Source organism: Candidatus Hydrogenedentota bacterium, assembly GCA_035416745.1.
Lineage (GTDB): Bacteria > Hydrogenedentota > Hydrogenedentia > Hydrogenedentales > SLHB01 > UBA2224.
This window is the reverse complement of sequence record DAOLNV010000025.1, coordinates 1-53880: the sequence shown is the minus strand read 5'-3', so window position 1 is coordinate 53880 and position 53880 is coordinate 1. Positions and strand designations below refer to the sequence as shown.

Genomic DNA, 53880 nt, shown 5'->3' with positions numbered 1-53880 from the left:
GCATCGTGGGGCTCGAAACCTCGTTGGGACTTGTCATCACGGAGCTGGTTGAACCTGGTATCCTCACGCTCGAGCGGGCTGTCGAAATGATGACCAGTGCCCCCGCGCGGATTCTGGAGCTTCCCGCGGGCAAGCTCGAAGAAGGCAAGCCCGCGGACATCGCCATCTTCGATCCGAAAGCGGAATACACGGTGGATCCAGCGGCGTTTTTGTCGAGAAGCCGAAATACGCCGTTCGCAGGACGCAGGCTGCGCGGTTTGGTCAAAGCCACATTGTGTGACGGGCGGTTCGTCTATCGCGCGCCCTGACCGCACGAAACGATACAAGAATCCATGAACACGACACGAAGAGCCATCCTTGCAACTGAAAACGGACTGGTGTTCGAGGGCAACGCCGTCGGCGCGGAGGGCGAGACCCGCGGCGAGTTGGTGTTCAATACCAGCATGACCGGATACCAGGAGATCCTGACCGATCCCTCGTACGCGGGTCAGGTCGTCACGATGACCTGTCCCCTCATCGGGAATTACGGCGTGAACCCGGAGGACGTGGAATCGCGCGCGCCGTTCGTCGAGGGACTCGTGATGCGCGAGTGCTGCATGGCGCCCAGCAATTTCCGCGCGCGCCAGAGCCTGCCCGAGTACCTCAACGAGCACAACATCGTCGCCATCGACGGCGTCGACACGCGCAAGATCACGAAGATGCTCCGCACCGAGGGCGCGAAGAAGTGCGTCGTCAGCACGGTGGATTTCGACCACGCCAGCCTCATCCAGAAGGCAATAGACTCTCCGGACATGGAGGGGAGCGATTATGTCAAGGCCGTGTCGGTGAAAGAGCCGTATGTCTGGAACCCGGACAAGAGAGACGCCGAGTTCACCGTCGTCGCGTTTGATTACGGGATCAAATACAACATTCTGCGCCTGCTCGATGCGGCGGGGTGCAAGGTCATCGTATTGCCCGCGACGGCGTCAGCCGGGGATGCACTGAACCACAATCCCGACGGCATCTTCCTCTCGAACGGACCCGGCGACCCGGCCGCGTTGCCGTACATCTATCCGACCGTTCGGGGGCTGTTCGGCAAGAAGCCCATCTTCGGCATTTGCCTCGGACACCAGATCCTGGGCCATGCGTTCGGCGGCACGACCTATAAACTCAAATTCGGCCACCGGGGCGGCAACCAACCGGTCATGAACCACGACACGGGCGCGGTCGAGATCAGCGCGCAAAACCACGGCTTTGCCGTCGACGCGGATTCGCTGAACAAGAGCAAGGTGCGCATCACCCACACGAACCTCAACGACAACTCCGTCGAGGGCATGGAACACAGGGAAATGCCGATCTTCAGTGTACAGTACCACCCTGAAGCTTCGCCGGGCCCGCACGACAGCCGCTACCTTTTCGAGAAATTCGTCGGCGCAATGCGCGAATGGAAAACAAGACAGCCGCGCCGTCAGGAATGAGCAGACCATGAAGACTTATAACGTTGGCATCCTGGGTTTCGGCTTCATCGGGAAGGTCCATGCCTACGGCCACCTGAACATCCCCCTGTTTTACGAGCCGCCGCCTTGCACGACGCGCATCACCCACATCTGCACAAGCCGCATCGAGACCGCCGAACGCGGCCGCGCGCAAATCGGCGCCCGCGTGGCCACCACCGACTACCGCGAGATCACTGAAAACCCCGACGTGGACATCGTTCATATCTGCACGCCGAACCATCTGCACAAGGACCAACTCCTCTCGGCCATGGCGCATGATAAGCACATCTATTGCGACAAGCCCCTGGTGGCCGGGCTGGACGAGATTCCCCCCATCGAGGCTGCGCTCAAGAGCTATGCGGGCATTGCCCAGATGACGTTCCAGAACCGCTTTTTCCCCGCCACCCTTCGCGCGCGGCAGCTCGTCGAGGAAGGGTTCCTGGGAAATCTGCTGCAGTTCCGCGCCAGCTACCTTCACGCGGGCAGCGCCAGTCCCGACGCGCCCCTCCGATGGAAGCTTTCGGCCGAAGCGGGCGGAGGCGTGCTCGCGGACCTCGCGTCGCACGTCCTCGATCTACTTCATCCGCTCGTGGGGGACTTCGCGTCGCTCATGGCGGCGACGCAGATCGCGTATGCGGACCGTCCGTCCGCTGAAGAGCCCAAGAAACGGGTGAAGGTCGACGCGGAAGACAACGTGATGATGCTCGTGCGGACCAGGTCCGGCGCGCTGGGCACGGTCGAAGCGACCAAGATTGCCACAGGCGTCGAAGACGAACTGCGCTTCGAACTCCACGGCTCGAAAGGGGCCATGCGGTTCAACCTCATGGCGCCGCACCATCTCGAGGTCTACGACGCCACCGCGCCCGGCGAACCCGTCGGCGGACGACGCGGCTGGACCCGCATCGACACCGGCCAGCGATACCCCGCACCCGGCGGGAAATTCCCCAGTCCCAAAGCGAGCATCGGGTGGATGCGCTCCCACATGGCGTGTCTCGCCAATTTCCTCTATGCCGTCGCCGAAAACAAGCCCGCCGAACCCGGCCTCGAACAGGGCATCTACATTCAGAAACTCATTGGCGCCGCCAGGCGTTCCGCCCGAACCTCGGCCTGGGTCGAGTTGGACGCACCCTGAAGAAGACCTCCGGAACCGGAATGGACGCGGGCGCAGGACGGCGCGGAGCAAGCGGCCGGCGGGAGCGGCGATTCTCAGCAGGGCAGTCTCTGGCCCCAGCGCCGGCTTGAGGTCCATTTGCAGCGGGGCACGCCCTGGTTTTCTTTCGGGTTATGTCATGGTTTTTCGACGACGAGCCCGACGTCGATGCTTTGTCCGCCTTCGGTCTGGGTGCAGTGCACGGCGAACAGGTTTGCTCCGGGTTTCAGTGCGGCGCGCGCGGCATCGGGAATGAGGCACTGCTCGTAGGCGCCGTTATACCCTTCGGCCTTGGCCGCGAGCACGCCGTTGATGTAGACCTCGGCGTCTTCATCGTGAAGGATGTCGAGGTAGTAGTCCCCGTCGGGAAGCGTTTCGATGGTGAACTCGCGGCGCGCCCATATGCTGGGCGTTTCCCAGGGCGTGCGCACTCTTGCGCCGGGGGTGTCTTTCTTGCCCAGAACGCCGGGGCCCTCTTTCCATTTCGAGGCGTCGTAGCCGGGTTGTTCCCAACCATTGCCGGGGTCGTCGGTGGTGTAGCGCCAGAGCAGCCCCTCTTTCTCTGAGGTGGGCGCGAGTACGGACAATTCGGGCGGGGGCAGGTAGGCGGCGCTGTTAACGTTCTTGAGCCAGTCGACGCCGAGCTTGACGATTTCACGGTCGTAGGTCATGAGGCCGTTGACCTCACCCTCGACATCGGTGGTCTGGGTGTACACGGCCGCGGCGAGGCCGTCATGGATGAGGTATCGCAGCTTGCGGATAAGCTGTTCGTAGTGGCGGGCCAGTGCCTCCCTGTCCTGATAGTTGCGATAGCCCCAGTTGCGTTTGTCCCACCACAGATGACCTTGGATCGGCCATCCGAGACCGCCGAATTCACCCAGGACGGACGCGCGGCTTTCTTCGATGGGGAACATGTCGGGTCCGGGGTAGCTGTGTTTGTCATGAACGTCGCTGCCGCCCCGATCGGCCCAGCCACTGGTCTGGTTGACGAGCCGGCTGGGGTCGATTTCTTTCAACCATGCGGTAATCTCGCTGGTCTGGAACTGTCCCCAGCCTTCGTTAAACGGCACCCACATGACGATACAAGGATGGTTTCCGAAATCCCGGACGAGTTCGCCCAGTTCGCGGTAGTAGTTGTGCGCGGACTGGGGCACGCGCTCGATATCGGGGTCTTCGTGGCCGATGTAGGCGTCGCCGCTGGGCATGTCCTGCCATACGAGGAGGCCGAGCTGGTCGCAGTGGTAATACCAGCGCGGAGGTTCGATCTTGACGTGTTTACGCGCCATATTGAATCCCATGGCACGGGTGGTCTCGACATCGTACCGGAGGGCTTCGTCGGTCGGGGCGGTGTACAGGCCGTCAGGCCACCAGCCCTGATCGAGTGGGCCGAGTTGGAAGAGCACGTTGTTGTTGAGGAAGAGCCGGTTGACGCCGTTCTCGTCTTTCGCGACGGCGATCTTGCGCATGCCGAAGTAACTGTTGACCTCGTCGAGGGTGTTGTCGCCGCGCATGAGGGATACGGTGAGGTCATAGAGGAACGGCGAGTCGGGGGACCACAGCTTGGCGTTTTCGATAGGGATTTCGAAGGGCGCCCCGGGTGTTCCTACCGCGCCGACGACTTTCGTGCCGCCATCGAACGCTACGGCTACGACCTCATCGCCGGGCGTGGCGCCATCCGTGGCGACGGTGAGTCGCAGTACGCCCTTATCGATGTCGGGGGTCATGGACAGGTCTTTGATATGCGCGCGGGGTACGGGTTCAAGCCAAACGGTCTGCCAGATGCCCGTGACGGCGGTGTACCAGATGCCCTGGGGTTCGAGGATCTGCTTGCCGTGAGGCTGGTAACCCTTGTCGGAGGGGTCCCACACGGCCACGATGAGTTCCTGGTCGCCGGCGGGCTTGAGAGCACTGGTGATGTCCAAATAGAAGCGGTCGTAACCGCCCTGGTGCCGCCCGCAGAACGTCCCGTTCACAAAGACGGTGCATTCCCAATCGACCGCGTTGAAATGGAGGAGAAGACGCTGCTCGGCCAGGTTTTCAGGCACGGTGAAGGCGCGGCGGTACCATAGGGTCTGGTTGGGCTGGACGGCTTTCTTGACGCCGGATAAGGCGGACTCGATAGCGAAAGGCACGAGGATTCGGCCTTCCCATACGGCCGGGGCGGTTTCGGCTGTGCTTGGGGTGATCGCGTAATCCCAGAGTCCGTTAAGGTTTTGCCAGCGTTCCCGGGTCATTTGCGGGCGAGGGTACTCGGGCCAGACGTTGTCGGGCGAGACGTCTTTGGCCCAGCGCGTCATAAGCTGGCCTTCGACGGGTTTCCATTGGGCCATGGCAATGCCTCCCAGGGTAATTCCGAGGATTAGTGTTGCGCAGACGGTGCGGGTCGCGTTCATGATGCATTCTCCCCAGCTTGGTCCCGAACAGGGTGGATTGCCGTTACGATACCAAAAACTGAAGGGTGGGGCCAGACCGCGACACAGACCGCGAACACGAGCGGCGGGAGAGGGGCCAACGGCCGCCATGCGAGGCATACGGTGTTGGCGCGGGGTCTCGGCAGATGATAGGCTGAAAGACGAGGTTCTGGTGCAAGACGAGGCGTCTGAAGAACCGAACTCGCAAGATGCTTGCGAGGGAGTTGCGGAAACCACGCGGTTTTGCTTGACAAGACCCTGGGTCGATCCCCTATGGGAGGAGGAAGCGCAATGCGCGGGCGGCGAAAAATGAGATGGGTGTCCCTTGCGGCAGCGGTTACGCTTTCCGCGTGCTGGGCCGATGCGGCGCAACACGACGGGTTCCTGGTCAAGGATGGCCAAAAGGCGTTCCCGCTGGGTTTTTACGAGTTGCCGGAGAGCGACGAGGGGCTGAAGGCCATGGCGGATGCGGGGGTAAACCTGGTGCGGTGCAGTAGCCGAGCGGAGCTCGACCGGCTGCACGCGCTGGGTCTGCAGGGAGTGGCGCCACTGCCTTTAGAGCAGGGGGCGACGGAGGACTTGCGCGCGAAGGTGGCGGAGTTGGCGGAGCATCCGGCTCTTGCGGTATGGGAAGGCCCGGACGAAGTAGTGTGGAACTTCACGGCGTTCAGCGGGCTGTTCCGCACGATGGGCGTTTACAAGACGCGTGACGCGTGGTGGGACCAGGCGCCGGAGGCAAAGGCGTACGCGGCCGAACAGGCGGCGAAAATCGTTCCGAAAATGCGCGCGGCCGTGGCCATGATTCGCGAACTCGACGCGGCGAAGCGTCCGGTGTGGATCAACGAGGCGAAAAACAGCGACGTGTATTACGTGCGCCAATACCTGGATTTCACGGATGTCACGGGCTGCGACTATTATCCTGTGCACGAGGACCGGCGCAACATCGCGGAGATCGCGGCGGCGACGGAGCGGTGGAACCAGATCGGACGCGGCATGCCCGTGTACATGGTGTTGCAGGCATTCTCGTGGCACGAGTTGGGCGAGTATTACGATGCGAAAGGCGAAGCCTATCCCACGTTCGAGGAATCGCGGTTCATGGCCTACGACGCGATTGCCCACGGTGCGGACGGCATCTTGTATTGGGGCTCGACCTATCTGAAGTCCGATGCGTGCCGCGAATCGCTCTACGCGCTGACGCGCGAACTGGCGGCGTTGCAGCCATTCTTGACCGCGCCCGATGCGCCGGGAACGCGGTTGAGCGTGCTCGAGGACCAGAATCCTGACAAGACGCCGCGGGTGGCCTATTTCGCGCGGTGCGTGGGAGACGACTGGCTGCTCGTCCTGGTAAACGAGGACGATGTGCGGCACACGGCCGTCGTTGTGGACGGGCTCGGCGCGCTGAACGGAACAACGCTCTGCCGTCTGTATACGGAGGAAGCAGCGGTCGTGGCGCGCGGGGAATTGATTGCGCGCATGCTGCCGAAATCCGTCCACGTGTATGCCACGAGCCGGGACTACGAAGCGGGTTGCGGCGATGGGCGCGACTTCGGCGCGGGCGCGGCGCAGGAAAACACAGGGCAGGGAGGAAGTCAGAAGTAGAGGCGGCCCCTATTCCACTTCATGAGACGTATAAGCCTTAGGGGTTCGAAGTGTTCTGCTCCGGTTACAGCTCGTGTTTTCCGTCGAGACGGATGGTTTGGGCGGTTCCGTCTTCATAAACGATGCGGACATCGCGGGGGACGCCCGCCAGGTCGACCAGGAGCCAGCCGCCTTCGTACGGTTTGACGTCGATGCTGTCGATGCCGAACCCCAGGAGGCGGGGCCGGTCGATGTAGACGTCGCCGAAATGGTCGCGGATGCGGTTACGGGCCTCGGACGCGGCGCCGTTGCCCCAGTCGTAGATGGTAAAGTTGCCCATGCCTTCGCCGCCGGGGCTGGTTGCGCCGCCGTGACCGTAGTTTTCCATGGTGAAGCCGTAATCCTCGGGACCGAAGAACGGCCAGACTTTCTCCCACAGGGTTTTCACCGTGGGATTCTCGGGGCAGTACATCATGACGAATCCCGCTTTGAGCGCGGCGACCCCGCGTTCGAAGAGGTATGGTTCGCCGGATTCTTTGTAGTATTCCATGAACAATTCGGCGAACAGGGTCTGGCGGGAGTCGTTCCACTCGCCGTCGAAATTCATGACGCCGAACCCGCCGAGCGCGGGCACGTAGATGTACGGCGGCTGCCAGATCTGCTGGAACATGGAGAGCTCGTCGAGCGTTCGGCGGCCCCAGGCGAGGTAACGCGGGTTCTTTGTCGCGCGGTAGGCTTCGAGGCACGCCTCGGCGGTCCAGAACATCGAAAGGGTGTTCTGCTTGTACATGGCGTTGCGGGGGATGCGTTTCCCCAGGAATTCCTTTTTGCCCCATCCGCAACAGGACCAGTAGGTCTCGTAATCTTCCCAGCGGCCTGCGGGGGCAACGTGTTCAAGGACGGCGTCGAGGGCTTTGAGCGCCGGGGCGCGGTAGGCGTTGTCGCCGGTGACCTCGGCGAGTTTGAGGAGGAACGTGGCGCTCATCGAGGTCTCGGGAGAATCTCTGAGCACTTCGGCGGGTTCGAGTGTTTCGGGCTCGAGCCATGCGGGGAAGAAACCGCGTTCGTCCTGGAGTGTAAGCAGTCTTGCGGCGTACTGCCGGGCGTAGCCGGCGAGACGCACGTCGGATTCGATGTCCTCGTGCCAGCGGAGCATGAGGAGGCAGGTCCAGCTCGCGTCGAGGACGTGGTACCAGGTGTCTTTGACGCCGCGTTCCCAGGGGACACGGTTCGAATTCGTCCAGTAGCCGGTATTCCATCCGCGGGAGCGCGCGACCTTTTCTCCGCCCACCTCGCTCTCCTCCATTTCGGTGCGGTAAACCGCGGGGAAGAAGCCGTTTCGGATGGGGGCTTTGAGGGCAAACTCCTTGGTCATTCGAGCGGCGTCGCGCAGGTCGGCGTCATCGGTGCGCTGGGCGTAGCGCATGAGCCCCGAGGCGCTGCGCAGCGACGAAAACCACGCCTGGTTCCAGATCGAGAGGAATTCGCGCAGGGAAGGTTCTCCGGGGTAGTTGGGCGATTGCGTGACGTTGACGATGAAGGCGGGCGCGCCGACCCGCGCGCCGTCGAGTTCGAATTCCTGCCAGACAGCGCCGCGCCAGGCACCGAGGGCCCAGCGGTAGGTGTGTTTAACATAAGCGTCGAGGGGGGTGCGGGCAGGTTCGCCCCGGCGGTATAGAGGCTTGGCCCAGCGGTCCCACAGCATGGGCGCGACGCGTCCCCAGGGGTTGACTGGCTCGTTCTCGTCACGGTAGGCAGTGACGTAGAAACCGAGTTGGACTTTGCCGGGGCCGAGGTTCATGCCGGGCGCTTTGACGTAATGGACGTGCTCGGTAATCTTCGTCTTGCCCATGCCAAGCCACAGGGTGTTGGCGGGAGCATCGAAGTCGAGAAACCAGGGCGCGCTGGGGTTCTGGCCGCACAAATCGAGATCGGGCACGACAACGAACACGTCATGCTCGCGCACAGCGATGAGCGCGGGCGAACGAAACACATGTTGGGCAATGCAGTCGCCGTCGTTGGGAGAAAGGTGGGGCGCCCACCAGAAATCGGGCTCAAAGGCCAGTGCGAAGCGCACGGCGGCTTCGTCCTGGGCGATGCTTTTCGGCAGGTCCCAGGAGAGGCGGATGCGTTGCCAGCCGCCGTCGCCGGTCTGTTCGACGGCGGGAAGGAGGCCGCCGCCGAGCTCGGGGAGAGTGAAGGTTGCCCATTCCGCGCCGTCGAGAAGCACAGTGCCGCGGGTAGCCGAGCAGTGCACGTTCATTCCCGTGTCGTCCCCCGATGCGCTGGGCATTGCAAGAATACTCGCACACAGTATTGAGAGCCATTTCATGATTGCCGCCACCTCGAATCTGTCACTTTTTGCGGTCTTGGGCATTGTGACAGGGCGTGGTACACGGTGCAATTCAGGTGTAAGAGAGCCCTTGTTCAGGCCTTTCGTCTCGCCTGGAGGACCGCGTGCCGGCCCTAACGCTCGACGCCGGGCTGGCGTTTCAGGAATGCGATGGCCTCGGCGATGTCGGCGATGGGGTCGTCGCCGCATTCGCGTTCAATGGTCAGGTAGCCGGTGTACCCCAATTCTTCGCGCAAAATGTGCAGGTAGCGGGGAAAGTCCACATCGCCTTTTCCGAGGGGGACCTCCATGACCTCCTTTTTTTCGGCAATGGAATGCGCGATACCGTCTTTGGCGTGGGTGTGGACGACGTACGTGCCCAAGGCGTACAGCCCCTCGAGATGGTTGAATCCGCTCATGACCAGGTTTGCGGGATCGTAATTGGCCTTGGCGCCGCCGCTGTTGACGCGCTCGAGAAAGGCCGCCAGGGTCTCGGCGGGTTCGGGCCCCGTCTCGGTGGCGAAACAGCAATCGCGGTTCGCGGCGTATTCAGCGATTTCGCGTACGGCCCCGAGCAGAGCGTCATATTCGCGGCTGAGCGGGTCGGCGGGGACGACGCCGATGTGGGTGGTCAGGATGGGTGTCTTGAGGTCGACGCAGAGGTCGAACATCTGTTTGGTGCGGGCAATGCGTTCATCGACCTTCGAGAGGTCGGTGAATCCGCCGATATCGCCACACAGGGCCGACCGTTCGAGGTTGAGCGAGGCCATGTAATCGACGAGTTCCTCGCGCCCGCTCTGCGTGAGATTGCGGGGATCGAGGTCGTTGTCGACTATCCAGAGCTGCACTCCGTGGGCGCCCAGCTCCCTGGCTTTCCGCAGTCCCGTCTTGGTGTCCATAGGCAGCGATGCAGTGATAATTCCGATTTTCATGCAGTTGTCTCCCCAATTCCGGCATTTTGTGCTCTTCTCGACATCATTTTGTTTCGCGAAGGCGCTGGATCATAGCGGCGATCTTGGCGCGGTACGTTTGAAACAGTTCGAGTTCGATGTCGTACTCGCGCGTCCAGATGGTGATCTCGTCGATGTTCTTCATATGCCATCCGACAACGGCGTCGACGGCTTCGTCGAGCAATCGCTGGGCGTCATCGGCCGCGGCGCCGCGGCCGGCTTGTCTGGCAGCGGAGATCTCGCTCGAGAGCACATGGAGGGCGCGGTAGTCTTCGACTCCGTCGCGGTCGGCTTCCCAGCGGCGGGAGGGCACGACCTCTTCGCCGTTCTGGTAGACGGCGTCGTAATCGCCTCCTTCAACGGGCCACCAGATGTCCATCGTGCGGTAGACCCAATATCCGAGCCCCTCGACGCCCAAGTCCCATGCGGACCATCCCAGCGCTCTGTAATGGCCGAGCGGCAGGAGGTCGCGGCCGGGACCCATGGCATTGTATGTCCAGAAGTGTTTGGCATTTTCCTGGAACCAGGTCACGAGCGCGGGGTCGCGTTTGAGGATGTTGAACTCGGGTTGCCAGATGTCGATGAGGTTTTTGAACTCGGCGAGATACTCGGCTCTCACCAGCCCGGCGGGGTCGGTGTAGACCTGGGCTTGGGGGTCGGCGCGTTTGACCATTTCGCAGAAGGCCTTGAGCCTGGGGATTTCGCCAAATCCCGTGTTCCATGGCTCGTCGATGGGGTAGAACGCCCATCGTTCGCGGGGATGCCCCTTTTCGAGCAGGTGGTTCGCGAGCACATCGATGGCGGTCTTAAACCCGGCGAAATAGGCGTCGGAGTCCTCGGACGGGTTGATGCCCTCGGGCCAGCGGCGCGCGGGAGGCCCGCCCCAGAGCATGAAGAAATGCTTGGGCACGCGTGCCAGCGTGGCATCGACATGCGACCAGTCAATGTCGCCCGACAGATTGCCCGATGCGTCCACCGGGACGGCCGGGAGCGACGGACCATAGATGCACGAGACGCCGTGGTCGAGCATGTCCTGCACGACCTGCTCGGACACGCTGCCGGCATCCATGCCGCTCCAGTTCATTTTGACGAAGACATCGCCGGGCAACGCAACGGGCCAGACCTCAATACGCAGGGGGATTTCGCGAATGGAGGCCGGTCTGGTGAGGCTTCCGAGGTATAGGGTGAGTTCGTGCGCGCCGGGCTCGAGACCGTGGGTATCCACGACCAGCCAGAGCTGTGTGGCCGACCCCGGTTGGAGGGTCAGCGTCTGCGAGCGGTCGAGCTGCGGTAGCGCGTCGTAGACCTGCTCGTTCATGGTTGTCGCAATGGGCACGGGGCGTCGCAGGGTGACGTGCGCGGCGAGGTCCGGGGCCGGTTGCGGGCGCTGTTGTCCCAGGCTGGGCTTCTGAAAGGTGCATCGGACGGTCAAGGCCCCGGCGGTCGTGTTGAGCAATGTCAGCGCGGCGTCTTCGAACTCGTTGGCGAAGGCGTGGATGGTGATGGGTTCCCGCATGGCGAGGTCCGTTTCAACTTCGAAGGGGTCGAAGGGATCCCAGGGGTTGGGGTCGCGCCAGAACACGAACACGCCCGTATCACCCTCGTTCCGCAGGTCCGTCAAGACCTTGGCCGAGCGCTGCAGGAACCGCGCCTGCTTGCGGAGTTCGGCGGCCATGCCGGCGATTTCGTGAGGGGGTTTACCCTGTTCAGCCGCGGCCGCCACGGCGCGCGTCCTGGCATCGAGCGTGTCATAGAGGGTCCGCAGGCCCGAGACATCGGCGCCAACGCGTTGCGCTGCCGCTTCCGCTTCAGCGCACGCGGCCGTGACTTCGCCCATGCCGCACATGTCCGGGGGTAGCGTATCCATGGACGCGGCCAGCAGGACGGCGGGATTCTCGCCCGGTTTTTGGTGGAGAAGGGCCTTGACGCCGTGAGGCCCGCCGTGCTGCGTCTCGACGGTCAGGAGCGCTTCCCGAGCGCCTTCCCGCAGGTCGCGGATGCGGGTCTGGCGCGGGCCGCTCTCGGGTTGTATGGAAACCTCGACGAACCAGCCGTCTTGCGCTGGTTCCGGGAGAGGATGGCGGAACTCATTCTCTCCCCACAGGAGTGAAGTGGGCGCACGGGGCGTGCGTATGGGTTCGGGCTTGGTTACGGGGGCGCCCGCAGGCACGTTGGCGGCGGTTCCGGTCATCGCCGAATCGCCCCGCAACGAGGGCCAGGCTACGCGCCCGCCCTGATTCCAACTGATAGCCTGAATGCGCGCGGGGCCTCCGGCGGCCACGACCACCTCGAGATCTCCGTCTCCGTCGATGTCGCCGATGGCGGGCCCGGCGTTTGCATCGCTGCCCAGGTTCAGCGCGCCGTCGACGGTGCCGTCCTGGCCCAGAACGAACAGGCAGGCGCCGGATTCGCGGGCTTGGCCGCGAATGCCGGTGACGACCTCGATGTAGGAGTCGCCGTCGATGTCAGCGGCGGCGGGGGCCCAGAAGATGCCGCGCCCGTCGAGTTCGACCATCCACCGGCGGGAGCCGTCAGGGTTTTCGCAGTAGACATGGTTGCCCTTGTCGGCGTGAATGACCTGGTAGCGGTTGTTGTTGCTGAAATTGACGATGGCATTTGAGATATATCCCTGCATGAGATCGCTGGTGCGCCAAAGCAGGTTGCCCGTGGGTCCGTCCACCGCGATGAGGCAGGTGGCATTGCCCACGTTGCTGCGGGTGATGAGGACTTCGGCGCGCCCGTTGCCGTCGAGATCGGCGATGTTGGGTCCGGACCGGCCATACGGCGCGCGCTCGGCATATCGCCACTCGACCTCTCCCCAACCGGACAGGCAGTAGAGGTGGCCGTTGTCGGTGCCGTAGACGAGCTCGGCGGCGCCGTCGGCGTCCACGTCGCCGGCGGCAATGCCTCCGACACGGAACGCGTCGCCAAAGAACCGCCACATCAGTTCACCCTTGGCGTTCAGGCAGTTGAGCCATCCGTCGTTGAACCCGAAGACCACCTCGACGCCCGGCTCGTCGATGACATCGGCCGCGACGAGGCACTCGAATCCTCCCAGGGGCGACCCGGTGGGGAACCGCCAGCGCAGCTCGCCGGATTCCTCGAGGCAGAGGACCTCGCCGTCGATGGTCGCGGCGAGAATCTCGGGAGCGCCGTCGCCGTCGAGGGAGGCCACGGTTGCGGGAGTTCCGAGTGCGGCGTGTTGCTTCAGGCGCCATACCACGTTCCCGCGGCCGTCGAGACGGAGAAGTTCGTCGCCGGCCGCAATGACCAGCCCCGTGGGATTGGACGCGCTGGGGAGGAGGGTGGGCGCCTCGGCCGGGGCGCCGAGGTCAACTTGCCACTCGGTGGTCTGGGCAAAGGCAGTGCCGCAGCATGCTGCAAAAAGACACAGGACGGCGTGGACCTTCATAGCGTTTCTCCTGGATGCGCCGTTGAATTTGAGCTCATGCTACTGAGCGGGCGGCATCAAGAACAAGAGGGACGTGATGCAGCCGGGCATCGCGTGTCCCGCACCGGCAATCGACGTCCTGCGCAAGTCATTGGCCTTTGGTGGGTTATAGGGCCTTGGGGCGCGCTATTGGAGCCCGTCATTATGGGGTTGATTCGTGGCGGGCGAGACCGCGCAGGTCATTCTTCACGACGGTTGCGGACCCGGGGCAAGCGCTCGAACCTGTTCAGCATTTGACTACCCGATGCCGGCGCTGCCGTGCCCCGGTCACAGCCGTGCCCCGGTCACAGCCGGGTCGCGAGGCATCAGGCGGTCAATGAGATTCGCCAGGTACAATCTGGTATGGTTCTTGTGCATTTGGCGCTTGTGCTGGTCCTGAGCGTGACGGCTGCCATTCCAGGCGAGCGCATCGCCAGGAAGCTGAAAGGACAGGTACTGATGACGCAGGATCGAGGGATGCAGACGGACGAACACATGGAGCACATCGGTTATATCCCCCTTCTGGACGATTACGTAACACGCCGGTTCGGATAATCGAGGAGAATGCCATGTCAATACATCTGGAGAAGGCGATCAAGAGCCTCAAGAAGAACATTCTTGTGCTGGGCGGGCGCGTTGAAGAGAACGTCCGGCTCGCGGTGCAATCGGTGATCGCACGCGACGGCGAAGTGGCGAAGCAGACCATTGCCAACGACGACGCCATTGATCAACTCGAGGTGGATATCGAGGAAGAGTGTCTCAAGACTCTGGCTCTCTACCAGCCGGTTGCGATCAATTTGCGCTTCATCATCGCCGTTCTCAAAATCAACAACGATCTCGAGCGGATCGGGGATGAGGCCGTGAACATCGCGGAGCGCGGCCTGTACCTTTCCGAACAGCCGCCGGTGAAGGTGCATCTCGATTTTGCGTCGATGGCGGACAAGGTGCAAGACATGCTCAAGTGGAGCCTTGATTCGCTCGTGAATCTGTCGCCCGGCCTGGCGCGCAAGGTATGCGCCGATGACGACGCAGTAGACGCCCTGAACCGGGAAATGTACGGGCTGGTGAAGCAGAGCATGCATGAGCACCCCGGCGATATCGACTCGCTCAGCCACCTGCTGAGCGTTTCGCGGCATCTCGAACGAATCGCCGACTTGGCGACGAATATCTCGGAAGACGTCATTTATCTGGTCGAGGGGGCTATTGTCCGGCACCGCCCCGAGGATTACCTCGCGGATGCCGCCCGGGAGTCGTAGATGCCCGAACCGATACGGCGCCACAACATAGCCATTCACCGCGGCCGGGCCGAGGTCAAGCGTATTCCTGGTACGGGAAGCGCGGTTTCCGTCATTCTTCCGGGGGCTTGACGAAGCTCCTGCGTGCCAATGCAAGGGGTCTTTTCAAGAGCCCTGCCCTTTGCGTAGAATTCTTGTGGCTGCGAGTGGGTTGGGCGCCGGAAAGAGAGAATCACCAGCGGTATGTCTTCGGGTGCGCTCTCGATAGAACGGTTCAATCTTGAGCCCGGACGCCGTCTGGGGGCCAAGTATATTCTTGGGCCCATGCTGGGGTATGGCTGGGAGGGCGAGGTCTATCATGTCACGGAAATCGCGACCGGCATCGAGCGGGCCGCGAAACTCTTTTTCCCCCAGCGCAATCCCGCGAACCGGGCCGTGCGGTTCTACGCGACCAAGCTCGACAAGCTTCGCGACTGCCCAATCCTGATCCAATATCACACGCAAGACACCTTTGTGTACCGCGGAACGAAGATCACGTTTCTGGTCAGCGAGTACGTCCAGGGAGAGTTGCTTCCGGCGCTTATCGCCCGGCAACCGGGCAAGTGCCTTCAATCCTTCGAGGGACTGCATCTTCTGCACCCTATCGCGGCGGGCCTCGAGCAGATTCACCGCCGGGGCGAATATCACGGCGACCTGCATCTCGAAAACGTGATGGTCCGGCGCAAGGGCCTTGGATTCGACGTGAAACTGGTGGACATGTATCACTGGGGACGGCGCACCCGCGAGCACATCGAAGACGACGTATGCTCGGCTATCCGTCTCTTCTACGACGCCATCGGGGGCGCGAAGCGGTACGCCTCGCACCGGCCTGAGATCAAGGCGATCTGCTGCGGGCTCAAGCGGTCGCTGATTGTGAAGAAATTTCGCACTGCGGGCCATTTGCGCCGCCATCTCGAGACCATGGATTGGGACTGACCCCGCGCCGGGGCGCGGCTACTCCCACTCGATGGTGCCAGGCGGTTTCGAGGTGATATCGTACAGCACCCGGTTGACGTGCCGCACCTCGTTACAGATCCGGTTGGCGATGCGCTGCAAGACCTCCGGCGGGAACCGGAACCAGTCGGCGGTCATGGCGTCTTCGGACGTCACCGCGCGCAGCGAGCACACTTCCTCATACGTGCGCTCATCTCCCTGCACGCCTACGCTTCGAACGGGAAGCAGGCACACCAGCGCCTGCCAGATTTCGTCGTAGAGGCCGGCCTGCTTGATTTCCTCGATGAAGATGGCGTCGGCGTCGCGCAGGGTATCCAGGCGCTGCCTGGTCACGGGGCCGACGCACCGAACCCCGAGTCCTGGCCCGGGGAAGGGGTGGCGGCCGACAATCTCCTCCGGCAGGCCCAACTCGCGGCCGAGGGCGCGAACTTCGTCTTTGAAAAGCTCGCGCAATGGTTCGAGGAGTTCCATCTTCATTTTCCCGGGCAAACCGCCGACGTTGTGATGGCTCTTGATGGTTACGGAGGGGCCGCCGGTCGCGGAAACGCTTTCGATCACGTCGGGGTACAGCGTGCCCTGGGCCAGGATCTCGGCGTCCCCGATCTTGCGGGCTTCCTCCTCGAACACATCGATAAAGAGGTTGCCGATAATCTTGCGTTTTTGCTCGGGGTCGCTCACGCCCGCCAGCGCGGCGAGGAACCGGGTCTCGGCATCGACGTAGCGCAGGTCGACGTGAAAGTTGTCGCGGAACACCCTCTGAACCAGGCCGGCTTCGCCTTTCCGCAACAGTCCGTTATTCACGAAGACGCAGGTGAGCTGGTTGCCGATGGCGCGATGGATAAGCATGGCCGCTACGCTGGAATCCACTCCGCCGCTCAATCCGCACAGCACATGCCGTCCGCCCACCTGCGCGCGGATACGGGCGATCTCTTCCTCAATGAACGAGCCCATGGTCCATTTGCCCGAGAGCCCGCAAATCCCGTGGAGGAAATTGGCCAGGATCGCCGCCCCCTCGGGGGTATGAACGACCTCCGGATGGAACTGGACGCCGTACAGTCTGCGCGCCGGGTCGGCAATGGCCGCGTAGGGGCAGTTCTCGGTCGTGCCCAGCACCTCGAACCCCGGGGGAAGCGCGGTGACGGCGTCGCCGTGGCTCATCCAGACCTGTGTTCTCGGCTGTACCGCTTTGAACAGCGCGCCGCCGCCCGTTTGAGCGAGATGAGCAATGCCGTACTCGCGCTTATCAGAACGAGTCACCTTGCCGCCGAGCATGTGGGCAAATAACTGGACGCCGTAACAGATGCCCAGGATGGGCACGCCTAGATCGAACACCTCGGGGTCGGGCAACGGAGCGCCCTCGGCATGCACGCTGGCCGGGCCGCCGCTGAAAATGATCGCGCCGGGCTCGAGACCGCGCAGCACTTCGATGGAGGTGTTGTAGGGGAGAATAAGGCTGAACACACGGCTTTCGCGCACGCGTCGCGCGATCAGCTTGCTGTATTGCGCCCCGAAATCCAGCACCACGACGGGGTTGCGCTCGGCCTGCATGCGGCTCACCTGGGGACCTGGTAATTGGGGGCGTCTTCGGTGATGGTGATGTCATGGGGATGGCTCTCGCGAATGCCGGACGCCGTCACGCGGACGAATTGCGTTTTGGTTTGGAGTTCCGCGATGGTGCGGCACCCGCAATACCCCATGCCCGAGCGCAACCCGCCCACCAGCTGGTGCACGTAATCTGCCAGGGGCCCCCGGAACGGCACGCGCCCTTCGATACCCTCGGGCACCAACTTGCCGGGGTCCTCGTCAAATTGCATATAGCGTGTTTTGCTGCCGCGCTGCATGGCCTTGACCGAGCCCATCCCGCGGTGAACTTTGTATGTGCGGCCCTCGTAGAGGACGGTCTCACCGGGACTTTCGGCGGTCCCGGCGAAGAGGCTGCCGATCATGACGCTGTCGGCGCCGCCGGCGATGGCTTTCACGATATCGCCGGAATACTTGATGCCCCCGTCCGCGATAACCGGGATATTGCGTTCGCGCGCCACGGCGACCACTTCCATGATTGCGGACAACTGAGGCATGCCGGCGCCCGCGATGACCCGCGTGGTGCAGATCGAGCCGGGGCCAACGCCCACCTTTATGGCGTTCGCGCCGGCGTCGATCAGGTCTGTCGCACCCTCGCGGGTCACGACGTTCCCCGCGATCAAATCAATCTGGGGGAACGTCTCCTTGACGCGGCGCACCGTTTCAATGACCAGTTTCGTGTGCCCGTGCGCGGTGTCCACGACCAGCACGTCCACGTTCGCGTCGACGAGCGCCCGTGCGCGGTCCAGCTCGCCAGGTCCGACACCGAGGGCGGCGCCGGCGCGCAATCGGCCCATCGCGTCTTTGCAGCTGGCGGGGTAATCGCGGGCCTTGATAATGTCCTTGATGGTGATCAATCCGACGAGGGTGCCGTCCTTTTCGACAATGGGCAGCTTTTCGATGCGATGCTTGTGGAGCAGTTCCTTAGCGGCTTCCAGTGTCGTGCCGGGGGGTACCGTTACCAGATGGTCTTTGGTCATCACGGACTCGATCGGCACGTCGAGATTCTCCAGGAAGCGGCGGTCGCGATTAGTCAGGAGGCCGACGAGCTTGCCGTTCTCATCCACAATGGGCACGCCGGACACGTGAAACCGCGCCATGAGGTTTTCGGCCTCCTGCACGGTGTCGTGGGGGCGCAGCGTGATCGGCGAGGTGATGATGCCCGCCTGGGACCGTTTGACGCGGTCGACCTCCGAGGCTTGTTCGTCGATACTGAGATTCTTATGGATAATGCCCAAGCCGCCCTCCTGGGCGATGGCGATTCCCAGACGCGCCTCGGTCACGGTGTCCATGGCGGCGCTAAGGAGCGGAATATTCAGGGAAATGTTGTGGGTCAGGCGCGTGGTGGTGTCGACGTCTCGAGGAAGCACTTCTGATTTCGCGGGGCGAATCAGCACGTCGTCGAAAGAAAGGCCTACCGTGATGCGATCATAAGCGTCCATGGTTCTCTATATCCCAACCGGAGTGCCAGATTTTGAACAAATGGAAACCGGCATTATAGAAACGCCGATTCCGAGTGTCAAAATTCGATGCGGGCGTGCGACGGGTGGCGTTTGACATGCCGGGTTGCGTTGACTGCCACCGCTTCCCGTGATATGCTCAGTTGTCAAGAAATACCTGGAGATGCAGGTCCTTGGGGGCGGCATGTACGAGACCTTTTACGGGCTGCGTGAAAAACCGTTCAACCTGACCCCGGACCCCCGGTTTTTGTATCTCAGCGAGATGCACAAAGAGGCATTCGCGCATTTGATTTTCGGGATTCGGAACCGCGTCGGGTTCATCATGGTTACGGGCGAGATCGGGACAGGCAAGACGACTATTTGCCGGTCGTTGCTGGGCCAACTCGATCAGGACGTGGAGTTGGCGTTCATTTTCAATCCGTGCCTGTCGCCCGAGGAGTTGTTGCGTAAGATCAACGAGGATTTCGGGATCCGGTCTCGGGCGATTTCGGTTAAGGGCCTGATCGACGAACTCAACACCTACCTTCTAGACCGTCATTCCAAGAACAAGAATTGCGTGCTGGTAATCGATGAGGCCCAGAACCTGACGCCCCCGGTGCTCGAGCAAATCCGGTTGTTGTCGAATCTCGAGACCGAGCGCCAGAAGCTGCTCCAAATCGTGCTTATCGGCCAGCCGGAGTTGGCAGAGCATCTCGAGTTGCCCGAATTGCGGCAGCTCAACCAACGAATCACGGCGCGCTACCATCTCAAGCCCCTGGGCGAGAAGGAGACCCTTCAATACATCGCCTACCGGCTTCGTATCGCGGGGGGCATGCGGAAGGTGCGCTTCACGCGCAGCGCCATCAAGAGCGTGTACCGGCACTCGAAGGGCACGCCGCGGGTCATCAATGCGATATGCGATCGCGCGCTGCTTATCGGATACGCCAAGGAGACGCGCGACATCACCCGGGGCTTGGTGAAACAAGCTGCCCGTGAAATCCGGGGCCAGCGGGTCCGGGCCAGGAAGAGCACAAGTTTTCTCAGCCGGTACGTGCCGACCCCGCGCCTGGCGGGCGCGGCGGCGCTCATCGTGCTGGTGGGGCTCTTCATCATTTCGCCATTGGCCGGGCGGCTGGATTCGCTGGTGGCCCTGTTGAATAGTCCGCCAGCTCCGCCCGCTGCGGGGCCGGCTCCAGCGCAAACGGCCGTCGAAAGGACCGAGCCCGCGCTGGCAACCCCCGGGGAGTCGTCCGAGCCAGGGGACGGATCGGAAGGGTTTGAAGAGTTTGAAGGGTCAGAAGGGTTTGAAGGGTCAGAAGGGGTCATGCCGGTCGCGGAAGCCAAGTCAGCTCCCGAGCCGGAGGTTGTGGCCTTAAAGGCGGAAGCGCCTGAACCACCCCAAGAATCCGCGCCCGCAACGGAATCCGCGCCCGCGGGAGAACCCGCGCCCGCAACGGAGCCCGAGCCCGTAACGGAGCCCGCATCCGAGCCCGCACCCGAACCCCAAGACACCGTGGCGGAAACTGAAACGTCGGAGACGGTCAGTCCTGTCCCGTCCGAGCCTGCTCCCGCACCCGTTCCCGAGAAAGGAATTGATGGGCAGACTTCCGGCGCGGCGGTTGTTCCAGATGCCTCGAAACCCGTCGAGGAAACGCCGCCTCCCCGGAAACCGGGCGTTCTTGACGCCATTGCGCTGGTTGCCGCCGTGGTGCCCCGCGACGAGGCGTCCGCCGCGGCCCCGGACGAGTCCGGGTCTTTGGCGGATAACGCTCTCCCTGCCGCTGAGGTCGTGGCCGATGCGCCGCCGCCGGAGGCCCCGGCGATCGAAGCGAAGGACGCTGCCGATGCCGCGCCTCCAGCCGCAGCGTCCGCGGAAGAGCTGTCCTCACCTCAAGCCGAGGGTCCCTCACAGAGTTTTGTGGAACAGCTTCATGGTTTGGACCCGGCGGAAGCCCTGAAAACGGCTGCATCGAGCCTGTTACAGGCTTGGGGCATGGCGCTTCTTGCCGATGCGCCTGCGGGAGACGGTGTGCGGTATATTGGCGAGTTTGCCTCGGCCTACGGTTTCACGGTGGAGCCGTTGACGCCCAGTCTGACCGAGTTGGAGGCGTTGAATCTTCCCGCCTTCGTGCGCGTGGGTACGGGAGACAAGGTGTTTTGGCTTGCGCTGCTCTCGCTCGAAGAAGGCAACATTCGCTGCTCGACCGGAAGCGGGAAGACCGCGCTTGTGCCGCGCGAAGAGTTTGCCAAGACCTATCTTGCGCAAGCCGCCGTACTCTGGCGCGACCCGGCGCCGGACGCCGAAGTATTGAAACCGGACATGCAAGGCGACCAGGTGCGCGCACTTCAGCACCGCCTGCGCCAGCTCGGCCGTTACGAGGGCGAATTGACCGGCATTTACGACGCTGCGACGACGAGAGCCGTGTCGAGGTTGCAGTCCGAAACAGCATTGAAGCAGGACGGGAAAGCCGGCCGCCAGGTGCGGATGGTTCTGTGCAGTTGGCTTGCGGATTTTCCAACGCCGGCGCTGGACAAGAGGGGCGCGGTCAGTCCGGTTCAAACCGCGAGTGCGCCTGGTTCGGACGATGCGGCGCCTGGTTCGGACGATGCGCCCTCCCCGCCTCCGGAAACGCCGTCACCTTCTGTTGAGACCATGCAGGTGAAAGAAAGCGAGACAGCATCAGGGCAGGAGTTGCCCGCGCCCGCGGATTCGGGTAACACAAACGCAGAGGCCGCCGTATCAGAAACGCCCTCCGACGCCGCGCCCGCGCCGGCGCCGGAACAAATCGAAGAGGCTGCCGCAGGAACCGTGGACTCGGTGGCGCCGGAGGATGCGCAGGAAAAGGCGCCGGAGACGACGGTGCCTCTGGTGACTGTGGTAGACTTGCCCCAGCAGGGAGATTTGCCGCCATCTCCGCCCTCGCGCGACGTTGAAGCGCTGTTGGCGGAGGAGGTATATGGGAAGGAAACGCAAAAGACGCGTGAGGAGGTGACAGCTCCGCTTTATACGGGGGCGCCGCTCGTGCCTCATAGCAGCGACGAGGCCGGGCCCGCGCGTGGGGAAGACGGATGAGTTCGATTCTTGATGCGCTCAACAAGGCGGAAGAGGAGCGCAATGCCGCGGAAGATGCGCTGGCGCGCGGGTTCGACGACCTGGATATCGAGGACGAGTTGACCGGGCGAACCGCCGCGAATGGCGCACGCAAGCTGCGGTCGCCGTGGACTCCCCTCAATGCGTTGGCGCTGAGCGTGGCCTTCGTAGCCGTTGTCGCGGCCGTTTCAGGCGGGGCTGCGGTGGTCACACTTCATCTCAGGAATGAAGCCAGCTTGTTCGACGGGAGCGCGCGTTCCGCCTATCAGGAGCAGCCCATGGCGGCGGTGGCGCCGATTCAGCCCGTCGCGGAAACCCAAACCATCGTGCGGCCGGCGCTCTCGTCAGGGGCGGCGGAATCCGTAGAGACTGTCGCCCACCAAGCCACTGCTTCCCCGGCCCTTGCGACTGGCGACCCCGCACCATCCCCGTCGAATGGGCCGACAGCGACGGAAGCCGCTTCGAGCTCGACATCTCCCGCTGAGAATGCTGCCGGCGCGACACTGGTGGAACCCGCGCCCGTCGCGGAGATTGTCCCGCCGCCACCCGTCGCGGCAGAGACGTCCGCTGTCATCACGCCCACTCCCGCGCCTGGGCCGGCTCCCGCGGAACCGGCGCCGCCATGGGAGCCGGAAGTTGTGGTTCCCGATACGCCGGCTGCCCCGGCCGCGCCGCCAAAGCATGCTATGGCCGCGTCGACGGATACGCTGCCCGAGCCCGCTCCCGCCTATCCAGACACAGCGGAAGCAGCCGAGCCGGTTGCGGCGCCTGTCTCGCGGAAGACGCCCACGATCTCTCAGGATACCCCTTCTGGTGAAGTGGATATCATGACCTTGCCGGAATTGACGGATTCCGAGCGGCGCCGTCTTCAATTGCCGGAGATTACCGTGAATGTCGTGGGGCGTCCTTCGAAATACCGGCCTCAACCGTCTGCCATGATCAATTTCAGCCGCGTTGTGTTGAATGAGTTTATCCCCGGCACGAATGCGCGGCTCATCGGCGTCAGTCTTCACGGGATCGGCATTCAAGTGGGCCAGGAGCGCTATTTCGTGCCGAAGTGAGTGTTTTGGACGCGTTTAAGGAAGCCTGACCAGCCGGCGCAGACGGGCCACCTCTTCGGCGCGCAGCCACCGCCATTCCCCCGGTTTGAGGCGTCCCACCTCGATGCCTGCGAACTGAACGCGCCGGAGCTTGGTCACATCATGACCCACCGCCGCGCACATGCGCTTCACTTCGTGTTTGCGGCCTTCGCGGAGGGTGAGCCGCACACGTGTCTTGTCTTTTTGCCGCGACAGGATCGCTACGTCGGCTGGCGCGGTACGGCTGTCACTAAGCGAGACGCCGGACGCGAGCTTGTCGAGGGTTTCCCGGGTCACGTGCCCCTTTACCGTAACCACATACGACTTGGGCACGCCGTATCTCGGATGGGTCAGCCGCTGGGCCAGCTCGCCATCATTTGTCAGCAACAGAACGCCGCTAACGTCGAAATCGAGCCGGCCTACCGGATAAACGCGGGTGCGCACACTCGCGAGATGGTCCATCACGGTTTTCCGGCCGTGGGTGTCTTGGGCCGTGGTGACGGTTCCCTCCGGCTTGTTGAGAAGGATATACGCAGGCCTCTCGCGCCGGATGGGTTTCTCATTCACACGTACGTCGTCGGCGTCGGGCTCGATCTCACAGCCAATGGCGGGAACCACGCCATTGACGGTGACCCGTCCTTCCCGGATCAGCTTCTCGGAGGCGCGCCGCGATGCGACGCCGCATAGCGCGAGATACCTCTGCAAGCGCATGGTCATACCCCGCTACGCCGGGCGCCGGGGCATGTGCGGGTGAATGCTGACACAAGCAAACGTCTTTGTGATACGAACACCGAATGTCCCTCGCGCCGGTTACACGGTTTCGCGCAATTCCTTGATGGTTGGCAGCTCTTTGAGGCTCTTGATGCCGAAGTGGGCAAGAAACTCGTCGGTGGTGCGGTAAATCTTCGGGCGTCCCACCGTTTCCGCGACGCCCGCCACCTTAATGAGGCGCTTCTCGCGCAAGATCTCGAAGGCATAGGAAACGCTTACCCCGCGGATGCTTTCCACGTCGGCGCGGGTACACGGCTGCTTGTAGGCAATGATGGCCAGCGTTTCCAGTGCGGCCTTGGACAATCGATTGCGTTTCTTGATCTGAAACATGCGGCGGATGTAGGGCGCGAACTCGCTGCGCGTCGCCAGTTGGTAACCTCCGGCGATCTCCCGCAACACATACGGCGCATGCCGCTCCTCGAGTTGTTCGCGCAGTTCCGCAAGCAGGTTCCGCACGACGTCGTAGTCGACGTTCCCCAACGCTTCCGAGAGCCGGTCTACGCTGACGGGTTTGTCGGACACAAACAGAAGCGCATGCAGCACGCCGCGGGTCTCATCGCGGCCCAGTTGCTCGACGGGTTCGAGCTCGTCTCCCTCGTCGTCCCATGCAGCGTCTTCCTCTTCCGCGCAGGGCCGTTCGAAGGGTTGCTCCTCCACGGCGGAGGTCTCGTCTACGGCCGCTTCCGTTTCTTCGGCAGCTTCGCCCGCCCCGGAGGCCTCTAGTTCTTGAATATCATCGTTTGCCATCGCGCTTCTGCAATTCGTGCTACAAGGTCTTTCCCAATGCCTTGAGAATGGGCTGTATTTCGGCCATGAGCTTCTTGAACTTCTCCGGTTTCAACGACTGGGCGCCGTCAGAGAACGCCTCGGCCGGTCTTGGGTGGACTTCCACCATGATGCCGTCCGCTCCGGCCGCTACCGAAGCTCTCGCCATGGGAATCACCAATTCCCAGTGGCCGGTGGCATGGCTGGGATCCACGACCACCGGCAGGTGGCTGTACTTTTTCAGCAGCGGCACCGCGCTGAGGTCAAGGGTGTTCCGGGTTTCCGTCTCGAACGTCCGGATGCCCCGTTCGCACAGAATGACCTGGTGGTTTCCCTCGGACATGATGTATTCGGCGGACATGAGGAGTTCGTTGATGGTGGACATCATGCCGCGTTTCAGGAATATGGGTTTGCGCGTTCTCCCAACCGCTTTCAGGAGGCCGAAATTCTGCATGTTGCGCGCGCCGATCTGCAGGATGTCGGCGTGTTCTTCGACCAGCGGCACCTGCTCAGGATTCATCACCTCGGTGACGAACGGCATGCCGGCTGCGCGACTGGCCTCCTGCAGAAGGTGCAGCCCCTCCTCTTCCAGACCCTGGAAACTGTACGGCGACGTGCGCGGTTTGTATGCGCCCCCTCGCAGCACCGCGGCGCCCGACTCCTTGACCAGGCAGGCGGTCTCTATGATCTGCTCGCGCGACTCGACCGAGCACGGGCCCGCCATCACGCAGAACCGCCCCCCGCCAATCTGCGCGCTGCCCACGTGATAGACACTGTCTTCCTTACGGAGTTCACGCCCCGCAAGCTTAAAAGGCTTGAGAATCCGCACGACGCTCTCGACGCCGGGAAGCGACTCGAGGGATTGCAGGCGATCCTTGCCCCGCTCGTCGCCGACCGCCCCGATGACGGTGCGCTCGACGCCTTCGATAAGATGCGCTTGATAACCGAACTCCTGAATTCTCTCGACGACGCGGTCGATATCCTCCTTTTTCCGGGAGGCCATTACGATAATCACGGTTTATGTCCCTCGTCACAAAGTCTGTTTGAAGCCGAAAGGCATGTCATACGCAAGAAGCGGATTATACCCTTCGCCCGTGAACCAACGCAAAAGCTAAATTGCACGATCCGGGTATCGGGACGGTACCGCACGACGTCCGTCCGGCAGATCCGAACGACGGCAAGAAGAAACCCCCTCCCCCCGCCCTCTCCCCCGGGAGGGGAGGAATCCTGCGCAGCAACCCCAATCGGCCGGATAAGAAAGCCCTCGCTGGAGGGATCTTCTTGTCTCCATAAAGACAGGAATGAACTCACACGGAGACACGGAGAACACAAAGATTGAATCCTGCGTAACAGAATGAGACAGGAAGCATCATTGTGGCGTGCGCGGTGGCGCTTCATCGCGAGATGGGTCCCGGGCCGTTGGAAACAGTGTACGAAGCGGCGCTTGCAGGCGATCTGGAGGCCGGGGTCGGCGCGTGGCACGGCAAGTTCCCATCCCAATCGAGCTTCGCAGGCTCCAATTCGACGAAGGGTTTCGTGCAGACCTCATCGTGGAAGATACCTGTTCTTGTGGAACTCAAATCCGTGGAAAATGTCACGAAGGCGCACCACAGGCAGGTGTTGACCTATCTGCGGTTGACGGGTATCAGGCACGGCTATGTACTCAACTTCGGCGAGGCTTCAATGAGGGACGGCATTCCCCGCATCATAAACGGAGACATTGAGCAGATTTCGCTTCGGCGCGGGCGCCATTTCCTCCGTGTCCGTTGTGTCTCTGTGTGAGTTTCCCCAATCGTCGTGTTATCCGGCGGTTTGGGCAGCAACTGGCATCTTGTGAGCCCGCCTGGCCCGGCCCCCGATTGCCGGTGGTTACCGTTCCTGGTACTGCTTGCGGTAATACTCCAGAAACTCGCCGGTCTTGATCTTTCGCCACCACCACTCGTTGTCGCGGTACCACTTGACGGTGAGGGCCATGCCCTCGTCCCAATCCATCCGTGGCGCCCATCCCAGGGCTCTAAGTTTGGCCGCGTCGATCGAATACCGCCTGTCGTGGCCCGGCCTGTCCTTCACAAGCTGGATGAGTTCCCGGCTCTTGCCGGTCAGTTCCAGGACCTTGTGCGTGAGCACGATGTTTCGCCGCTCGTTGCCGCCCGCGATATTGTAGATCTCTCCGGGCCGGCCGCGGTGGAGCGCCGTCTCGATCCCCCGGCAGTGGTCTTCGACGTAAAGCCAGTCTCGCACGTTGTTTTCACCGCCGCTGTACAGCGGCAGAGGTTGGTTATCCAGCGCGTTGGTCACAAAGAGAGGGAGGACCTTTTCCGGGTACTGATACGGGCCGTAGGTATTCGAGCCCCGCGTGATGATGATCGGGGTGCCGAACGTGTTGAAGTGGGCCAGGGCGATCAGTTCGCCGCCCGCCTTGCTCGCCGAATAGGGGTTTCCCGGCCGGGGCGGCGATTGTTCCGTGAACGACCCTTCGTCAATGCTGCCGTACACTTCGTCCGTGGAGACGAGGAGCACCCGCGGCGTATCGAGTTCTCGGGCTGCCTCGCAGATGTTGTGCACGCCGGCCACGTTTGTAGCGATGAAGTCGTCCGCGCCCATGATGCTGCGATCCACGTGGCTGCCCGCCGCGAAGTTTACGACGGCGCCGCACCCTTTCATGGCCGCCCTGATAGCCTCCTTGTCGCAGATGTCGCCTTTGATGAACGTGTGCCTGCGTTCGTCGATGCCTTTGAGATTGTCGAGGTTGCCCGCATAGGTCAGCTTGTCGAAGGTGACGATGTGCACATCGGGATAGGCAGCCAGCATGCATCGTACGAAATTCGACCCGATGAATCCTGCGCCGCCGGTCACGACGATTCGCTTCATATCCGTTGTTTCCTTCGCTCCATGTAGTGTGCCAGGGCCTGCTGCCATGGACGCATGACGTATCCGCAGGCCTTGGTAAGCCGTTGCGTCGAGAGGGCGGAAAAGGCAGGCCGGGGCGCTTGGGAAGGGAACTCCTCCATCGTACAGGGCATCACGGGTGTCGTCACGCCTGCCAGGCTGAATATCTTGCGGGCGAATTCGTAGCGCGAACAACATCCCCGGTTGACCCCGTGATAGGTCCCGTATGCGGTGGTCCTGCACAAGGCCCGCGTCGCTTCGGCAAGATCGAAGGTGTGGGTGGGACAGCCTACCTCATCCTGCACGACGGTCACCTCCGGTTGCGTCTCGGCGGCCCGCAGGATTTTCTCCACGAAGTTGTTTCCTCCGGGCCCGTACAGCCAGGCGGTCCGCACGATGAAATGATTCGGATTGGCGGCGCGGGTGGCTTCCTCGCCGGCTGCTTTCGATTCTGCGTAGACGCCACGCGGCATGATGGGGTCTTCAGGCTCGACCTCTCTGTCGTGCGCGCCAAAAAACACGTAGTCCGTGCTGAAATATACGACCGGCGCTCCGGCCTGTTTCGCGGAGGCGGCCACATGGCGGGCCCCTGTTTCGTTCACGTCAAATGCGCCCCGCCGATCGTTCTGCGCCCCTTCAACGTCCGTATAGGCGGCGGCATTGATGACAAGGCCGGGCCCGCAGTGAGAAACGATGGCCTCGACGCCCTTCGCGTCCGTAATGTCGAGTTCCGGCAGGTCCGCGGCAACGACCTCGCAGTCCTCTTGAAACATACGGCACAACTCGGACCCGAGCTGACCCTTTGCTCCGATGATCAAGACCTTCATCCCTGAGTACTCTTTTCTGTTGAACTCCGGCTGGCCTCGAAGGGTTCACCTGATTTTATCAGACCGCGGCAAACAAGTCTTCCCCATCGCCTCCGGAGCTAAAGATTCACGCTTCTTCTGCCGATAGTCCAAGTGACGATAGTTGAAGCCGTAAGCATCTGGGCAGAGTCCCAAGATTTGTGCTGCCTGCTGTGCCGGGGTGTTGTCCCGCACCCCGCGCAACGAATGCTTACCCTCCTTGAGTGCGCCGCAATGTCCCAGTTGTGGCGCATTTCTTTACTGGCCCGAGGCCGGCCCCTCTCCTTGATGATGACACATGCCCCGCAAGCCCGGTTTGGCCCGCCCGTGTTCCGTCGCAGACCGGCCGCAGGCGCTCGTTGCTGCATGACTCGAGTGTCGTGTGGTGAGAGGGTTCAGAGGCGCTAAAGTCTTGCGGGAAACGCGCCGATAAATGGAGCGTACCGGCCAAGACACGGAGGTCAAGGCCTTCCAAGACACGGACGTCGCCCCTATAAAGGCCTTAGAGCTTTTCGTGAGTTTGGAATGGTCGGGGCGAAATCATCCCACCGCCCGGAAAAGCTGCATACAAGGTCTTGCTCTCGCAAATGCGCTACGGTTTCCCCGCGGCGCATTTGCCTTTTGAGGGTCGCGGGCTCATTCGTAGAGCACTTCCAACAAGAATAATCCTTGCGGCGGGGCGGTATGACCGTGATACGGCCCGGGCTGCCCGAGTACGTGCTCAAGGCGGGAGGCCGGCGCATGTCCCCGGGCGATTTCGACCAGGGTTCCTGTGATATTTCGCGCCATTTTGTACAGGAACCCGTCGCCATGGAACGTGATGCGCCATGCGCCGGGGCAGGTCTCGGGCCCGACGACGAGGCCCTGCTCCAGTTTTACGGAGAAGAGAGTCCGGGTGGTGTCCTGTATGGAGCTCCCGCCTCCCTGGAAGCCCGCGAAGTCGTGCGTTCCGGCAACCCGTCCTGCCAGCGCGCTCAGCAGTCCGAAATCGAGGTTCCAGGGAACGGTCCACGCATACCGGCGAAGGAGCGGGTCGGGATAGCGCGCCATGTGCAGCACGTAGGCATAGCGTTTCGAATGGGCGCTCTTGCGGGCATGGAAACCGTGTGAGGCTTGCTCGAGCGTCTCGATGCGTATGTCGGGTCCAAGCATCTTGCACAGGGAACGCCGCAGCCTGGCCAGGTCGGCATCCTCCGGCCATTCCCACGAGCACACCTGGCCCAAGGCGTGCACCCCGGCGTCCGTGCGCGAAGCTCCGTGCACGCTTACGGGCCGGTTGGCAATCTTCGAGAGAGCGGCCTCGATGCTGCCCTGCACCGTGCGTTCGCCGGGTTGCACCTGCCACCCCGCGAACGCCGTTCCCTCGTAACGGACTATGGCCTTCAGCGTCTGGTGTGCCTGGCCCGGCTCCGGGACATTCTCTTCGTCTTTTTCCATGGCACCGGATTATAACCGGCCGCGTGGGTCTTGTCAGTGGTTGTCAACACGGGGCGCATGCGGGACGTTTCGAACAGGACGGATTTGCGCGTCTGGTTTGACACCGTTCGCGCGTCTCCGTTAGGCTGTTGAAGGGCGAGGGGCCCCGTGTAGACGTTCGGCGCCCCCCTGCCGTATTCGACAAGGAATGCTGGAGAAGAGGTAATGAAGCGTCTTGTTTGCGTCTCCGTGATTGCTCTGATGGTTGCTGTGGGCACTGGATGCAATGCCCAAGGCCGGCAGCCCCGGCTTACCATGGCGACGATTACCCCCGCCCGTCTCCGGCCCGGTGATACTGCCGTGCTCACGGTCAAGGTGGAGCGGGACCGGTTCCATATCGTCGACAAGGTCAGCGGCGTGGTGCGTGAAGACCGTCACACGACGTTTAACCTCAAGGACGACGGCAATCCTCCGGATGCGGAAGCGGGCGACGGGATATGGTCGATGCTGGTGACCGTGCCGTTCACGGCGCCGCCCGGCGGTTTCACGCTGGAACTCTCTGGCTACGATGCGCAGGGCAGCGTGATCCCGGTGCGGGGGCCTCAGGGCGGCGAAATGCCCATGTCTACCTCCCTCGTGTTCAGTATCGAGCATCCCGTTGCGGAAGACGCCGAACAAGGCACGCCCGAAAACCAATCCGCCGGGAGCAAATGATCTTCAATGGCCTGGGTGATGATGCTTGCCGCCGTCATGGCGTCGCCAGACGTGTTCTTTGTCACGGTGGACACCTTGCGCGCCGATCATCTCGGCATGTACGGATACGAACGCCCTACGTCGCCCAACCTGGATGCCCTTGCCGCGAAATCCCTGCGTTTCGACAACTGCGTGTGCGAGGTGCCGCTCACCTCGCCATCGTTCGGCTCGATGCTTGCGTCGCGCTATCCGCGCAGTACTGCCACGACGCGAAACGGCCTGCCCATGCCGGCGTGGGCGCCTTTGGCAACCGAGCGGTTTTACGCGGCGGGGTACCAGACGATATGCATCCAGAGCAACTGGACGTTGAAAGCCGATCTGTGCGGGCTTGACCGCGGGTTCGAACGTTACGATGCCGATTTCCGCACGAGGCGCTGGGGTGTGCTGAAATCGGAGCGGTATGCCGACGAAGTTTCCAGGAGGGCGGTGGAGGCCATCAAGACGCGCGACCCCGGCCGGCCGCTCTTCTGTTGGATCCACTACTCCGACCCTCACGCGCCCTACCGGTATCACGAGGGCTTCGACCCGTGGGGCATCCCGCTCCGAAAGCTTGGCGACATCGAGCAAACCCGCGCCCGGTATGACTCCGAGCTTGCGTATGCCGACCACCACATCCAAGAGGTTTTGAGCATCCTCCCCAAGGAGAACGCCTTTATTGTATTCGTGGCGGACCACGGTGAAAGCCTGCACGAGCATAACTATCTCGGACATGGCCGCCGCGTGTATCAACCCGGCGTGCGCATACCCCTCTTCATTCATGGCCCGGGAATCCAGCCGGGAGTGACGCACCGCCCCGCGCGCGCACTGGATATCGGCCCCACCCTGCTGGGGCTCGCCGGTCTGGAACCGTTCCCCGGCATGGAAGGCGTGGACCTCCTCAACGGGAATGTGCCCGACGGACGCGTGCGGGTCTTCGAGACATACGGGGGCGCCGTGCCCAATCTGCCCGGGGCGAAAGCCATCATGGGCGACCTGCCTTCGATGCGCCAGGCCGTCATCGATGGCGCCTGGAAACTCATCATCGACGGCCCTCGCGATGAATTGTTCCATCTCGAAGATGACCCGGGGGAGCTGCAGAACCTGTCCGGCGCACGCCCCGGCGACGTGGCGCGTCTGCGCAAGTTCATCGAGGAGTGGGACGCGAAGACGCCGCGTATAGCGCCGAAGAAAGCCGAACTCTCCGCGGAGGATATTGAGGCCCTGGAAGACCTGGGCTACGTCGAGTGACCAAACTAGTCGAGGAGATGGGGCAGCGGATTCACGGGGCGGGCGTTTTTCCGTATTTCAAAGTGAAGGTGGGGACCCGTAGACCGCCCTGACGTTCCCACTTTTCCAATGACGGTGTTCGAATCGACCGTCTCGCCTTCTTTCACGAGCCGCTCCGAGAGGTGTCCGTAGCGCGTCTCGGTGCCGTCTTCATGCCGGACAACCACGAGCCGCCCGTAATCGCCCCGCCAGCCGCTGTAGGTGACTCGCCCCTCTTGCAGGGCATAAACTTCCGTGCCCTTGGAGGCGGCAAGGTCGACGCCGCTGTGCTTCTGGGCTCGGGCTGTGAACGGGTCCTTGCGCAGGCCGAACCCCGAGGAGAGCCAAGCAGGGCCTCCCAGCAGTCCGTTGAACGATTTTTCGATTCCCTCGGCCGCCTCGGACGCGGTGTCCTCTTTCAGAATGCCAGCAAGGGCTTCCTTAGCCTGCATCGCGGCCTTCTTTGCTCTCCAAAGGGCCTCGGTCCGCGGATTCGAGACGAGGGAAGGGCCTCCCAGGCCTGAGAATTCAGATTCCCCGCCCGTTCTTGCCGCCCGTGATGGCGCAGTGGCTGCTGAGACTCCCTTGGCGGGGGTATCCAGGATAGATACGTCGACCTTCTGGCCCGCGACGATGAAATTGGCGTCCGCGATGCCGTTGTGGCGCGCAACCTGTTGAACCGCATCCGAAATCGCCGAGGCATCGGCGGGACGGGCCTGACCGCACAGATGCGCCTTGCAGATCGACCACAACGTTTCACCCGGCCGCACGGTATGCGCTACCGGGGAGGTTTTGCCGCTCGAAGACTGCGCTGCCGATTTCAATGCTCGCTGGAAGGCCCCGGGCGCGATGCGCCGGCGCGAGACCGTATAGTCTGGGGTCGCCTTGGCGAGCTGAATCGCTGTTGCGGTTACGTTCATCGTACTCCCCGGGATTGAACTGCCCCTGTCTCAGGGGAGCAAACGGCGTGCCTTCTGCGCTGCACCGTTGCAAATCTATGCATGACAAGCCTTTACAGGAAAGTGGCGGCGGGGACTGGCCCCTCGCCGCCGGAAGATATTGCCTCGCACCCGGCTAAATGTGCAGAGTAAGCGGCGGTGAAGCGCTTTGAGCCGGTCAGGAGCAGGCCGTACGCGGACGCGTGACACCTTGCGGCCGTCTTGCACGTCCCGCATAATCGCTACCTCAACGGAGGCTGTGACGATGAAGTTCTGGGCGGTGTTTGGGAGTATTTGCGCGCTCGCGTCAGCCGCGCTGGCTGTTGAAGTCCTGTTTACGGACGGGCCCCAGGAGTTTGGCGGCCGGAAGTACTACTGGCTGGCGGAGTGGAAGCTCGACGTGACCCTGCCGGAAGATGTGGCTGCTGAGGACCGCTTTGAGGTGTTGTTCGGCAGCAAGGGTCCCGACAAGCGGACGCTCCACTTCACCTACGGCGAGGTGTCGGGGTCGCTGGCGGAAGTCCGGGAACAACCCTACGAATGGCTCGAGCTCCCTCTCGGTAAACTGGAACCCGGCAGGCACGTGGTTCTTTTTGGCCGGGAACAGCAGGGGGTGGCGTTTATCGCGGGCGTGCGCCTGTTGGGGAGCGCGACCGCGCCGTTGACGGTTAACCCAGTGCGCACGGCCCGGATTTCGACCGGCGGCGGCGATGCACTTGTGTGGGCGGACCTGCCCGGATTCGAGATGAACGGCGAAGTCAACACGCTCTGGGATCCTTCGCCGAATGAACCTGACTGGGCCCGCGCGAAACGGTCTGCGCGCTATGCCGGCATCGCCCTCGGCAAGGTACAGCGATGGCTGCACGAAGTCTGTCTCCCGGTGAGGGACGACAAATCGGGGCTGTTTCGGCCAACCGGCGCTGAGTGGAACTACCGCGATACCGCGGCGGATTGCTATCCCTTTTACGTCTGGGCCGCCTACTACACCGACAAGGGGATCCTGGATACGGTGATGCTTGAGACGCTCGAGGCGGAACAGCGCCTGTGTAACCACGTGGACCGGCTTCCCGTGCATTACGACATGGACAAAGGGGAGAAGGTCGTGACCGATTTCGACACGATGATCTTCGGCGCGAGCGAGTATGCCAAAGACGGGCTCGTGCCGATAGTCGAGATCACCGGCAGAGAATATCCATGGTACGGCCGCATGCGGGGCATCGCCGACGACATCTTCAAGCATGCGCCGTACGAGACTCCGTACGGACTGATCCCTTCAACGAACGTCGAGGTCAACGGCGATCTCCTCCAGATCCTGCCGAGGCTGTATTGCATGACCGGTGAGAACAAATACCTCGATTGGGCGCACCGTCTGGCCGACCATTATCTCCTGCCCGGCGGCTTCGTTCCCGATCGCCTCTCGGACCACGGTTGCGAAATTATCGGCGGGCTGGGATTGCTGTTTGCCGTCGACAGCACCGCCGACCCTGAAAAATGCGAGCAGTACCGTCCGCATCTCGAGTACATGTTCGACGAAATCCTCCGGCGCGGCACGAATTCCGATGGCGTCATCATCGGGACCCTTCAGGCTGAGCCGGGTCCCCACGACGGCGTCACGCTCCGGGACGGATGGGGGTACGACTTTGTCGGATTCCTCGACTACGGCCTGGCGCTGAAATCCAACCGCTACGGCGAGGCCGTGCGCCGGCCCATGACAAATCTGCTCAAGCCGCGCTACAAGGAGTTCAATTGGGACCACGGCAGCCGCGACAACGTGGCCGACTCGGTCGAGGGCGGATTGTATCTGCTGTACCGAATCCCCGTTCCCGAGGCATTTCTGTGGGCCGACCGGGAGATCGCCACGCTGCTCGTGGACCATACGGACCCGAACCGTTTGTGGGGCGTGCACAAGCTCGAAGCGAACACGGTGCGGACCGTGCTCATCCACACCATGCTGCACACTCGCAACACCATTGCCCGGCCCTGGCGTCAGGGCCTCGAGTTGGGCGCAGCGCCCTGCGGCGGCGGCATCTGCGTGTTCATGGCGTCGAGCGAAGCCTACGACGGCCGGCTCGAGTTTGATGTGCCCCGCCACCGTATCACGATGGGTTTCGAGCAGGACTGGCCCCGCATGAACGCCGTGCCCGAATGGTTCACCGTCGAGCCCGATGACGCGCACATGTACGCGGTAGAGAATGTCGACGCGGGAACCACCGAGCGTGTCTCCGGCAAATCGCTCAGCGAGGGCCTGCCCGTGCGCATCGAGGCCGGGAAGTCGCTGCGGCTGGTGGTGAAGCCTCACGCGGGGACGGAATAGGCGGGCCTATCCTACAGGTCTTACGCGACCCACAAGTCGGCATGCCTGTAACCCGGCCGGAATCTCAGGAGCACCCCCGGTCAGGACTTCGTGTCGCTCGCGCCCCAGACCTCGTGATCTTCGTCGAGGAACGCCGTGCGGGGGCGGGTCATCCCCAGGCAGACCGCAATGAGCAGGCCTGCCAGGATGATCATGAACGCGGGACCCAGGCCCTTGGATACCTTGACCACCTCCATGAAAGCATCGCTGTAGGGCGGGAACCCCAGGGCGTTATATGCGTAGGCGGTCAGCGGCCACGTGCCCCAGTACAGCAATTGGAATGACAGAACGAGCAAGACACTGCCGCCCAGGGTTGTCCACACGCGGGGATTAGGTTCGGGCCGGACAGGTCTCACTTTCGCAAGACGCCGGGCAAACAGCAACGCCGCCACAAGCGCTGCGCTGACCGTCAGACCCAGCGAAATATAGAATATCGACAGTGGAAGCACCGAGCCATAGTCGATCAAACGGACAACCACACGGTAGGCAGGGCCCAAGGTCAAGTAGATTCCCCTGAGGACGAAGTATCCCGCCTCGAGCAGGGATACAACGAGAAATGCCAGTGTGGTGGCCTTTGGCGCTACCTCCGCTTCCATGATCAGCCCCCCTCTTGATGGCGGCGCCCGGTTGCGCAGGCCCTCCCGGCTGCCGGACTGCCCGCGCCGAAACCCAGGTCTGCTTCGTCAATGCGCATGTTCCCCGCCCGAACAGTTCATGTTTCCGGATAAATGGCTTCGTCGTGCCAGACCTTCCACATCAGCTCATAGCGCTCGAGGGGAAGTCCCGTGAACGCGCAATTGCTGGTCGAAAAGATATACCCGCCTCCGGGCATGCCGTGTTTGATGCAGTATCGCGCTGATTCGATGACCTCCTCGTCAGTGCCCGATGTGAGGAGCCCGCAATTGACATTGCCAATCAAACACACCTTGCCGCCGTAGAGACGCTTCACCTCGGCGATGTCGACGCCGCCCTGGGGGTCGAGCGAGTGCAGGGCGTGCGGTCCCGCATCGACCAACTGATCGAGGATTGGCATGATGTTGCCGTCCGTATGTTTAATGACATGAAACCCCATTTCGCGCATTCCCGCGACAACGCGCTTGAGGTAGGGCGTAATGAGCACCGCGAACAGGTCCGGCCGGAGGAAGGGGTTGTCGTTGAAGCAGTAGTCCGCGCACAGGGCGAACCCGTCCAGGCCGCCGTGGGCTTTCAACCGCTCGCACGCGGCCAGCTGCTCGTCGACGCGGCGGTCCGCCGTGTCCATGGCGTCGTCCATACGCTCGTAGAACCACGCGGCCTGCTCGAGCATATCGCTTCCCGAGGGGATCGAGTACGTGGGATCGCCGTGCATCATGAGGAAATAGTCGTTCCCCGACTTCTCGCGCACGAGGTCGATGAGGCGCAGGGATTCGTCCTCGGTGTTCGGGTTGGGGTGGAGAAAGATCGCGCTGTGCTCGTATTTGCGGGCGGTTTGAACGTGGATTTCGGCCATTTCGTTTCGGTGAAGCGCTCGTTCCGACTCGGTCATCTGATCCCATTGCGCGTAATGCCGCTGGCTCGGATGGAGCTTCCCGAAGGCCTCCATCGTGAGGAAAAAGACGAGCTCGAAATGCGGCACCCGCCCGGGGATGGGGCGGCGCTCCAGTGCGGCGATAAAGCGTTCCCGCGGCGTCATGTAACGTGTCCTCCATGCCCCTGTAACGAGCGTGATTATCGCAGATGAGAGGCGGAAGAAGAAATGAGGGTTGGCGATCAGGGGGCCGCAGCGTTGCTGCACCAGGCAAACCGGGGCAATTGGAGATGTTCGGCGGGATAGGCTATCCTCGAAACCGCATGGTGCGCGAGGAATCCATGAAATGGTCGAGAGCATGAACCACGTCGAGCGTTTCCGGGCCGTGATGAATTTCGAACCCGTCGACCGTTTGCCGCGCTGGGAGTGGGCGATGTGGTGGGACAAGACCATTGACCGCTGGCACGGGGAGGGGTTGCCACAAGCGCTGACGGACGTTTTTGAGATTCACGAATACTTCGGCCTCGACCCCTACAAACAGTTCTGGCTCAGCGCGAAAGAGCCCACTATCCATGCGGTTCAACATCATATCGACGGCGGGGTCTCGGACATGGACGACTACCGGACCTTCCTGCCCTATTTGTATCCGGACCACTCCAAAGCCATCGAATCAATCGAACCCTGGGCCGCGCGTCAGGCCAAAGGCGAGGCGGTGGTCTGGATCACCTTGGAAGGGTACTTCTGGTTCCCGCGTACATTGATGGGATTCATGAAACTCATGTATGCCTTCGTCGAGCAGCCGGAGCTGATTCACCGCATGAACGAGGATCTGCTGCGCTTCAATCTCGGACTGCTCGACCAGATCGAGAAAGTGTGTGTGCCAACCTTCATGACCATCGCCGAGGACATGTCGTACAACAACGGCCCGATGATTGGCGAAGACATGTTCGAGGAATTCGTGGCGCCCTATTACCGGCGCATGCTCGCGCGAGTGAAGGAAAGGAACGTTCTGACCATAGTGGACACGGACGGCGACGTAACGCTGATGGTCCCTTGGCTGAAACGGGCGGGCGTGGACGGCGTTCTTCCGCTCGAGCGGCAGGCGGGGGTCGACGGCATGACGCTGCGCACGCAGTTTCCCGATTTCGCCCTCGTCGGGCACTTCAACAAGATGGTCATGCCGAAGGGGGAGGGCGCGATGCGCAAGGAATTCGAGCGCCTCGTGCCGCTCATGGAAACGGGAGGCTACATCCCCAGCGTGGACCACCAGACGCCGCCGGGAGTGTCGCTGGAGCAATACCGCGCGTATCTCAGGCTCCTGAAGGAATACACGGCGGTACGGTGACGACCCGCAGTGCCCGGGGCGTTCTTCGTCCGCCGGGTGACGCTGCCGAGGCCCGCTTCCTGAGCCTCTCAGCCCATCACGGGTTTCTGGAACTCGAGGCCGCAGTACAGGCAGCGGTAGTGCTTCGATGCGGAGACCCGGCCGCACGACGGGCATTTGACCGGCGTGTTGGAGATTTGCCCGTCCTGAACGCCGTCGCGCAGGTCAATCTCCCGGACCAGGTTCTCGAAATCCTGATCGGTCAATCCGAGGCGCTCGCGCAGCAGTTCCCACAGGGCCTGGCTCAAGAGCGTCAGACGGCCGACCTGATGCTCCAACTCCCGCACCTGCGCCATCAACTGCGGGGTCAAATCCCGCCGTTCGCCCCCGGCGCCAATGTCGTCGGTCACGTTCCGGAACCCGCCGATCCAGAAGCCCATCAATCAACCCTCCTTGGCCCGCTCGAACGTGCCGACAGGATAACCGTTTTCGTACGAGATCACGTAAACGCCGCCCGGGACTTCGTAGCGAATGGCCTCTTTTCGCTCGAAATCGGTGGGACCCTGCCGGACAACGAGGTCCGGACTTCCGGGCGTCAAATACTTGTCCGCGGCGTAGAAGACAATGCGGGTGCGGTCGCCCATGGGATGCCCGGTTGATTGGAACGTCTCGCCATCGAGCATGTCCTTCGTGACCCAGATGGCTTCGACGTCCATCCCCGAAGCTTCCATGTTGGCCACCATCTCGCGGGCGTCTTCGACGGGGCACACGGCGTCTTCCGCGCCGTGCACGACGATCATTTTCACGCTGTTCCCGAGTTGTCTCATGGCGGCAAGGTGCCCGGGGTTGCCCACGTACCGCAACGCCTGGGCGCCATGGCTGAGGTAGCGCGGACTCTCAGGGTCGGGACTGTACCGCGCATCGAGTTCACTGCCGCCGTCGAGATTGAATGCGATGTCGCCGGTAAGCCGGGCCATGCCGCACTTGTCGATGCAGCACGCGAAAGTGCGCGGGGCCAGCTTGTTGGCCATCAGCGTGACGTTCCCGCCGCCGGACCCGCCGGTGCAGTAGATGCGGCCCTTGTGGAAAGCGGCCCCGCGCTCGTCGAGCCCGTGATACACCAAGTAGAGTCCGCGCAAGGCATCGAGCGCCTGCAGGTACCCGAAATCGTAGGGTGGATCATGCTCCTCGCCCGGACCGCTCTGCAGGTAGTCGACGCATATCGCTACGACGTTGTACCGGCTGGCCAGCTGTTCGGGATCTGCCGTGCCCGTGTGGAACGTCCCGCCCCAGTTGTGCAGATCAAGAAACAGGCCGGTCTCGGCACTCACGTTGGCCAGAGCGCCGCCGGGATAGGTAATGTAGACTTTGACTTCGCGCGGACCCGGCTCGCGCGGCCATTCCTGCGCCGGAATCATGCATTCGGCATTGGTCTCCGGCAGCGTAGGCCAGATGCCGGTTTCCCCGCAATATCCCGCAGAACCTATCAGCATCAGACAGCCCGTCCCAATGATGAGAACGCTCTTCGCCACCGCTCTTCCCTTAATTGAACGCCACTTTCGCGAGATAGATGCTCGTTTTGCCCTCGTGCGAGGAATAGTAACTGACCCAAAGCAGTCCGTCGTGCCAGACGAGGCCCGGATAGCTGGTATCGCCGCCGGACGGCAGCGTAAGCACCTCGGTCAGCGTGCCGTATTCGGGGTCGAGTATGCAGATGCCCGTACGGACCCGACGGTCGTACAGCCGCACCGCGCCCACGAACCGCCCGTCAGGGATCTGAATCATGCACGGCCCGCCGATGCGCGCCCCAAGGTCCTGCCACGTCCATTCCGTATAGGGCGGTTTTGACGTACCGAGCAACCCGGTGTTCAACGGAGCCGGGCTGTCGCGCCGCAACAGGCACAGGGCGGTGTCGTCTTCGAGGAAAATGATGGACGACTCGTTCGAGTATTCGCCCGACCGCAACGCGGGTACGAGCGTCTCAAAACTGCGCCCGTCCGTGCTCTTGTACAACCGGATGCTGCGTTCGCCTTCTTCCACGGTCGCGTAGCCGATCCCGTAGCAGGTGCCTTTATGCCAGGTAACCCGCCACATCCAGAAGTTCGGGTCCGCGACAGGCACGCCTTCGCTCCAGCTGCGCCCGTCCTCGGAGAAATAGGCCATGGTCTGGTGGCTGGCTACCGACTTGTCGTGAAACGCCGCGGCGCCCGAGAGCATAAGCTTGCCGCCGGGCGTCACCGTGATCTGGGCATCGCGCAAATCCGCCGTGCCGGAGGTTATCAGCGCAGCCGATTCCCACTGCTTGCCGTCCTTGGAGACGATGATGCGCAACGCGCCGTCCGGGGATACGTGCGCCTGCCCTTCGCGGAACACGCAGAACCATTCATCCTTGAACCGGACGAGATTCGTGAAGGCGTTGTGGGGCGCCTGATCCCAGATCTTGTATTGCTCAACCAGAGTGGCTTGTGGTTTGCGTCCTTCGCTCACGGGCAGCCACTCAATGCCGTTGGGCGTGGCGTGCAACCGTTTCGCGCGAATGCTCGAACCTTCCCCCTCCTCGTAATACACGATAAGCACGGACCCGTCATCGAGGTTCACCATCGAGGGGTAAGCCCCGCCCACCGAGTCCACCGGAACGTTCTCGCTCCAAGTCGCGCATTCGTCCAGGCTGTAGTGCAGGCTCGTAGCGGGGAGGCGGTGCGCCATGAGGATGATGTCGCCGGCCGCCCGCAGCAGGTACGGGCAGTGCCCGGGAAACCCGAACGGTTCCGACACGCTCCAGGTCAATCCGCGGTCCTTCGATGCGGACCACGCCATTGTCTCGCCGCGCCCGCGTTCGGCCGCGAACAGGTCGCCGTTTTTGAGCTCGATGATGTCGGTTTCGGCATCGAGGGGCATGCCGTTGTTGTCGATGTCAATCACATTGCCCCAGTTTGCCCCGTCGTCATCCGAGATGGTTACGGCGCCCCAGCCCCGTCCGTCCTGCTCCGCGTACAGGCCCAGGATGAGGCGGCCGTCTGAAAGCTGCCGGACCGGCGAGCTGCAGTAGTAATTCGTGGCAATTTGTTGCGGTTCCGACCATGTCTTGCCCATGTCCAGCGACGTGACCATCCACGTGCCAAGGCCTTCCCAAGAGAGCTCGGCCCCATCCTTTTTGCGCAGCGAGAAGTAGTTACAGATGAGCTTGCCGGTCTTGGTCTGCATGATCGAGGGGTCGCGGTCGTCGTCGGGGCCGTCGTACAACACCTTTGCGGCGCTCCAGGTCACGCCCTCGTCTCTGGATACGCAATACGAGACCCGGCCGCCCCTGGGCAACTGCTCGTTCGGGAGCGCAACGTGCCCGTACCCGGCGTAGAAGACGCTCATGAGACGCCCGTCCGACAAGCGGCACACGTCAGGAAACGCTTCATAGGCGCCCGCGTTGGCGTCGGTACACAGACGGATAAACATCGGCTTGGGAATGGTGAATGTGCCCTCGGCGGGCGTCGCCGCGCCGGTGACGACAATATCTTTCACGTGGACCAGGCCCTGGCCGGCATAGAAACCGATTCGCCCCGCCTGAATCGCGGCGTCCTGCGCTTCATACAGGACGGCGCCGTTCAACGATACGCGCAGGGTATTGCCAACGCATGCCAGTTCGCCTTCATGCCACTGCCCCGCCGGTTTGTCGAGCCCGCTCACGCGCTTGATCTCGATCCACGAATTCGACGCGTCCGACCGGCACAAAATGGCTTGGCCCCTATCATAGTGAACGTAGTAACAGGTGAACGCATCCGTGGCGCGCACTGCAAACCCGCATGCCAATACGCCCTCCTCCCGCGGCTCGACCAGGAACTTGGCTTTCAGGCTGACGTCGCCCCAGACAAACGGCGTGAAGAACGCCCGAGTCTCTTCGGCGCGGCCATCGAGGACCAGTTCGCCGTTCCGGATGGCAGCCCTCTCATCCGAGAACACCCACGCATCGGCGGCATCCGGTTTCGAAAGATCAACCGCCAACTCCTGGCCCGACGCCTTCTCGAAACTCGCACCCAGCACCAAACCCGCGAGGCATAGCAGCATAACTGTCCGCAGCATGGCGATATCCCCTTTCGCGGGACGCCCAAACCCGGCGTCCCTTCTTTTGTCGATGAACTGATTTCAGAAAGCCGATTGTAGACGCCTCAAGAAGCCTGCGCAAGCAGGCCGGCAGCATTCACATCAGTTATTGGCGAGTTTGGCTGCGTCGGCCGCGATGTCCGCGGCAATGGCTTCGAGCGCGCGCGACAGGGCGTGCGCGACGGCTCTTGGCGAAGGGTCCCGGGCCGGGAATTGGCGGCTGTATTCGTTCTGGAAAACGACTTCAGAGTCCTTCCGGAACCGCAGGTGCAAGGTCACCCGGGCTTCCGCGCCCCCCGGCACGTCGACCTGTTGAAACGCCTGGATATCGCCGTCAAGAACAATGACGGGCTCGCTGGCCTTTGCCCTGCCGAGTTCGGCCTCGAGCTTCCTACGCACCAATTCGGGGACACTCACCGCCCACTGCGCGTCGGCGTAGTATTCGATCTCGGTGGCGTCCTTTTGCACCAGGATTTCGCGCCGCGCAAGGTCGTCGGCCACGTCAAGACGGCCCATCTCGAGGGAGAGCCCAGCCTGGGCCTTGCCCGACGGCGTCATATCGAGCTGGTAGTAGCGGGTTTCGGTGGTATGAACACAACCCGCCGCGGCGCAGACCAGCGCGCTCAGCCCAAGCATGCCCGTTACTGCTTTCGTTCGAAACCTACCCGTTGTTCCTGTTGCCCCACCCATCGCTCGTGTCCTTTCAGTGATGGCGTCCCTCGCGATTCTCGCCCCGCAGCAGCGATTCGGGCTGCTCGGAAACCGTGCGCGCGAACTCCCGCAAATAGTCGGCCGTCTTCCGCAGATCGCGAATGGTGTCCTCGATTTCCGGCTTGTTTTCCGCAAGCGCGCCACGCGCGTCCTCGCCGAGGCCCTCGAGGTTCCCGAGAGCGCCTTCGAGGGTGTCGGCAATGCCGTCAAACCGCTCGCTCAGGATTGCTGCACGGTCGAGAATGTCCTGCACGGTTACAACCGCCTTTTTGGTGCTTTCCGTGGTATCGCGTACGTTCTCGAGGGACGTCTTGATCTCGGGGCGGTTCTCCGCGAGGACCGCGCGCGTGTCCTCGAGCAGCTGCTTTGCGCTTTTCTCGATTTCGCCCGCGTTGTCGAGAATGCCGCGGACATCTTCGCGCCCCTCCGATACGACGCCTTTGACCTCGTCGACCACCTCGGCGACGGTGGCCATCTCTCCGCCGGCGTTCTCGGCGGCTTCCTGCCGCGCTTCTTCGACCCCCATGAGGTCGCGGAAATCATCCAGGATGCTCTGCAGCGTTTGGGAGGTGTCGCCGGCGCCGGCCAGCAGCTTCCTGATGCCGCCTACCGTCGTCTCGATTTCGGAGCCGGGGGGCATGAGCCCTGCCTCGGCGGTGCCGGTCATCACCTCGAGGTGCATCTCGGAAGTCAAGGTGATCTGAGTGACGTAGACCTTGCTGTCCTTGTGGACGGGCACCTGCGCCGGCACCTCGAAAGCAACGCGGATCAGCGAGGGATCCGCCGGGTGCAAGGCTATCTCGACAACGTGTCCGACTTTCGTGCCGCCAAACCGGACGTCGGCGCCGGGATTCAGACCTCCGATATCCGTAAACGATGCATAGAACGTCTTGGTTTCCGCGACAGGGCGGTACCCTCGAATGACGGCCAGCAATGCGGCAAACACCAGCGCGGCGACAAGGACGAACACCCCCGCTTTGATTTCCGCCGTCGTGAAATTGTGTTTTCGCGCCGCCACGGTTTGCTCCCCATTCTTTTTCGGCCCGGGCACCCTGTCCGGGACCGGTATGCTGCCTATTCACCCCGCATAAGAGACCGAATGAAATCGTCATTGCGAGCGGACTCGTCCTCTGGCTTCCGCTCGAAGAACTGACGCACGAACGGGTGGGGGTTGGCTCTCAGTTCCGCCACGGTCCCCGCCGCCACGATTCGCCCTTCCTTGAGGAGGCATGCGCGGTCGGCAATCATATCGACGCTCGCCAGTTCATGGGTTACCACGACACTCGTCAGGTTGAACGTATTCTGCATCTTCCGGATGAGCATGTCCACGCCGGCCGCCACAATCGGATCCAGCCCGGCCGACGGTTCGTCATAGAAGATCATCTCGGGGTCCATGGCCATCGCGCGGGCGATGCCCGCCCGTTTCTTCATGCCGCCGCTCAACTCGGACGGCTGGTAGTCCTCGAATCCCGCCAATCCGACCAGGTCGAGCTTGATGCGGGTCATGATCTCGATGGTGGACTCCTTGAGCCTTGTATGCTCCCGGAGGGGCAGGGCCACGTTATCGTACAGGCTCATGGAATTGAGCAGCGCGGCGCCTTGAAAACACATGCCCATGCGTTTGCGCACAGCGCTCCGCTGGTCGTCGGACATCGAGGTGAAATCTTCTCCGTTGATGAGAATCGTACCCGCGGCGGGACGCATCAGACCCACCAGATTCCGCAGCAAGGTGCTTTTCCCGCATCCGCTGCCGCCGAGGATCACAAACGTCTCGCCCCGGCGAATGTCGAGGTTGATGTCGTCCAGCACGGTGGTCTCGCCGTATTTTGCGACAAGGCCGCGTATCTGGATGATGGAGTCGTTGTTCGTCATATGAAGTAGAAAAACACCGTGAAAACCATGTCGACCACGACAATCCAGAAAATAGAGGTTACGACGGACGAGGTGGTCATGCGGCCGACGCCTTCGGCGCCGCCCTCAGCCTGGAAACCGCGGTACACCCCGACCCAGCAAATCACTACCGCGAAAAAGACGCTCTTGACGAATCCGGTCGCGAAATCCTTCATCTGCAGGGCGTTAGCGGTGCGTTCGAGATACAGGCCCGCGTCGATTCCCACCACAGTTGTCGAAAGAAGGTAGCCGCCGGCAATCATGACCAGCGTGGCCAACACCGTCAGGCTTGGGACCGCGATCAGCATCGCAAGAAACTTGGGCGCTACCAGGAAACGGATGGGATTGATCCCCATAACCTCGAGCGCGTCGATCTCCTCGGCCACCCTCATCGAGCCGATCTCCGCCGCAATGGCTGAACCACAGCGCCCCGTGACCAGCACCGCGGTCATCAGCGGCGCCAATTCCCGCATGGCGGCCACGCTCACCAGATCGGCGATGAACTGCTGCGCCCCGAACCGCGACAACTGGTACGAGGCCTGCATTGCCATGATGGCGCCCACGAGGATACACACCAGCCCCACAACGGGGAAGGAGTTGACTCCGAACTCCACGAGGTGCAGGACGGTGCTGCGGACGCGCAGCCCCTGTCCGCGGAGCGGACGCACTACAATCCAGTCAAACGTCTCGACCATCAGCAGGCAGACCCTGCTGACGGCGTAGAGAACGTTGAGCGAAATCCGCCCCGTATGCCCGAGTACCGCAACAACCACGCTCATGGATGGCACCCTGTCAGACGCCCGAAGCCTCGTCCAGGTTCTCGCGAATGTCGAATACCTTGTCCAGCCGCGACAGCGAAAGCACTTTCAATACGGGTTGCGACGGGGCAACCAGGGCGAACGCAATGCCCTTCTTGTCCGATTCCCGCAAGCCTTCGACCAGCGTGGCCACGCCCGAACTGTCCATGTAAGTCACACCGCTGAGGTCAACCGCCGCAAGCGCTTCCGCCGCCGGCACGGCCTTCGTGATGGCCTTCCTCAACTCCGGCGAACTGTACAGATCGACCTCGCCAGCCACCTTGACCACGCACATATGGTTTCGCGTTTCGACTTCTGTTTTCACGTTTTGGGATCCTGTGTTCTGCCGTGCATGTTGGGGCCTTTCTCCGCACATTGAGCCGTGCCGGAACGGCATTTTCGGTTCTGGTTTCCGCGCAAGGCTCGCATCAACACCCGGTTGCCGCGCGTGCGGCCCGGCTCGAAAACAACCTCATCGAATACCTGGTAGATGAGCCCCACGCCTAAACCGCCCGGACGGAGTTCGCCCTGCTTCGGGCGGGTCCGCCGCGACACAGCCACATGCTCGCGCGGCGCGGGTTTGCCCGAATCGCGCAACTCGAACTCGAGGTACCGGTCCGTGGCGCCCATGGCAAGCACAAACGAGCGTGCGGGATCTGAACGGTACGAATGCCGGATCGAGTTGCTGCACGCTTCGTTGACCGCCAGCACGATTTCGTCTACCCGGCCGCTCGGAAGCCCCCAACTCCGGGCGAAACCGCGCACGAGTCCGCGCACGGCCTCGAGAGCCTTCGGCTCCGCCTGTACCTTAACGCGTATACGACGTTCCATCCTCTTACCGCCACTATCAAGCCGGTTAACCGAAATATCGCAATGCAATCATGGTGCAATCGTCCTGCGGATGCTCCGGTGCGCAGAACCTCATGACCGCTTCTTCCACGATTTCAACGAGGCGCTTCGGGCGCGCGCCGGGCTCCCTCGCGAGCGCCTTCTCGATTCCCTCGATGCCAAATTCGACGAACGTGTCCCCCTCGCGCAACGCCGCACCCATGCGGGCCTCAACTATCCCGTCGGAATACAACAAGAGCGTTTCGCCCTGTTCAAGGGTCGAGCGCGTCTCCGACCATCGGGCGTCGTGCAAAATCCCCAAAGGCGGTCCACTCGCCGCGCCAAACTCCGACGGCTTGCGCTTGCCGAAGCGCAGGGCCGGAAAATGGCCCGCATTGGCGCTGGCTATGTTGCCGGTATTCAGGTCCAGGGTGATGTAGTGCAAGGTGCAGAACGTGCCGGCCTGACTGCGCGCCGCAAGGTCCGCGTTAAGTGCGGCAAGGACCTCCGCGGGCGATAGGATTGTTTGAACGCGCAACCGGAACTCGGCAAGGACCTGCGCCATAGTCAGCGCCGCCCCCACGCCTTTTCCGCTCACATCGCCCACCAGGATCCCCACGCGGTCGCCGGCGGGCTGCACAAAATCGTAGAAATCTCCCCCGACGACCTTGGCGGGCCGGGTTTCGCCGAACACCTCGAACCGCCGGGCATCCTCCGGCCATGATTTGACCAGGAACCCTTGTTGGATAGTCCATGCATGTTCGATTTCCTGTTCCATGCGCTGTTTCTCGAGGATCTCGCGCTGGAGATGGGCGTTCTCGAGAGCCAGGCCGGCGGCGTTGCCCACCGCGGCGATCAGCAGCATGTCATCGTCTGTATACGGTTGGCCGGGACGGTTGCTGTCCACGTAGAGAACGCCGTTTACGCGGCGCTGCCCACGGATAGGGACGCAGATGATAGACCGCAGGTCGAGTTCGATGACGCTCTTGGCGAGTTCGATCTCGCGGTCCCAGCGGGAATCCTGGCACAGGAAACTTTCTTCGTTGCGCAGGACCCGGCGGGTCACGGTGTTGCTGATGCGGATCTCGCCCGGCAGCGCGTGGCGAAGATTCCCATTTTCCATCATGTGCACGTGCCCGCAGTCAGGGCATGGAAGGAGCTCCGATTCTCCCGGCTCCGCGAAGAAGAGGGCGGCGCGCTGAGCTTTGATGGCGTTGCACGAGGTCTCGAGCACACGGTCCACGAGGCTGCAGGCGTCGTACCGCACGGAGAGTTCGCTCATGAGGGTGCAAACCGCGCGCAGCATTGCTTCCTGGCGGTCTTCGATGGCGGAAGGGCGTTCGTCGCCCTCGGGACCAAGCACTGTGCCCCTGAACCAATCCACGCGCGTGGTCCGGGGCTCGGAAGGCCCTTCTTCTTCCTCTTCCTCCTCGAACCGGAGGCGGGTTTCACCAATGCGCAGCACGTCGCCCGAACGAAGCGGCCCCCCGCTCATCGGGGTATCGTTGCAGATCGTGCCGTTGGTGCTTCCCAGATCGCGCCACCGGTAACTGTTGCCCACACGGGTAATCTCGACATGGCGGCGCGACGCCGCCGGGTCGCCAATCACCAAATCGCATTCCTGGGCACGGCCAATCACCGCGACGCTTTCTATGGCCAGGCGGTGTACCCCGCCACTTTCGTCGCGGTGGTTGATATACCCTCTAATAGCCACGCTCCAATCCTCCGCCCGCCATTCTAGTAGTTACAGAGCGATGGTGACAAGCGGCCCGTGCGGTTTTTCCGGGGACGTGCCGGCTCAGCCAAGCATCACGGTCCTGCCCTCTCGCGCGGAATCGTAGACCGCTTGCACAACCTGCATGTACTTGAGGCCATCGTGAAAATCGGGATGATATTCGGCGCCTTCCCGAATGGCATTGATGAAATTCCGCTCGACCGGCCACTCGTGAAGGTCGTACTCTTCGCCGGGACGAATCTCGACGGGTCCCATCACCTCGCCTGCCCGCGCGCCGTAAAGAACATCGTCGTTAACGTCATATGCCAGCGACGCTTCGGAGCCGAAGACCTGGATCTCTTCTTCCCCGTGGTGAACCGCGGCGCTGATGGTGTACTGGACGGGAAAACCTGCACGCATGCCCGCCGTAAACAGGACCTGGTCGGGGATTCTGACGCGCGTTTCCTGGCCAGCCGGGTCGAGCCGGGTGGGCGTGAAAGTTTGAGTAACGGCATTGACGGTCCATGTCCATCCGAACCACCGATGGATGACTTCGGCATACATCCCGAGGGTGTGCATGTTGAGACCCGAAAGGCGGTGGTCTTTTCGCCAATGCAAGGGCGCCTCGGGCCGCGCGAAGGCATCCGTGAAACTTTGGACCCGCACAAGCCGTATGTCGCCCAAGTCGCCCTCGCGGAGCAACCGGGCAATCGTAGCATCAATCGAAAGGCCTATCGGAACCGGGCAGAGAGCCGCCACGCGCCCGCTCCGCCGTGCTGTTTCATGCATGGCCTCGGCTTCGGCGAAATCCCGCGCCATGCGCGCCTGGCAGAAGACATGCTTGCCGGACTCAAGGGCCGCGACGCTGACCTCTTTGTGCATGTAGGGCCATGTTCCGATGAATACCGCGTCGATATCCTTGCGCTGGACGATTTCCTCCCACGAGGCGCAGGCTTCCGGGATGTCGAACTGGGCGGCCGCCCGTTGGCTCGACTCCATTGTACGGTTCGCCACCGCGACGATTTCCACACCGCCGATGCGGCGCAACCCCGGCACATGACGGCTCTTGCAGATGCTGCCGAGCCCGACGAATCCAACGCGTATCGTGTCCATGGCTCCTCTGCTCCCTTCTGCTATCCCTGCGATTAGGAACCTTTTGCGCCAGTTTCTCGAAGGTACCGCTCGAGTCCGCCGAGATCATCCGCGCCGATCAGGTCGACCCCGGCCCCGAGCAGCGCGTCCCAGACCTCCGGCCGGTCGGCGGTCGACCAGAAGCGCACCTTCCGTCCCTGTGCATGGGCTTTCATTACAATGGCCCGTAAGCGGATAGCCTCAGCTTCCGGAAACGGCCCGGCCCCCTGCCACTCGAAATGCCTTGTCCAGTTCTCGCTGATCAAGGGAACAAGATGTGCGGGGGGATTGCTTTCGAGGTCCTCCGCGCGCCCGTCGATGGCCACATACCGCACCGCCTCCCCGGCTACCGTTCTCGTGGGCCGGTTCCCCGAGATAAGTACTGTCACGGGGCCTCTGTAGACCCGGTCTCCGCGGTATCTGGTGAGCATGGGCTTGTACCGTTTCAGCAGCGGCTTCAACGCCTCATATGTGGGTTCCGCGCCGCTCTTGAAATCGATGAGCAGAATGACGGACGGACCGTGCGGATACAAGGTGCCGCCATTGCGCCTGACAAGCTCGCGAAGCGGCGCGAGGTAGAGTCCTTCCAAGGTCCGTCCGGGCCGTGCGTCCTCAATGTCGTGAGCCACAAGCAGTTGGCCTTCCATGAGATGCACGTCCGCCTCGATACTACAGAAACCATGCTCGACGGCGTCGAACAGTGGCCGGGGATGCTCGTAATCGTTATGGGCGTGCGCACAGGACTGTGGGCGCACGGACTGTCGCTGCGCCGATGCGCAACCCATTGCGGCGAAGGGCATAAGCGCGATGATCGCGACCGCCAGGCCATGCTTTCCTTGCATAGGCTTCCCCTTGGGTTTCCTGCCGGCCCTCCGGGCCGCGCTTATTCCGAAAGGTCAAGAGGCACGCCCGACGGCTCGGTGACGCGTACGCAGAACTGCCAGTCAGCGGCCCCCTGAAGCACCTTGATAAGCACCCGGTTCGCGCCCGCAACCAGTGGTGCATTGACCTTGTCCTGGTCCACGAGCATTCCCCGCGGGGTATTGATGCCGTGCAGCCGGATGCCGTTGACCCAGAACTCGCAACCGTCGTCGCTCCCAATCTGAAAGGTCACGTCACGTGCTTCCGGCGATTGCAGTTCCGCATAGGCGTAGGCCGCCACGTTCTCGGACGGGTCGAGCCGCGCGCGCAGTCCGATTATTGCCGGCACGCTCTCGGTATCCGCGTGTTGCCACGCGTATGTCTTCCCCTCGAACTTGACCGGGGCATCGCCCTTGCAGGCCGCCTCGTCCAGAAATGACCGGTTGAACGCGGTCCCGTCCGGATTGGGAAATGGTCCGATGATTTTCCAGTCGGTGATGAACCCTTGCCGTTTCGCAAGTATTTTAGGACTGACGCCCCGAGCCGCGAGCTTCTCTACGGCGAGGCCGGTGACCGAGGGGAACGGCGAGTTCTCGGCGGCATGGAGCAGGCGCGCTTTGGCCGTGTCGGCGCCCTCTTCTGCCGCGGCACAGGCGACATACGCCCGCTGCGCCGCTTCGAGTTCCGCCGGGCTAAGGGCGCCGGGCGCGCCCGCCGCCTCCGGTTCCCAAAGGTTCAGGCTATCAAGATAGGCCGCTGTATCCGCGTCGGGAAGGCCTTCCAGGGCATTGAAAGCCGCGACGGCATACTCCTCGGGAAGCCCGCTCCCCAACAAGTCGATGCAGGCCGTGCGCGCGGATTCGGATTCGCCCGCGGAAACCATGGCTGCGATGCGGTCGCGTGCCATCTCGAGCGCGCGCGGTCGCGTCCACTCCGAGCCGGTCTTGGCAACGGTCAGCACGTCCTCGAACGGCGGCGATTCGCCGGATAGTGCCAGGGCTGTGGCCCGCAGCTCGGGGGACTCTTCCACGCGCGCCAGTTCGAGTAGCCGGGGCAGCGATTCCGCGCCCCGCTCGTGCAGAATCTGCAACAGAACCGCCCTCTGCACGGGCTCGCACTTCTCGTATGCCATGGCGAGTTTGTCGTTTATGCCACTCTGATTTGACTCCACAAGCGCGCGGTAGGCCACTTTGCTGACGCCCGGATGGAAGAGATATCCCACGGCCTGGGCGGCAAAAGCCTTCGAGTTCGCGGCATCGAGACCCAGAACCGCTTCGCGAATGTGCTCGGGCTCGCCCGAATACGCGGTGACGCTTTCGTAGATCTCGGAAGCTTCTTGCGTCTTGCCTTCTTCCCGTAACCGGTATGCGGCGTCCAAAGCCGCCCGAACGTATTGAACGCGCTGTTCCGGGGTGAACGAAGGCCGCCGGGGGAAGACACGGTGCGGCGCCACGCCGAATGTGCCCAAGGCCTCCAAACAGGCAAACCCCACACGGGGGTTCCCGCTGGACTGAGCGAGCTCTATAAGCGAGGGAACGGCTTCCTGAGCCCCGCGCCGGGCCAGAGCATCAGCCGCACGGACCTGCACTTCCTCGGACGAAGCGCGCAACGCCTCGATAAGCGCTCGAGTCGCCGCATCGCCGGGGATGCGCTCGAGGGCAATGCGCGCATCTTCTCCCACGGCAGGATCGGTCAGCAGTCCCGCCAGCAAGGAGACTTGCCTATCGGACGCGGCAAGTCCAAGAAAATGAAGGAGTTCCCGACGGAGCTGGTCGTCTCCCGCGGCTTGGACGGCCTCCGCGAGAGCCTGCGCGACCGCGCTCAGTTCGTCCGGGGCGCCGGGTCTTCCTGCGTGGGCCGTGATGGTTCCGATAGCCGCCAACGCGGCTTTCGTCACCCCCGGCTCCTCGGATTCCGCCAGTTTGGCCAGCGGTTTAACCGCCGCCGCGCCGAAGGGCCCCGCCGCCTTCCAGGCTTCGGCCCGCACATCGGCGCTGGGAGCGGCGACCCGGGCCAGAAAATCATCCAATTCGGCGGCCAGGACCGGCCAGCAGGCCGTCAAACACGCCGTGAATATGAAGCCCCACGTTTGCACACGGTATTTCACTTTGACCATCGATTTTTTCCCTATATGTGCCACGGGCCACGGCCCGAATTGCCCAGCATACGGTTTGCCTGTTCGTCGCCAATGAATCGTTCGTTGGCGTGGTCCCACTCGAGAGGACGGCCCAGCCGGTACGCGATATTGGCCATAATGCATAACTTGGCTACCGTGTGGGCCGGGGCAATATCCATGATCGGGTGCTGGCGCGTCTTGATGCACTCGAACCAGTCCTCGTGATGGCCGGGGCTCCGGTAGACCTCGACGCTGTTCGCCGGGGGTTCGTACGCATCGGCAGGGGTGCCAAGGCCGCCGCCGTCCCCGCCGCCCACCGTCAGCGAGCCCTTGTCGCCGTAATACACCGCTCCGAATTTGGCCTCGGTACCCTCGGGCACCTTGCCCGGTTGCGCCCAGACAATGGTGAGCTCAGGCTCCTTGAACTCCCAGGCGACTTCCATGGTCGTTGGGCAGTCATAGAGGCCTTCCTGGGGCGGTTCTCCCACTGCCGTCACGCGCACCGGGCCTTTGTCGTCGAGGTCGAGGAACCAACTGGCAAGACTGAGCACGTGGGCGCCGCGGTCGCGCACCTGGCCGCCTCCGAAGTCCAGGAACCACCGGAAATTGAAATGGACCCGTTCAGGGTTGTAGGGTACCCAGCGGGCGGGACCGAGCCACATATCCCAATCCAGATTGTCCGGCGCGGGGCCGTTCTTCCTCGGGTCGCCGCCGACGGGATTCTCGTAGTGCCAGCATTCGACCCGCGAGACCTTTCCGATTTCGCCGTTACGCAGGTAGGCACATATCCTCCACGCGTTTGGCATGGAACGTCCCTGTGAGCCGACCTGCACGACGCGGCCGTACCTGCGCGCGGCCTCGACCATGGCGCGGCCTTCCTCGATGGTCACGCTCGCGGGCTTCTCGACGTAAACGTCCTTGCCCGCCTGGCATGCCTGCACCGTCATGACCCCGTGCCAATGGTCGGGCGCGGTTACGAGGACTGCGTCGATATCGTTGCGGTCCAGGATGCGCCGGTAATCCTTGCACGTCTGGGTTTCCGGCCGTGCGGTCTTCATGGCCTCCGCAATCTGGTTATCGTCCACGTCGCAGATGGCCACGATGCTGTCGCGGAGCCGCCCGAGATGGTACCGGCCCATGCCGCCCACGCCGATCTGCCCGATGACGATGCGGTCATTGGCGCCGGGCCTTCCGGGGGCTGCCAGCACGCCCTGCGGCAATATCATTGGACCCAGGGCTGCCGCGGCCGCGGCGCCCAGGAAACGTCTGCGGGAAATGCGTCTTCGAAACATCTGAATCCCTCCAGGACGGTTTCGCGAATGTCGTTGCGCGGCGGAACGCGCCCTTCTCCGGAACACAATCGGGGAATTGCTGCCGCAAACGAAACATGCGCGCTAAGCGTAGTGAAAACGGGCGCCGCGATCAACCGAAAGGATTGGTTCGCGCAGTGGCGCGCCGAACACGGATCGACTTAACCGCCGTCGAGGACATATGGCCCTACGTCCTTGCATAGGAGTCCAGGTGCGCGCGGGCCCCGATTAAGAGCCGAAAACACGGGGCCGTTTGGCGGGGATTGGGCGGGGATTGGCAGGGCAAACCGCAGCGGAATTTTCTTGTTGACAGACGGATTGAAGTGTGCTAAACTGTTTTTCCCGTTGCGAAAACAGCGGGGCCGGTACGGGCGTGGCCGCAAGGCCAGGGTGCTCACCGAAAAAAAGAGGTTGACAAACCTCGCGGGGATTGATACGATCACCTTTCGGACGGTGGGCGCAAAAATCCGCCCGTAAGATTCCGCCACGCCGGCTTTCGTGGCGTGGTTCGGGTACCGAGTCACCCCGAAGCTGGCCTGGTGTGGGCACAGAAGGTATGGGTGCCCGAGGGTGCTGAACCGCCGGGCGCGTGTGTTCTTTGAAAGTTGAATACGGTGCATGTCCTGTTTAAAACAGCAAACAGGCCATGTGTACACAGGTAAGGTGTTGCAGGTTTTTCCTGCACCACTTTGCCCCCAAGTAAAGATGAGATTCCTTTTCACAAGGGAATCAGACTCGCCTAAGACAGGGCGCCTTGTGTGCTCTGTTTGGTTTTTTTCGGAGAGTTTGATCCTGGCTCAGAACGAACGCTGGCGGCAGGCCTCATACATGCAAGTCGAGCGGAAAGGCCCCTTCGGGGGTACTCGAGCGGCGAACG

The 53880-nt window shown here is 62.6% G+C and carries 43 protein-coding genes and 1 rRNA gene; 15 read left to right on the top strand and 29 right to left on the bottom strand.

Translation table 11 applies throughout. From position 1 onward, the window contains the following. From PLJ71_10105 to PLJ71_10095, 3 genes are all read left to right on the top strand, one after another. A partial coding sequence (locus tag PLJ71_10105) for an amidohydrolase family protein (protein HQM49033.1) occupies positions 1–308 on the top strand: 308 nt, incomplete at its 5' end. A gap of 24 nt (positions 309–332) precedes the next feature. Further along, positions 333–1457, top strand: coding sequence for a glutamine-hydrolyzing carbamoyl-phosphate synthase small subunit (gene carA, locus PLJ71_10100; GenBank protein ID HQM49032.1), 1125 nt, complete (start codon positions 333–335; stop codon positions 1455–1457). A 7-nt stretch (positions 1458–1464) separates the two neighbouring features. Further along, positions 1465–2607: a Gfo/Idh/MocA family oxidoreductase gene (locus PLJ71_10095; protein HQM49031.1), complete on the top strand. Its 1143-nt coding sequence runs from the start codon at positions 1465–1467 to the stop codon at positions 2605–2607. 155 nt (positions 2608–2762) lie between these two features. Here the strand turns inward: PLJ71_10095 and PLJ71_10090 are convergent, their stop codons facing one another. Continuing rightward, positions 2763–5018 (bottom strand): glycoside hydrolase family 2 TIM barrel-domain containing protein, encoded by a 2256-nt coding sequence (locus PLJ71_10090; GenBank protein ID HQM49030.1) that lies wholly within the window; start codon positions 5016–5018, stop codon positions 2763–2765. Between the two features lie 309 nt (positions 5019–5327). Here PLJ71_10090 and PLJ71_10085 point away from each other — a divergent pair, with 309 nt between their 5' ends. Further along, the gene (locus tag PLJ71_10085; GenBank protein ID HQM49029.1) at positions 5328–6635 is read left to right on the top strand and encodes a hypothetical protein; all 1308 of its coding nucleotides are present in this window, start codon (positions 5328–5330) and stop codon (positions 6633–6635) included. 64 nt (positions 6636–6699) lie between these two features. Here PLJ71_10085 and PLJ71_10080 read toward each other — a convergent pair whose 3' ends face one another. From PLJ71_10080 to PLJ71_10070, 3 genes are all read right to left on the bottom strand, one after another. After that, positions 6700–8946, bottom strand: a complete 2247-nt coding sequence (locus tag PLJ71_10080; GenBank protein HQM49028.1) for a hypothetical protein — start codon at positions 8944–8946, stop codon at positions 6700–6702. Between the two features lie 134 nt (positions 8947–9080). After that, on the bottom strand, positions 9081–9878 hold the full coding sequence (locus tag PLJ71_10075) for a sugar phosphate isomerase/epimerase family protein (GenBank protein HQM49027.1): 798 nt from the start codon (positions 9876–9878) through the stop codon (positions 9081–9083). Positions 9879–9921: 43 nt separating this feature from the next. Beyond that, on the bottom strand, positions 9922–13308 hold the full coding sequence (locus tag PLJ71_10070; protein ID HQM49026.1) for a PQQ-binding-like beta-propeller repeat protein: 3387 nt from the start codon (positions 13306–13308) through the stop codon (positions 9922–9924). Positions 13309–13689: 381 nt separating this feature from the next. Between PLJ71_10070 and PLJ71_10065 the strand changes: the two genes are divergently transcribed. The 3 genes from PLJ71_10065 (at position 13690) to PLJ71_10055 (ending at position 15536) form a co-directional block, all read left to right on the top strand. Then, complete coding sequence (locus tag PLJ71_10065) at positions 13690–13881, top strand: hypothetical protein (GenBank protein HQM49025.1); 192 nt, start codon at positions 13690–13692, stop codon at positions 13879–13881. A 14-nt stretch (positions 13882–13895) separates the two neighbouring features. Continuing rightward, positions 13896–14582 (top strand): phosphate signaling complex protein PhoU, encoded by a 687-nt coding sequence (gene phoU, locus PLJ71_10060; GenBank protein HQM49024.1) that lies wholly within the window; start codon positions 13896–13898, stop codon positions 14580–14582. Positions 14583–14804: 222 nt separating this feature from the next. After that, a complete protein-coding gene (locus tag PLJ71_10055; GenBank protein HQM49023.1) occupies positions 14805–15536 on the top strand; it encodes a serine/threonine-protein kinase in 732 nt (243 codons plus the stop codon). 18 nt (positions 15537–15554) lie between these two features. On the opposite strand, the gene guaA is transcribed toward PLJ71_10055, so the two are convergent. Next, positions 15555–17102: a glutamine-hydrolyzing GMP synthase gene (gene guaA / locus PLJ71_10050; GenBank protein HQM49022.1), complete on the bottom strand. Its 1548-nt coding sequence runs from the start codon at positions 17100–17102 to the stop codon at positions 15555–15557. Positions 17103–17107: 5 nt separating this feature from the next. After that, positions 17108–18577, bottom strand: a complete 1470-nt coding sequence (gene guaB, locus PLJ71_10045) for an IMP dehydrogenase (GenBank protein ID HQM49021.1) — start codon at positions 18575–18577, stop codon at positions 17108–17110. 181 nt (positions 18578–18758) lie between these two features. Here guaB and PLJ71_10040 point away from each other — a divergent pair, with 181 nt between their 5' ends. Continuing rightward, positions 18759–21647: an AAA family ATPase gene (locus tag PLJ71_10040; protein ID HQM49020.1), complete on the top strand. Its 2889-nt coding sequence runs from the start codon at positions 18759–18761 to the stop codon at positions 21645–21647. Continuing rightward, the gene (locus PLJ71_10035) at positions 21644–22726 is read left to right on the top strand and encodes a hypothetical protein (protein ID HQM49019.1); all 1083 of its coding nucleotides are present in this window, start codon (positions 21644–21646) and stop codon (positions 22724–22726) included. The genes PLJ71_10040 and PLJ71_10035 overlap by 4 nt, the downstream gene beginning before the upstream one ends. Positions 22727–22741: 15 nt before the next feature. Here PLJ71_10035 and PLJ71_10030 read toward each other — a convergent pair whose 3' ends face one another. The 3 genes from PLJ71_10030 to aroF all read right to left on the bottom strand — a co-directional run bounded on the left by PLJ71_10030 (position 22742) and on the right by aroF (position 25283). Further along, positions 22742–23455 carry a pseudouridine synthase gene (locus PLJ71_10030; protein ID HQM49018.1) on the bottom strand — a complete coding sequence of 238 codons (714 nt, stop codon included), beginning with the start codon at positions 23453–23455 and terminating at the stop codon, positions 22742–22744. A 99-nt stretch (positions 23456–23554) separates the two neighbouring features. Further along, a complete protein-coding gene (gene scpB / locus PLJ71_10025) occupies positions 23555–24262 on the bottom strand; it encodes an SMC-Scp complex subunit ScpB (GenBank protein ID HQM49017.1) in 708 nt (235 codons plus the stop codon). Between the two features lie 19 nt (positions 24263–24281). Further along, positions 24282–25283: a 3-deoxy-7-phosphoheptulonate synthase gene (gene aroF, locus PLJ71_10020; protein ID HQM49016.1), complete on the bottom strand. Its 1002-nt coding sequence runs from the start codon at positions 25281–25283 to the stop codon at positions 24282–24284. Positions 25284–25651: 368 nt separating this feature from the next. Between aroF and PLJ71_10015 the strand changes: the two genes are divergently transcribed. Continuing rightward, positions 25652–26062, top strand: coding sequence for a GxxExxY protein (locus PLJ71_10015; GenBank protein ID HQM49015.1), 411 nt, complete (start codon positions 25652–25654; stop codon positions 26060–26062). An 87-nt stretch (positions 26063–26149) separates the two neighbouring features. Here the strand turns inward: PLJ71_10015 and rfbB are convergent, their stop codons facing one another. The 3 genes from rfbB to truA all read right to left on the bottom strand — a co-directional run bounded on the left by rfbB (position 26150) and on the right by truA (position 29451). Beyond that, positions 26150–27151, bottom strand: coding sequence for a dTDP-glucose 4,6-dehydratase (gene rfbB / locus PLJ71_10010; GenBank protein HQM49014.1), 1002 nt, complete (start codon positions 27149–27151; stop codon positions 26150–26152). After that, positions 27148–27996 carry a dTDP-4-dehydrorhamnose reductase gene (rfbD, locus tag PLJ71_10005; GenBank protein HQM49013.1) on the bottom strand — a complete coding sequence of 283 codons (849 nt, stop codon included), beginning with the start codon at positions 27994–27996 and terminating at the stop codon, positions 27148–27150. The genes rfbB and rfbD overlap by 4 nt, the downstream gene beginning before the upstream one ends. 654 nt (positions 27997–28650) lie before the next feature. Beyond that, positions 28651–29451, bottom strand: coding sequence for a tRNA pseudouridine(38-40) synthase TruA (gene truA, locus PLJ71_10000; GenBank protein ID HQM49012.1), 801 nt, complete (start codon positions 29449–29451; stop codon positions 28651–28653). 204 nt (positions 29452–29655) lie between these two features. Here truA and PLJ71_09995 point away from each other — a divergent pair, with 204 nt between their 5' ends. Together PLJ71_09995 and PLJ71_09990 are read left to right on the top strand one after the other, a co-directional pair. Then, positions 29656–30144: a hypothetical protein gene (locus PLJ71_09995; protein HQM49011.1), complete on the top strand. Its 489-nt coding sequence runs from the start codon at positions 29656–29658 to the stop codon at positions 30142–30144. 6 nt (positions 30145–30150) lie between these two features. Next, on the top strand, positions 30151–31410 hold the full coding sequence (locus PLJ71_09990) for a sulfatase (protein HQM49010.1): 1260 nt from the start codon (positions 30151–30153) through the stop codon (positions 31408–31410). Between the two features lie 5 nt (positions 31411–31415). Here PLJ71_09990 and PLJ71_09985 read toward each other — a convergent pair whose 3' ends face one another. Next, on the bottom strand, positions 31416–32348 hold the full coding sequence (locus tag PLJ71_09985; protein HQM49009.1) for a M23 family metallopeptidase: 933 nt from the start codon (positions 32346–32348) through the stop codon (positions 31416–31418). Between the two features lie 283 nt (positions 32349–32631). Here PLJ71_09985 and PLJ71_09980 point away from each other — a divergent pair, with 283 nt between their 5' ends. Continuing rightward, positions 32632–34680, top strand: a complete 2049-nt coding sequence (locus PLJ71_09980) for a hypothetical protein (GenBank protein ID HQM49008.1) — start codon at positions 32632–32634, stop codon at positions 34678–34680. A gap of 80 nt (positions 34681–34760) precedes the next feature. Here the strand turns inward: PLJ71_09980 and PLJ71_09975 are convergent, their stop codons facing one another. Both PLJ71_09975 and PLJ71_09970 read right to left on the bottom strand, forming a co-directional pair. Continuing rightward, entirely contained in the window at positions 34761–35315 is a 555-nt protein-coding gene (locus PLJ71_09975) for a hypothetical protein (protein ID HQM49007.1), read from the bottom strand. Positions 35316–35431: 116 nt separating this feature from the next. Next, positions 35432–36391, bottom strand: coding sequence for a uroporphyrinogen decarboxylase family protein (locus tag PLJ71_09970; GenBank protein ID HQM49006.1), 960 nt, complete (start codon positions 36389–36391; stop codon positions 35432–35434). A gap of 181 nt (positions 36392–36572) precedes the next feature. On the opposite strand from PLJ71_09970, the gene PLJ71_09965 reads away from it, so the two are divergent. Beyond that, the gene (locus PLJ71_09965; GenBank protein HQM49005.1) at positions 36573–37571 is read left to right on the top strand and encodes a uroporphyrinogen decarboxylase family protein; all 999 of its coding nucleotides are present in this window, start codon (positions 36573–36575) and stop codon (positions 37569–37571) included. A 68-nt stretch (positions 37572–37639) separates the two neighbouring features. Here PLJ71_09965 and PLJ71_09960 read toward each other — a convergent pair whose 3' ends face one another. From PLJ71_09960 to PLJ71_09895, 14 genes are all read right to left on the bottom strand, one after another. Then, positions 37640–37990, bottom strand: a complete 351-nt coding sequence (locus tag PLJ71_09960; GenBank protein ID HQM49004.1) for a hypothetical protein — start codon at positions 37988–37990, stop codon at positions 37640–37642. A gap of 3 nt (positions 37991–37993) precedes the next feature. Continuing rightward, positions 37994–39082, bottom strand: coding sequence for a DUF2920 family protein (locus PLJ71_09955; protein HQM49003.1), 1089 nt, complete (start codon positions 39080–39082; stop codon positions 37994–37996). A gap of 10 nt (positions 39083–39092) precedes the next feature. After that, entirely contained in the window at positions 39093–41624 is a 2532-nt protein-coding gene (locus PLJ71_09950) for an exo-alpha-sialidase (GenBank protein ID HQM49002.1), read from the bottom strand. Between the two features lie 123 nt (positions 41625–41747). Continuing rightward, on the bottom strand, positions 41748–42281 hold the full coding sequence (locus tag PLJ71_09945) for an ABC-type transport auxiliary lipoprotein family protein (protein ID HQM49001.1): 534 nt from the start codon (positions 42279–42281) through the stop codon (positions 41748–41750). 67 nt (positions 42282–42348) lie between these two features. Further along, positions 42349–43374 (bottom strand): MlaD family protein, encoded by a 1026-nt coding sequence (locus PLJ71_09940; protein ID HQM49000.1) that lies wholly within the window; start codon positions 43372–43374, stop codon positions 42349–42351. Positions 43375–43430: 56 nt separating this feature from the next. Further along, complete coding sequence (locus PLJ71_09935; GenBank protein ID HQM48999.1) at positions 43431–44228, bottom strand: ABC transporter ATP-binding protein; 798 nt, start codon at positions 44226–44228, stop codon at positions 43431–43433. Continuing rightward, complete coding sequence (locus PLJ71_09930) at positions 44225–45025, bottom strand: ABC transporter permease (protein HQM48998.1); 801 nt, start codon at positions 45023–45025, stop codon at positions 44225–44227. Before PLJ71_09930 ends, PLJ71_09935 begins: the two co-directional genes overlap by 4 nt. A 13-nt stretch (positions 45026–45038) precedes the next feature. Beyond that, positions 45039–45368 (bottom strand): STAS domain-containing protein, encoded by a 330-nt coding sequence (locus PLJ71_09925; GenBank protein ID HQM48997.1) that lies wholly within the window; start codon positions 45366–45368, stop codon positions 45039–45041. Then, positions 45365–45874 (bottom strand): ATP-binding protein, encoded by a 510-nt coding sequence (locus tag PLJ71_09920; GenBank protein ID HQM48996.1) that lies wholly within the window; start codon positions 45872–45874, stop codon positions 45365–45367. The genes PLJ71_09925 and PLJ71_09920 overlap by 4 nt, the downstream gene beginning before the upstream one ends. 25 nt (positions 45875–45899) lie before the next feature. Then, on the bottom strand, positions 45900–47585 hold the full coding sequence (locus PLJ71_09915) for a SpoIIE family protein phosphatase (GenBank protein HQM48995.1): 1686 nt from the start codon (positions 47583–47585) through the stop codon (positions 45900–45902). 84 nt (positions 47586–47669) lie between these two features. Then, the gene (locus tag PLJ71_09910; protein ID HQM48994.1) at positions 47670–48698 is read right to left on the bottom strand and encodes a Gfo/Idh/MocA family oxidoreductase; all 1029 of its coding nucleotides are present in this window, start codon (positions 48696–48698) and stop codon (positions 47670–47672) included. Positions 48699–48730: 32 nt separating this feature from the next. Beyond that, the gene (locus PLJ71_09905; GenBank protein ID HQM48993.1) at positions 48731–49558 is read right to left on the bottom strand and encodes a phosphatidylinositol-specific phospholipase C/glycerophosphodiester phosphodiesterase family protein; all 828 of its coding nucleotides are present in this window, start codon (positions 49556–49558) and stop codon (positions 48731–48733) included. Between the two features lie 41 nt (positions 49559–49599). After that, positions 49600–51693, bottom strand: coding sequence for a HEAT repeat domain-containing protein (locus PLJ71_09900; protein ID HQM48992.1), 2094 nt, complete (start codon positions 51691–51693; stop codon positions 49600–49602). An 11-nt stretch (positions 51694–51704) separates the two neighbouring features. Then, positions 51705–52985, bottom strand: coding sequence for a Gfo/Idh/MocA family oxidoreductase (locus PLJ71_09895; GenBank protein HQM48991.1), 1281 nt, complete (start codon positions 52983–52985; stop codon positions 51705–51707). 792 nt (positions 52986–53777) lie between these two features. Between PLJ71_09895 and PLJ71_09890 the strand changes: the two genes are divergently transcribed. Next, positions 53778–53880 (top strand): 16S ribosomal RNA (locus tag PLJ71_09890); the annotation flags it as partial.

What these genes read in the sequence shown, in the direction of transcription:
- PLJ71_09980 (HQM49008.1), top strand. Translation starts at nt 32,632, where the DNA reads ATGAAGTTCTGGGCGGTGTTTGGGAGTATTTGCGCGCTCGCGTCAGCC.
- aroF (HQM49016.1), bottom strand. Translation starts at nt 25,283, where the DNA reads ATGGCCTCCCGGAAAAAGGAGGATATCGACCGCGTCGTCGAGAGAATT.
- PLJ71_09945 (HQM49001.1), bottom strand. Translation starts at nt 42,281, where the DNA reads ATGCTTGGGCTGAGCGCGCTGGTCTGCGCCGCGGCGGGTTGTGTTCAT.
- PLJ71_10030 (HQM49018.1), bottom strand. Translation starts at nt 23,455, where the DNA reads ATGCGCTTGCAGAGGTATCTCGCGCTATGCGGCGTCGCATCGCGGCGC.
- PLJ71_10075 (HQM49027.1), bottom strand. Translation starts at nt 9,878, where the DNA reads ATGAAAATCGGAATTATCACTGCATCGCTGCCTATGGACACCAAGACG.
- phoU (HQM49024.1), top strand. Translation starts at nt 13,896, where the DNA reads ATGTCAATACATCTGGAGAAGGCGATCAAGAGCCTCAAGAAGAACATT.
- scpB (HQM49017.1), bottom strand. Translation starts at nt 24,262, where the DNA reads ATGGCAAACGATGATATTCAAGAACTAGAGGCCTCCGGGGCGGGCGAA.
- PLJ71_09895 (HQM48991.1), bottom strand. Translation starts at nt 52,985, where the DNA reads ATGTTTCGAAGACGCATTTCCCGCAGACGTTTCCTGGGCGCCGCGGCC.
- PLJ71_09930 (HQM48998.1), bottom strand. Translation starts at nt 45,025, where the DNA reads ATGAGCGTGGTTGTTGCGGTACTCGGGCATACGGGGCGGATTTCGCTC.
- PLJ71_09900 (HQM48992.1), bottom strand. Translation starts at nt 51,693, where the DNA reads ATGGTCAAAGTGAAATACCGTGTGCAAACGTGGGGCTTCATATTCACG.
- PLJ71_10095 (HQM49031.1), top strand. Translation starts at nt 1,465, where the DNA reads ATGAAGACTTATAACGTTGGCATCCTGGGTTTCGGCTTCATCGGGAAG.
- PLJ71_09995 (HQM49011.1), top strand. Translation starts at nt 29,656, where the DNA reads ATGAAGCGTCTTGTTTGCGTCTCCGTGATTGCTCTGATGGTTGCTGTG.
- PLJ71_09985 (HQM49009.1), bottom strand. Translation starts at nt 32,348, where the DNA reads ATGAACGTAACCGCAACAGCGATTCAGCTCGCCAAGGCGACCCCAGAC.
- rfbD (HQM49013.1), bottom strand. Translation starts at nt 27,996, where the DNA reads ATGAAGGTCTTGATCATCGGAGCAAAGGGTCAGCTCGGGTCCGAGTTG.
- PLJ71_09990 (HQM49010.1), top strand. Translation starts at nt 30,151, where the DNA reads ATGGCCTGGGTGATGATGCTTGCCGCCGTCATGGCGTCGCCAGACGTG.
- guaB (HQM49021.1), bottom strand. Translation starts at nt 18,577, where the DNA reads ATGGACGCTTATGATCGCATCACGGTAGGCCTTTCTTTCGACGACGTG.
- PLJ71_09965 (HQM49005.1), top strand. Translation starts at nt 36,573, where the DNA reads ATGGTCGAGAGCATGAACCACGTCGAGCGTTTCCGGGCCGTGATGAAT.
- PLJ71_10055 (HQM49023.1), top strand. Translation starts at nt 14,805, where the DNA reads ATGTCTTCGGGTGCGCTCTCGATAGAACGGTTCAATCTTGAGCCCGGA.
- guaA (HQM49022.1), bottom strand. Translation starts at nt 17,102, where the DNA reads ATGCAGGCCGAGCGCAACCCCGTCGTGGTGCTGGATTTCGGGGCGCAA.
- truA (HQM49012.1), bottom strand. Translation starts at nt 29,451, where the DNA reads ATGGAAAAAGACGAAGAGAATGTCCCGGAGCCGGGCCAGGCACACCAG.
- PLJ71_10080 (HQM49028.1), bottom strand. Translation starts at nt 8,946, where the DNA reads ATGAAATGGCTCTCAATACTGTGTGCGAGTATTCTTGCAATGCCCAGC.
- PLJ71_10085 (HQM49029.1), top strand. Translation starts at nt 5,328, where the DNA reads ATGCGCGGGCGGCGAAAAATGAGATGGGTGTCCCTTGCGGCAGCGGTT.
- PLJ71_10090 (HQM49030.1), bottom strand. Translation starts at nt 5,018, where the DNA reads ATGAACGCGACCCGCACCGTCTGCGCAACACTAATCCTCGGAATTACC.
- PLJ71_10065 (HQM49025.1), top strand. Translation starts at nt 13,690, where the DNA reads ATGGTTCTTGTGCATTTGGCGCTTGTGCTGGTCCTGAGCGTGACGGCT.
- PLJ71_09975 (HQM49007.1), bottom strand. Translation starts at nt 35,315, where the DNA reads ATGGAAGCGGAGGTAGCGCCAAAGGCCACCACACTGGCATTTCTCGTT.
- PLJ71_09950 (HQM49002.1), bottom strand. Translation starts at nt 41,624, where the DNA reads ATGCTGCGGACAGTTATGCTGCTATGCCTCGCGGGTTTGGTGCTGGGT.
- PLJ71_09905 (HQM48993.1), bottom strand. Translation starts at nt 49,558, where the DNA reads ATGCAAGGAAAGCATGGCCTGGCGGTCGCGATCATCGCGCTTATGCCC.
- PLJ71_10035 (HQM49019.1), top strand. Translation starts at nt 21,644, where the DNA reads ATGAGTTCGATTCTTGATGCGCTCAACAAGGCGGAAGAGGAGCGCAAT.
- PLJ71_10040 (HQM49020.1), top strand. Translation starts at nt 18,759, where the DNA reads ATGCAGGTCCTTGGGGGCGGCATGTACGAGACCTTTTACGGGCTGCGT.
- PLJ71_10070 (HQM49026.1), bottom strand. Translation starts at nt 13,308, where the DNA reads ATGAAGGTCCACGCCGTCCTGTGTCTTTTTGCAGCATGCTGCGGCACT.
- rfbB (HQM49014.1), bottom strand. Translation starts at nt 27,151, where the DNA reads ATGAAGCGAATCGTCGTGACCGGCGGCGCAGGATTCATCGGGTCGAAT.
- PLJ71_09970 (HQM49006.1), bottom strand. Translation starts at nt 36,391, where the DNA reads ATGACGCCGCGGGAACGCTTTATCGCCGCACTGGAGCGCCGCCCCATC.
- PLJ71_09910 (HQM48994.1), bottom strand. Translation starts at nt 48,698, where the DNA reads ATGGACACGATACGCGTTGGATTCGTCGGGCTCGGCAGCATCTGCAAG.
- PLJ71_09960 (HQM49004.1), bottom strand. Translation starts at nt 37,990, where the DNA reads ATGGGCTTCTGGATCGGCGGGTTCCGGAACGTGACCGACGACATTGGC.
- PLJ71_09935 (HQM48999.1), bottom strand. Translation starts at nt 44,228, where the DNA reads ATGACGAACAACGACTCCATCATCCAGATACGCGGCCTTGTCGCAAAA.
- carA (HQM49032.1), top strand. Translation starts at nt 333, where the DNA reads ATGAACACGACACGAAGAGCCATCCTTGCAACTGAAAACGGACTGGTG.
- PLJ71_09920 (HQM48996.1), bottom strand. Translation starts at nt 45,874, where the DNA reads ATGGAACGTCGTATACGCGTTAAGGTACAGGCGGAGCCGAAGGCTCTC.